Origin of the sequence: Marinobacter xestospongiae (assembly GCF_023156385.1) — a bacterium.
GTDB classification, from domain to species: Bacteria; Pseudomonadota; Gammaproteobacteria; order Pseudomonadales; family Oleiphilaceae; genus Marinobacter; species Marinobacter xestospongiae.
In genome coordinates, this window is the sequence record NZ_JAKZAK010000001.1 from 113347 (window position 1) to 168494 (window position 55148).

Annotated in this window: 53 protein-coding genes and 1 pseudogene (1 of these 54 running past the window's edge); 27 read left to right on the forward strand and 27 right to left on the reverse strand. The window is 62.1% G+C overall.

Annotation, left to right across the window (positions count from 1 at the left end; genetic code table 11):
- Positions 1–244 precede the first annotated feature (244 nt).
- Positions 245–781, forward strand: a complete 537-nt coding sequence (locus MLD24_RS00535) for an SRPBCC family protein (protein ID WP_227174134.1) — start codon at positions 245–247, stop codon at positions 779–781.
- Positions 782–789: 8 nt separating this feature from the next.
- Here MLD24_RS00535 and MLD24_RS00540 read toward each other — a convergent pair whose 3' ends face one another.
- A complete protein-coding gene (locus MLD24_RS00540) occupies positions 790–1971 on the reverse strand; it encodes an NnrS family protein (protein WP_248163176.1) in 1182 nt (393 codons plus the stop codon).
- A gap of 127 nt (positions 1972–2098) precedes the next feature.
- Here MLD24_RS00540 and MLD24_RS00545 point away from each other — a divergent pair, with 127 nt between their 5' ends.
- Positions 2099–2476 carry a SirB2 family protein gene (locus MLD24_RS00545; RefSeq protein WP_227174136.1) on the forward strand — a complete coding sequence of 126 codons (378 nt, stop codon included), beginning with the start codon at positions 2099–2101 and terminating at the stop codon, positions 2474–2476.
- 6 nt (positions 2477–2482) lie between these two features.
- Here the strand turns inward: MLD24_RS00545 and MLD24_RS00550 are convergent, their stop codons facing one another.
- From MLD24_RS00550 to MLD24_RS00570, 5 genes are all read right to left on the reverse strand, one after another.
- Entirely contained in the window at positions 2483–4195 is a 1713-nt protein-coding gene (locus MLD24_RS00550) for a bifunctional protein-serine/threonine kinase/phosphatase (protein ID WP_248163177.1), read from the reverse strand.
- Positions 4192–5661 (reverse strand): NarK family nitrate/nitrite MFS transporter, encoded by a 1470-nt coding sequence (locus MLD24_RS00555; protein ID WP_248163178.1) that lies wholly within the window; start codon positions 5659–5661, stop codon positions 4192–4194. Before MLD24_RS00555 ends, MLD24_RS00550 begins: the two co-directional genes overlap by 4 nt.
- Positions 5662–6021: 360 nt before the next feature.
- Positions 6022–6849: an ion transporter gene (locus MLD24_RS00560; RefSeq protein ID WP_227174141.1), complete on the reverse strand. Its 828-nt coding sequence runs from the start codon at positions 6847–6849 to the stop codon at positions 6022–6024.
- A gap of 82 nt (positions 6850–6931) precedes the next feature.
- Entirely contained in the window at positions 6932–7393 is a 462-nt protein-coding gene (locus tag MLD24_RS00565; RefSeq protein ID WP_248163179.1) for an EVE domain-containing protein, read from the reverse strand.
- 70 nt (positions 7394–7463) lie between these two features.
- Entirely contained in the window at positions 7464–7910 is a 447-nt protein-coding gene (locus MLD24_RS00570) for a hypothetical protein (protein ID WP_248163180.1), read from the reverse strand.
- A gap of 235 nt (positions 7911–8145) precedes the next feature.
- Between MLD24_RS00570 and MLD24_RS00575 the strand changes: the two are divergent.
- From MLD24_RS00575 to MLD24_RS00580, 3 genes and pseudogenes are all read left to right on the forward strand, one after another.
- A pseudogene (locus MLD24_RS00575) lies at positions 8146–9819 on the forward strand (ribonucleoside triphosphate reductase); the annotation flags it as partial.
- Positions 9820–9865: 46 nt separating this feature from the next.
- Positions 9866–10006: an anaerobic ribonucleoside-triphosphate reductase gene (gene nrdD, locus MLD24_RS21495; protein ID WP_267461610.1), complete on the forward strand. Its 141-nt coding sequence runs from the start codon at positions 9866–9868 to the stop codon at positions 10004–10006.
- The gene (locus tag MLD24_RS00580) at positions 10003–10746 is read left to right on the forward strand and encodes an anaerobic ribonucleoside-triphosphate reductase activating protein (RefSeq protein WP_248163181.1); all 744 of its coding nucleotides are present in this window, start codon (positions 10003–10005) and stop codon (positions 10744–10746) included. The genes nrdD and MLD24_RS00580 overlap by 4 nt, the downstream gene beginning before the upstream one ends.
- 38 nt (positions 10747–10784) lie before the next feature.
- Here the strand turns inward: MLD24_RS00580 and MLD24_RS00585 are convergent, their stop codons facing one another.
- A complete protein-coding gene (locus MLD24_RS00585; RefSeq protein WP_248163182.1) occupies positions 10785–11837 on the reverse strand; it encodes a lipase secretion chaperone in 1053 nt (350 codons plus the stop codon).
- 68 nt (positions 11838–11905) lie between these two features.
- Positions 11906–12868: an esterase/lipase family protein gene (locus MLD24_RS00590; RefSeq protein ID WP_248163183.1), complete on the reverse strand. Its 963-nt coding sequence runs from the start codon at positions 12866–12868 to the stop codon at positions 11906–11908.
- 284 nt (positions 12869–13152) lie between these two features.
- On the opposite strand from MLD24_RS00590, the gene MLD24_RS00595 reads away from it, so the two are divergent.
- Positions 13153–13971: a helix-turn-helix domain-containing protein gene (locus MLD24_RS00595; RefSeq protein ID WP_248163184.1), complete on the forward strand. Its 819-nt coding sequence runs from the start codon at positions 13153–13155 to the stop codon at positions 13969–13971.
- A 47-nt stretch (positions 13972–14018) separates the two neighbouring features.
- On the opposite strand, the gene MLD24_RS00600 is transcribed toward MLD24_RS00595, so the two are convergent.
- Positions 14019–15392, reverse strand: coding sequence for a nicotinate phosphoribosyltransferase (locus tag MLD24_RS00600; RefSeq protein ID WP_248163185.1), 1374 nt, complete (start codon positions 15390–15392; stop codon positions 14019–14021).
- Between the two features lie 156 nt (positions 15393–15548).
- Positions 15549–16607, reverse strand: coding sequence for a bifunctional nicotinamide-nucleotide adenylyltransferase/Nudix hydroxylase (locus MLD24_RS00605; protein WP_227174153.1), 1059 nt, complete (start codon positions 16605–16607; stop codon positions 15549–15551).
- Between the two features lie 118 nt (positions 16608–16725).
- Between MLD24_RS00605 and MLD24_RS00610 the strand changes: the two genes are divergently transcribed.
- A complete protein-coding gene (locus MLD24_RS00610; protein ID WP_248163186.1) occupies positions 16726–17469 on the forward strand; it encodes an NUDIX hydrolase in 744 nt (247 codons plus the stop codon).
- A gap of 4 nt (positions 17470–17473) precedes the next feature.
- Here the strand turns inward: MLD24_RS00610 and MLD24_RS00615 are convergent, their stop codons facing one another.
- The gene (locus MLD24_RS00615; RefSeq protein ID WP_248163187.1) at positions 17474–18385 is read right to left on the reverse strand and encodes a LysR family transcriptional regulator; all 912 of its coding nucleotides are present in this window, start codon (positions 18383–18385) and stop codon (positions 17474–17476) included.
- A 169-nt stretch (positions 18386–18554) separates the two neighbouring features.
- On the opposite strand from MLD24_RS00615, the gene MLD24_RS00620 reads away from it, so the two are divergent.
- Both MLD24_RS00620 and MLD24_RS00625 read left to right on the forward strand, forming a co-directional pair.
- Complete coding sequence (locus tag MLD24_RS00620; protein ID WP_248163188.1) at positions 18555–19196, forward strand: NAD(P)-dependent oxidoreductase; 642 nt, start codon at positions 18555–18557, stop codon at positions 19194–19196.
- Positions 19197–19280: 84 nt separating this feature from the next.
- On the forward strand, positions 19281–20045 hold the full coding sequence (locus tag MLD24_RS00625; RefSeq protein ID WP_248163189.1) for a type 1 glutamine amidotransferase domain-containing protein: 765 nt from the start codon (positions 19281–19283) through the stop codon (positions 20043–20045).
- Positions 20046–20086: 41 nt separating this feature from the next.
- Here MLD24_RS00625 and MLD24_RS00630 read toward each other — a convergent pair whose 3' ends face one another.
- The 3 genes from MLD24_RS00630 to MLD24_RS00640 all read right to left on the reverse strand — a co-directional run bounded on the left by MLD24_RS00630 (position 20087) and on the right by MLD24_RS00640 (position 22343).
- Positions 20087–20539, reverse strand: coding sequence for a hypothetical protein (locus MLD24_RS00630; protein WP_248163190.1), 453 nt, complete (start codon positions 20537–20539; stop codon positions 20087–20089).
- Positions 20532–21089, reverse strand: a complete 558-nt coding sequence (locus MLD24_RS00635; protein ID WP_248163191.1) for a hypothetical protein — start codon at positions 21087–21089, stop codon at positions 20532–20534. The genes MLD24_RS00630 and MLD24_RS00635 overlap by 8 nt, the downstream gene beginning before the upstream one ends.
- 81 nt (positions 21090–21170) lie before the next feature.
- Positions 21171–22343: an MFS transporter gene (locus tag MLD24_RS00640; RefSeq protein ID WP_248163192.1), complete on the reverse strand. Its 1173-nt coding sequence runs from the start codon at positions 22341–22343 to the stop codon at positions 21171–21173.
- 127 nt (positions 22344–22470) lie between these two features.
- On the opposite strand from MLD24_RS00640, the gene MLD24_RS00645 reads away from it, so the two are divergent.
- The 4 genes from MLD24_RS00645 (at position 22471) to MLD24_RS00660 (ending at position 25492) form a co-directional block, all read left to right on the forward strand.
- Complete coding sequence (locus MLD24_RS00645; RefSeq protein ID WP_248163193.1) at positions 22471–23439, forward strand: LysR family transcriptional regulator; 969 nt, start codon at positions 22471–22473, stop codon at positions 23437–23439.
- 179 nt (positions 23440–23618) lie between these two features.
- Complete coding sequence (locus tag MLD24_RS00650; protein WP_248163194.1) at positions 23619–24386, forward strand: sterol desaturase family protein; 768 nt, start codon at positions 23619–23621, stop codon at positions 24384–24386.
- Positions 24383–24973, forward strand: coding sequence for a Crp/Fnr family transcriptional regulator (locus MLD24_RS00655; RefSeq protein WP_248163195.1), 591 nt, complete (start codon positions 24383–24385; stop codon positions 24971–24973). Before MLD24_RS00650 ends, MLD24_RS00655 begins: the two co-directional genes overlap by 4 nt.
- A gap of 72 nt (positions 24974–25045) precedes the next feature.
- On the forward strand, positions 25046–25492 hold the full coding sequence (locus MLD24_RS00660; protein ID WP_227174172.1) for a methyltransferase family protein: 447 nt from the start codon (positions 25046–25048) through the stop codon (positions 25490–25492).
- A 6-nt stretch (positions 25493–25498) separates the two neighbouring features.
- Here MLD24_RS00660 and MLD24_RS00665 read toward each other — a convergent pair whose 3' ends face one another.
- Positions 25499–26398 carry a LysR family transcriptional regulator gene (locus MLD24_RS00665; protein WP_248163196.1) on the reverse strand — a complete coding sequence of 300 codons (900 nt, stop codon included), beginning with the start codon at positions 26396–26398 and terminating at the stop codon, positions 25499–25501.
- Positions 26399–26769: 371 nt separating this feature from the next.
- Here MLD24_RS00665 and MLD24_RS00670 point away from each other — a divergent pair, with 371 nt between their 5' ends.
- From MLD24_RS00670 to MLD24_RS00680, 3 genes are all read left to right on the forward strand, one after another.
- Positions 26770–27669, forward strand: a complete 900-nt coding sequence (locus MLD24_RS00670) for an NmrA family NAD(P)-binding protein (RefSeq protein ID WP_248163197.1) — start codon at positions 26770–26772, stop codon at positions 27667–27669.
- A 253-nt stretch (positions 27670–27922) separates the two neighbouring features.
- Positions 27923–29425: a tyrosinase family protein gene (locus MLD24_RS00675; protein WP_248163198.1), complete on the forward strand. Its 1503-nt coding sequence runs from the start codon at positions 27923–27925 to the stop codon at positions 29423–29425.
- Between the two features lie 51 nt (positions 29426–29476).
- Positions 29477–30289 (forward strand): copper chaperone, encoded by an 813-nt coding sequence (locus MLD24_RS00680; protein WP_248163199.1) that lies wholly within the window; start codon positions 29477–29479, stop codon positions 30287–30289.
- A gap of 99 nt (positions 30290–30388) precedes the next feature.
- Here MLD24_RS00680 and MLD24_RS00685 read toward each other — a convergent pair whose 3' ends face one another.
- The 8 genes from MLD24_RS00685 to MLD24_RS00720 form a co-directional block, all read right to left on the reverse strand.
- On the reverse strand, positions 30389–31282 hold the full coding sequence (locus MLD24_RS00685) for a hydroxymethylglutaryl-CoA lyase (protein WP_248163200.1): 894 nt from the start codon (positions 31280–31282) through the stop codon (positions 30389–30391).
- Entirely contained in the window at positions 31279–33294 is a 2016-nt protein-coding gene (locus MLD24_RS00690; RefSeq protein WP_248163201.1) for an acetyl/propionyl/methylcrotonyl-CoA carboxylase subunit alpha, read from the reverse strand. The genes MLD24_RS00685 and MLD24_RS00690 overlap by 4 nt, the downstream gene beginning before the upstream one ends.
- A 3-nt stretch (positions 33295–33297) precedes the next feature.
- Entirely contained in the window at positions 33298–34089 is a 792-nt protein-coding gene (locus tag MLD24_RS00695) for an enoyl-CoA hydratase/isomerase family protein (protein ID WP_227174186.1), read from the reverse strand.
- Between the two features lie 11 nt (positions 34090–34100).
- Positions 34101–35708: a carboxyl transferase domain-containing protein gene (locus tag MLD24_RS00700; protein ID WP_227174187.1), complete on the reverse strand. Its 1608-nt coding sequence runs from the start codon at positions 35706–35708 to the stop codon at positions 34101–34103.
- 17 nt (positions 35709–35725) lie between these two features.
- The gene (locus MLD24_RS00705) at positions 35726–36895 is read right to left on the reverse strand and encodes an isovaleryl-CoA dehydrogenase (RefSeq protein WP_248163202.1); all 1170 of its coding nucleotides are present in this window, start codon (positions 36893–36895) and stop codon (positions 35726–35728) included.
- 67 nt (positions 36896–36962) lie between these two features.
- Positions 36963–38642 carry an AMP-binding protein gene (locus tag MLD24_RS00710; RefSeq protein WP_248163203.1) on the reverse strand — a complete coding sequence of 560 codons (1680 nt, stop codon included), beginning with the start codon at positions 38640–38642 and terminating at the stop codon, positions 36963–36965.
- Between the two features lie 86 nt (positions 38643–38728).
- Entirely contained in the window at positions 38729–39142 is a 414-nt protein-coding gene (locus MLD24_RS00715) for a MerR family transcriptional regulator (protein WP_227174193.1), read from the reverse strand.
- A gap of 165 nt (positions 39143–39307) precedes the next feature.
- Positions 39308–41317 (reverse strand): bifunctional 2',3'-cyclic-nucleotide 2'-phosphodiesterase/3'-nucleotidase, encoded by a 2010-nt coding sequence (locus MLD24_RS00720; protein ID WP_248163204.1) that lies wholly within the window; start codon positions 41315–41317, stop codon positions 39308–39310.
- A 212-nt stretch (positions 41318–41529) separates the two neighbouring features.
- On the opposite strand from MLD24_RS00720, the gene MLD24_RS00725 reads away from it, so the two are divergent.
- Positions 41530–42447, forward strand: a complete 918-nt coding sequence (locus tag MLD24_RS00725; protein ID WP_227174197.1) for an AEC family transporter — start codon at positions 41530–41532, stop codon at positions 42445–42447.
- Positions 42448–42471: 24 nt separating this feature from the next.
- On the opposite strand, the gene MLD24_RS00730 is transcribed toward MLD24_RS00725, so the two are convergent.
- Both MLD24_RS00730 and cadR read right to left on the reverse strand, forming a co-directional pair.
- Entirely contained in the window at positions 42472–43104 is a 633-nt protein-coding gene (locus MLD24_RS00730; RefSeq protein ID WP_248163205.1) for a cation efflux transmembrane domain-containing protein, read from the reverse strand.
- A gap of 121 nt (positions 43105–43225) precedes the next feature.
- Complete coding sequence (gene cadR / locus MLD24_RS00735) at positions 43226–43669, reverse strand: Cd(II)/Pb(II)-responsive transcriptional regulator (RefSeq protein ID WP_227174201.1); 444 nt, start codon at positions 43667–43669, stop codon at positions 43226–43228.
- Positions 43670–43788: 119 nt separating this feature from the next.
- Here cadR and MLD24_RS00740 point away from each other — a divergent pair, with 119 nt between their 5' ends.
- The 8 genes from MLD24_RS00740 (at position 43789) to MLD24_RS00775 (ending at position 52992) form a co-directional block, all read left to right on the forward strand.
- The gene (locus MLD24_RS00740) at positions 43789–44517 is read left to right on the forward strand and encodes a UTRA domain-containing protein (RefSeq protein ID WP_248163206.1); all 729 of its coding nucleotides are present in this window, start codon (positions 43789–43791) and stop codon (positions 44515–44517) included.
- A 100-nt stretch (positions 44518–44617) separates the two neighbouring features.
- Positions 44618–45850 carry an NAD(P)/FAD-dependent oxidoreductase gene (locus MLD24_RS00745; RefSeq protein WP_248163207.1) on the forward strand — a complete coding sequence of 411 codons (1233 nt, stop codon included), beginning with the start codon at positions 44618–44620 and terminating at the stop codon, positions 45848–45850.
- 14 nt (positions 45851–45864) lie between these two features.
- Positions 45865–47016 carry a 2-aminoethylphosphonate--pyruvate transaminase gene (locus MLD24_RS00750; RefSeq protein ID WP_248163208.1) on the forward strand — a complete coding sequence of 384 codons (1152 nt, stop codon included), beginning with the start codon at positions 45865–45867 and terminating at the stop codon, positions 47014–47016.
- Between the two features lie 34 nt (positions 47017–47050).
- Complete coding sequence (gene phnX / locus MLD24_RS00755) at positions 47051–47878, forward strand: phosphonoacetaldehyde hydrolase (RefSeq protein ID WP_248163209.1); 828 nt, start codon at positions 47051–47053, stop codon at positions 47876–47878.
- Between the two features lie 190 nt (positions 47879–48068).
- Complete coding sequence (locus MLD24_RS00760; RefSeq protein ID WP_344815953.1) at positions 48069–49082, forward strand: putative 2-aminoethylphosphonate ABC transporter substrate-binding protein; 1014 nt, start codon at positions 48069–48071, stop codon at positions 49080–49082.
- Positions 49083–49209: 127 nt separating this feature from the next.
- Positions 49210–50280: a putative 2-aminoethylphosphonate ABC transporter ATP-binding protein gene (locus MLD24_RS00765; RefSeq protein WP_248163210.1), complete on the forward strand. Its 1071-nt coding sequence runs from the start codon at positions 49210–49212 to the stop codon at positions 50278–50280.
- Between the two features lie 44 nt (positions 50281–50324).
- The gene (locus MLD24_RS00770) at positions 50325–52064 is read left to right on the forward strand and encodes a putative 2-aminoethylphosphonate ABC transporter permease subunit (protein WP_227174214.1); all 1740 of its coding nucleotides are present in this window, start codon (positions 50325–50327) and stop codon (positions 52062–52064) included.
- A gap of 22 nt (positions 52065–52086) precedes the next feature.
- On the forward strand, positions 52087–52992 hold the full coding sequence (locus MLD24_RS00775) for an EamA family transporter (RefSeq protein ID WP_248163211.1): 906 nt from the start codon (positions 52087–52089) through the stop codon (positions 52990–52992).
- 84 nt (positions 52993–53076) lie between these two features.
- Here the strand turns inward: MLD24_RS00775 and MLD24_RS00780 are convergent, their stop codons facing one another.
- The gene (locus MLD24_RS00780) at positions 53077–53238 is read right to left on the reverse strand and encodes a hypothetical protein (RefSeq protein ID WP_227174218.1); all 162 of its coding nucleotides are present in this window, start codon (positions 53236–53238) and stop codon (positions 53077–53079) included.
- Complete coding sequence (locus MLD24_RS00785; protein ID WP_248163212.1) at positions 53235–53897, reverse strand: HAD family hydrolase; 663 nt, start codon at positions 53895–53897, stop codon at positions 53235–53237. Before MLD24_RS00785 ends, MLD24_RS00780 begins: the two co-directional genes overlap by 4 nt.
- A 164-nt stretch (positions 53898–54061) precedes the next feature.
- Here MLD24_RS00785 and MLD24_RS00790 point away from each other — a divergent pair, with 164 nt between their 5' ends.
- Positions 54062–54403 carry a hypothetical protein gene (locus tag MLD24_RS00790; RefSeq protein WP_248163213.1) on the forward strand — a complete coding sequence of 114 codons (342 nt, stop codon included), beginning with the start codon at positions 54062–54064 and terminating at the stop codon, positions 54401–54403.
- A 26-nt stretch (positions 54404–54429) separates the two neighbouring features.
- Positions 54430–55148 carry the 5' portion of a DUF4153 domain-containing protein gene (locus tag MLD24_RS00795; RefSeq protein WP_248163214.1) on the forward strand. Its footprint extends 1108 nt past the window's final position, so 719 of the gene's 1827 nt are visible here — the first part of the coding sequence; its start codon is at positions 54430–54432; its stop codon lies beyond the right edge, outside the window.

Here is a 55148-nt window from a genome sequence, read left to right on the forward strand (position 1 = left end):
GTGGTCTCCCGGGGAGGCAGGAATGTGTGATTTCGATGTATTCGACTCTAACCCGCGGCCCGCGCAACGCTGTTGACCGCTGGTGGCAGATTGTTGACCGCCGGTTGCTAATCAGAGGCTCTTCAAGGTTGTGGTGGTCACCGCTGCGGCTTTGACAGTGATCAAGGCGTAACCAGCGCTTTGCCCCGTAGGCTGCTTGCAACCCCTCCGGATGGACCGGTGGGCCGGGCAAGGAGACAGAACGGTGAAGGTGGTGAACGAGTGGGGCGCCCTGGTTTGGCGGGACGATGTCGTTGAAGTGGGCCTGCAACGACGGCTGGAGCATCCCCGTGGGCGGGTATGGGCGATGCTTACTGAGTCTGCTGAGCTGGCCCAGTGGCTGGCGCCAGGAAAGCTGGAAGGCGGCCAAGGGGGCCGGGCGCGGATCGATTTCGGGAACAGCGGTCGCCCGATCGATTCGATCATTCGGGTGTGGCAGCCTCCGGCACAGCTGGCCTATTCCTGGAGTGCCGGATCAGAGACCGAACGACCGCTACGCTGGCATCTCGCAGAGTGCGGCGATACCTGCACTGACCTCAGCCTGACGTTGCAGCTGCCGGATGATGACCTGCTGGCCATTGCCTGCGCCGGCTGGGACGCCCATCTGGAGATGCTCGCAGCGGCGCTGGAAGGTATTGCCATTCATTTCCCGCGGGACCGTTTTCAACAGGCCCGCTCCGCGTTCTCCGCCATGCGGGGGCTGGCTCTGGCGCCCCGCGCGACCGCTAATACCGGCGGCTGATTCGCGAGTCAGCCGGGTCGGCCATCGGCGCGCGGGCTGGCGAGGATGCCGCCGTAGCGCCACAGGAAGATTCCGAAGGCCAGGCACCACAGCAAGGTGGCGGTGCCAATGCCGGGGTGCCAGGGCAGCGTCCCCAGGGCGGTGAGTACCCGCAGCACCGCCGCCAGTTGCAGGGCCAGGAACGCGGTGACCAGGCCCCGGGGCAGGGTCAATGGCCGACCGGTGTGGCCCAGGGCCACGCGGGCCATCACACCGAGAATCAGGCAGGCGATGGCCCCGGTCCCGGCGGCATGGCTCCAGGCGTTACCAGGCCAGGCCAGCAACTGGTGGCCGGCAAACAGCACCAGCGCCACCGGAACCCACAGAATGGACAGGTGCAGCACCCACAGCAACGGTTCGCCCCGGGTGCGCCAGCCCTGCCAGCCTGCCAGGCGGATCAGTGTCAGCAGTGCGGCAGGAATGGCCAGCACGCCACTGACGGTGGCCAGGCCGGCCACGGTGGTAGCCAGCAGTGCCACCAGGTTGATCAGTACGGCGCGGTCCAGCCAGGGCCTCATTTTCACGGCGTCGCCATCATCATGCTGACGCAACCAGTTGCGGGTGAACGCGGGGGTGATGCGACCGCCGATGATGCCGATCAGCGCCAGCGCCATGATCAGTGCGCCATCGATGAACACCGGTTGCAGGGTGAGCACAAAGCCCGCCTGCATGGCCCACAGCAGGCCGAGCACCACAAGGATCATCAGTTGCCGCCACTGCCGCGTACGCCACACCCGCCAGCCGGCATCGACCATGACCAGTGGCAGGAACGCCAGGTTCACGCCCTGCACCAGGGTGTCTGGCAGGTCGCCGCCAAAGCTGAGCAGCCCCCGGCCGGCAAGCCAGACCAGCCACAATGCCAGCAGCCGGGCGCCATGGCTGCGTTCGGTCTGGGTCCAGACGCAGACCGCAGTCAGCAGGAAGCCGGCAATGGCCGCCGACAGGAAGCCAAACAGCATTTCATGTTGGTGCCAGTAGATGCCGGGCATGGCCAGGGGCGGTTGCCACTGGCCAGAGACGATCATCACCCACGCCGGTACGACCGCAATGGCCAGCAGCGTCAGCGACAGGAAAAAGACCCGGAACGGGTAGGCAAACAGTTGCCCCAGGCTGGGGGCGGTGTTGGCAATGGCGTGGGTATTGGTGGGCATGGCGGGCTCCCCGGCATCCGAATAACGAATTAAAATGTATTTTATATGAATGTTATTGGGCGGAACATACCCCAAACGTAGGCATTGTGCGTACAATTCCGCCAAACCCATAGATGATGAGAGAAATATGAGCCTTTACCTGGGGTTGAAACACCTCCACATGACCGCGGCCTATCTGACGTTGACCCTGTTCGTGCTCCGGCTGGTGCTCGATGCGGTCGGGCGTCCCGGCTGGCGTAACGGACCGCTGCGCTGGATTCCCCACGCCAACGATACGGTACTGCTGGCGGCGGCCATTGGCCTGCTGTTTGTGACTGGCTGGATGCCGTTCGTCCATCACTGGCTGACCGCCAAGGTCCTGCTGCTGTTGGGTTACATCGTGGCGGGTATCTTTGCCCTCAAGCCCCGGTTCAGCAAGCCGGTGCGGATGGTGGCGGCGCTGCTGGCGCTGGTGCAGGTGTCACTGATCTTCCACCTGGCGATGACCAAACCGCTGCAGTTCTGAACGGGGTCAGTCCAGCAGGATCAGGACCCACACCAGCAGTACGTTGATGGCCAGGGACAGCAGCGCCAGGAAACGCCAGCGATCCGGCGGCACCCGTTCCGCCAGGGGGCGGTGTGCGGACGCCGGCAGGTGGGGGTTGGGGTACTCCAGGTCGTGCAGGAACTCCGACAGCGCGGGGTAGCGATCCGCCGGTGCCCGTGCAACGGCTTTCTCCAGGCAGGCGTCAAGCCAGCCGGGTAGGTCTGGAAGGCGGTCCCGGGCGCTGCGGTATCGTTGGTGTCGGTGGCGCTCAGACTGGCCGCTGTCGCCATAGGGATGCTGACCGGTCAGCATCTCATAGGTGATTACCCCCAGGGCGAACCGGTCCGCCGCCGGCGTGCCGCGCTGTCCGGCGAGACACTCCGGCGCGGCGTAGCGGGCGGTGCCGGGGTACAGGGCCCGGTCCCAGGGTACGTCGATTTCCTCAATGCCCCGTATGTACACCGACCCAAGGTCAATGAGTTTCACCGTGCCTTCCCGGTCGATCACGATGTTCTCCGGCTTCAGGTCCTGGTGGACCATCTCCAGTCGATGCAGGGCGCGAAGCCCGCTGGCGATCTGGCGGACGATGGCGCGTACTTCGGCCGGCGCCGGTTTGGGGTGGTCATTCATCCACTCCCGCAGGGTGGGACCGTCGACGTACTCGGTCAGCGCATAGAGACACTGGCGCTCGGCGGGCACCGGCAGCGCCTTTACCACATGGGGGCTGTTGATGCGTCGGCTGACCCAGATCTCGGTCAGGAAGCGGTCGATGTAGCTGGCGTCGTCCTGGTAGTTGGGCGATGGCGTCTTCAGGATGACCGGGGCACCGTCATCCTGCGGTGGTCTCGCCAGATAGACCTGGGTGCGGTTACTGGCGTGTATCTCCCGCAGGATGCGGTAACCGTCAAGACTCTGGCCGGGCGTCAGTGGCGGCGGAAATGGCAGCGCCGAGAGCCGCTCATAGTGGGACTCAAGATCCTCCGCCGGCAGGTGGTCCACGACGATCACCTGGGCGCTGAGATTGTCGCGGCTGCCGTTGTCGTAGGCGGCGGTCACCAGCCATTCGGCGGCGGCTTCCGGGTCCTCGGCGCTGGCACACTCGGCGATTGCCCCGGGGCTGAGGCTGTCATGGGTGCCGTCGGTGGTCAGAATCAGCCGATCCCCGGGGGCCAGGGTGAGACGCCGGGTATCGATCTCGATATTCGCCTCCACGCCCATGGCCCGGGCCAGCGCGGGCTTGTCGGCACCCACCAGGATGTGGTGATCGCGGGTCAGACAGTCCAGCTCGCCGTCCCGGAGCAGGTACACCCGGCTGTCGCCAACGTGGAACAGGTGGGCGCGGTTGTTCTTGACCACCACCGCACTGAACGTGCACACCATACCGCGGGTGTCGCCGTGGCTGGCATAGCCACGGCCATGCAGCCAGCGGTTGAGGGCGCCCAGGACCCTGCCGGCAGCGGTTTCAACGCTCCACGAATCCGGGGTGCTGTAATAGTCGTTGAGGAACCCGGTGACACAGGTTTCCGCCGCCTCGCGACCGGCCTGGGAGGCACTGACACCGTCAGCAATCACGGCGCTGACCCCTTTCAGTGCCAGCGTCTCACCCTCCGGATAGCGGGCGCCCAGGCTGTCCTGATTTTCCTGCTTGCGGCCGGCCACGCTGTACTGGCCCAGCCGCAGACGCAAACCGTCGTTCATGACACCTCGATCATCCGAACGGTGCCGTCCGGCAGCACCTCGCTGGTCTGCGGGTCGGGCTCATCCATGAACAGCCCGACCAGCGCCAGGATCACCAGGGCAAATCCCCCCAGCACCACAAAGAACAGGGCCGGAGACACCAGGGACAGCACCAGCAGAAACACCACCCCGCCAACATTACCGTAGGCGCCGGCCATGCCGGCCACCTGTCCGGTCAGCCGCCGTTTGACCAGGGGCACTGACGCATAGACCGCACCACAGCCGGCCTGCACGAACACCGAACAGAACAGCACCAGGGCCACCGCCAGCACCAGCGGCCAGTCACTGGTGATCTGGCCCATCAGCAGGTAGCCCACGGCAATACCGGCCAGGGTGACCAGGGTGGTGAGCTTGCGGCCCCAGCGGTCGGCGACATAGCCGCCGCCGGGGCGACCCACCAGGTTCATCAGCGCGAAACTGCCCCCCAGCAAGCCAGCCAGAACCGGAGAAATATCAAAGGTGTCAAGGAAGTACAGCGGCAGCATGGACACCACCGCCAGTTCCGAGCCAAAACTGGCCATGTAGGTCAGGTTGAGCAGCGCCACCTGTTTGAAGGGGTAGCGGTCAAAGGCCGGCACCGGCTGGCGGAAAACGTGGCCGTTAACCTGCCAGATGCGCAGGAACTGGCCCGCCATCATGATCGTGACCAGGGCGTAGAGCAGGTAACTGGTGGTGGCATCCAGCATGGCCAGGTTGGCCGGGCCGAGTTTCCAGACAATCAGGGCGAGGGCGATGAAAAGCGGCAGGTTCATCAGCCCGTAGAGCACAAAATCCCCCCGGCTGGTGACCTCCATGGCGCCGCCTTTCTTTGGCTTGAAGTAGGTCGACCCTTTGGGGGTATCGCGGGCCAGCAGGTAGAACACGCCAGCGTAGAGGATGGCAATAACACCGGTGCAGGCGATGGCGTAGCGCCAGCCCGCGTCACCGCCGAACGCCAGGGCCAGGGCGGGCAGTGACAAGCCGGCAAAGGCGGCTCCGAAGTTGCCCCAGCCACCGTAGATACCTTCCGCCAGTCCCAGCTCCCGCGCCGGGTACCATTCGCTGATCAAACGAATGCCCACCACAAATCCGGCGCCAACAAAGCCCAGGAGGAAGCGGCTGATGGCCAGTTGCTGGAAGCTGGTGGCCATGGCAAAACCCAGGCAGATAACGCCGGACACCGCCAGCACCAGGGCATAGACCCGTCGTGGGCCGAGCGTGTCCACCAGCATGCCGATCAGGATGCGGGCCGGGATGGTGAGGGCGACATTGAGCAGCAGCAGGGTATTGACCTCGGCGTCGCTGAGGCTGAACTGCTCCCGCAGTGTGGCCATCAACGGAGCGTGGTTAAACCACACCAGAAAGCTGATAAAGAAGGCCATCCAGCTGAGGTGGAGGATGCGGGTTTTGCCCTGAAATGAGAGCAGTCGGAAGGACGGATCGGACATGAAGGGGACCTGTTCTGACGCGTTGGATGCAGTCCGCCGGGCCGACCTTCACCGGTGTGTTGCCATTGCGCGGGCAGTCTGGCTCTCCGTCAGGAAGCATCAAGTGCGGGCAGGGGCGATCACAGTGGGAGAAGATCAGCAGTGACGTCATTGCCAGCAGCCGTATCGGACAGAAGTAACACTCTGGCCCCGTCAAGCAAGGGGCGTACCAGTCGTCGACAGTGCTGGGACATGCCCGCTCAGGTCAGGTGGGTAGCGGGCATGGGCTACTGATAAGGTGTGGCGAGGGCTGGGGCGGGTGCACCATTCTCAGGCATCGCGGTTGGATACGGCTGAAAATGGTGCGTTGGTTGCGGGCGCTCAGGAGCGCTTCTGCTCACGCATCATTTCGGTCAGTTCATTGAGCTGGGCCTGCATGGCCACCAACCGGCGGGCCATCTCGTCCCGCTCGTCGTGGGCCTTCTGGGCCTGTTTGGCATTCTGTTCCTCGCTCATGACTTCGAGGATGGCCCCCACCATCATGTTGAGGAAGACAAATGCGGTCAGGAAGATGAACGTCAGGTAGTACATCCAGCTGAGTGGGTAGACGTCCATGGTGGCGTACATCACATCGGTCCAGTCCTCAAAGGTGGCCACCCGGAACAGGGTCAGCATGGACACCGCCACATCGCCCCACAGGGTATCGTCGATATCAGCGAAGAACATCGCCCCCATGGCGGCATAGATGTAGAAAATGATGAACATCAGCAGGGCGATGTAGCCCATGCGGGGAATGGCCTTGAGCAGAGAATTGATCAGGAACCGAAGCTCAGGCACCACCGACACCAGTCGCAGCACCCGGAAAACCCGCAGTAGCCGGCCCAGCAGCACCGCTTCGGAGTTGTCCAGTGGGATCAGGCTGCCGATCACCACCAGGGTGTCGAACAGGTTCCAGCCATCCAGCAGGAAACGCTTCTTGTCGGGGTACACCGCGAAGCGGAACAGGATCTCCACCAGGAAAAACACGGTGATGCCGTTATCCAGAATCGTCAGTATGTCCGCGACCAGCGGTGGAATCTCATAGGTTTTGGCGCCGATGGTCAGCGCCGACAGAATGATGATGGTGATAACAGTGCCCTGGAACAGCCGGCTGGATTCAATCCGTCGCAGCTGTTCGAGGGCGGAAAATCGGCTCAGATCCGACGACATGGGCGTCTGGTACTCCTGCGGGTCACTGGGGAAGGCTTACGGTCGGGGTGTTATTGACCGGGTGGCAATTCTAGTGCCAAAGCTATCCGTTGGGTAGCGCCAGAATCGCCTGCCATTCCGCCTCACTGACCGGCATCACCGACAACCGGCTACCATGCCGGACCAGCGGCAGTTCTGCCAGTGCTGGCAGTGATTTGAGCCGGTCCAGGCTGATCAGTCTGGGGAGCCGGGAGACAAACTGCATGTCCACTGCCTGCCAGCGCGGTTTGTCGCGGGTGCTTTTGGGATCGTGATAGTGGGACTCGGGGTCGAACTGCAGGGGGTCTGGGTAGGCGGCCCGGACGACCCGCACGATGCCGGCAATACCGATGTGCTTGCAGCTGGAGTGATACAGGAACACCTCGTCCCCCTCGGCCATCTGTGCAAGGAAGTTCCGGGCCTGGTAATTGCGCACGCCGTCCCATGGAATGAAGCCTTCGGGATCGCGGGCGAAATCGTCGATGCCGCACTCGGAAGGTTCGGATTTGATCAGCCACTTTGCCATCTGGAGTCTCCTGAAAACGGCACAGCGGCCATTCTACCAACACCGCCATGACGCCGGTATGGCGACCGGATTACCAGATCGCCAACAGGGCGCCCACCCCCAACACCGCCGCACCACCCACCTCGGCGACGATCAGCAACCCCATGAACAGCGGCGTGACCCAGCCAGGTAGGTGCAGGCGCCCCAGTTGATGGGGTTTGCGCAACTGGTTGCTGGTGTCATTGAGCAGCCCATGCACGATGTAGGTGACGATCGCGAAACTAAAGAACGCCAGTGCCGCCAATGCCGCGAGCGCATCCACCAGATCCGGGAACACACTGAGCCGGGCGAAGTACGCCAGCAGCAGGGCGGCGAAGGCATACATCAGCGAGCTGCGATGGGCGACGTTGACATAGACCGGAGCGCTGGCGTTGGCGCTGGTGGCCATGCAGCGATACTTCCAGATGCCGGTCAGCAGGCCGGTCATGAAGAACGCAAAGGCGGCGGTGATGCAGAGTTTCTCAGCCAGGGTCAGCATGGTGATTCCTTATTATTGGGAGCGGGTATGGTAACCCGGCGGAGGTGAGGAACCCTTCTCATCGGTGACGGAGTGTCACGGGCTGAGGAGCGAGTCGATGCGGTCGGTTTGAGAATTGTCAAAGTCTATGTTGTGTTCGATGGTATCTTAAGGCACAACATATAGTATTTTCGGAAGAGCATTGGCAGGAGGCATAGGCATGAATCACCCCCGGGGCGGCAGTCTGGACACCGGAGCAACCATTCGAGAGTACCTGGACCGCAGTGACTGGCGGGTCAACGCCAACGCCAACCAGGGCTATTCTCTCGGCGGGCTGATCCTCAACACCGCGGGCAAGGTGGTTGCCAACTACTGGCTGAACGAGGTCTATTCACCGGAGATTGGTGAGGCCCATCGCCAGGCGGATCTGCATATCCACGACCTTGATATGCTCAGTGGCTACTGCGCGGGCTGGTCGTTGCGCCAGCTATTGCATGAGGGACTGAATGGCGTGCCCGGCAAGGTGGAGGCAGCACCGCCGAAGCACCTGTCCAGTGCCATCGGCCAGATGGTGAACTTCCTGGGCACGCTGCAGAACGAATGGGCCGGCGCCCAGGCCTTCAGCTCCTTCGATACCTACCTGGCACCGTTCGTCCGCAAAGATCGGCTTTGTTATGCGGAAGTGCGCCAGGCCATGCAGGAGTTTGTCTACAACCTCAATGTGCCGTCCCGGTGGGGGACGCAGACGCCGTTCACCAACGTGACGTTTGACTGGGTCTGCCCGGAGGACCTGAAGGACCAGGTGCCGGTGATTGCCGGCGAGGAAATGCCTTTCCACTACGGCGAACTGCAGGCCGAGATGGACGTGATCAACCGGGCCTACATCGATGTGATGACGTCCGGCGACAGCAAGGGGCGGGTGTTCACCTTTCCCATCCCCACCTACAACATCACCCCAGAGTTTGATTGGAGCTCTGACAATGCCCACCGGCTGTTCGCTATGACGGCCCGCTATGGTTTGCCTTACTTCCAGAACTTCCTCAACTCGGACCTGGAGCCGAACATGGTGCGTTCCATGTGCTGTCGATTGCAGCTGGACTTGCGGGAGCTGCTGAAGCGGGGCAATGGGCTGTTCGGCTCGGCGGAGCAGACCGGTTCGCTGGGGGTGGTCACCATCAACTGCGCCCGCCTTGGCTATCTGTATGCCGGGCAGACAGAGGCACTGTTTGAACGCCTGGATCAGTTGCTTGAACTGGCGCGGGAGAGCCTTGAACGCAAGCGCGAAGTGATTGCCCGGCTGATGGATGAAGGCCTGTTTCCCTATAGCCGGCGGTATCTGGGGACGCTGCGCAATCACTTCTCCACCATTGGCGTGAATGGGCTCAATGAAATGATCCGCAATTTCACTGCCGATCAGGACGACATCACCAGTGCTCAGGGACAGGCTTTTGCCCTGGCGTTGCTGGATCATGTCCGCCATCGCATGCAGGCATTCCAGGAACACACCGGCAACCTCTACAACCTGGAGGCAACACCGGCGGAGGGCACCACCTACCGGTTTGCCCGCGAGGACCGCAAGCGGTTTGCCGACATACTCCAGGCGGGCACGGCGGATGCTCCCTACTACACCAACTCCAGCCAGCTGCCGGTGGGTTACACCGATGACCCTTTTGAGGCGCTGGAGCTGCAGGATGCGCTGCAGACCCGATACACCGGCGGCACCGTGCTGCATCTATACCTGCGTGAGCGTATCAGCGATGCCGACACCTGCGCCCGCTTTGTACGGCGGGTACTGGAGAACCACCGGCTGCCGTACATCACCGTGACGCCGACATTCTCCATCTGCCCTCTCCATGGCTATCTGGATGGCGAACACGAATTCTGCCCCCGCTGCGACGAGGCGTTGCTGGCGGAGCAGGCCCGGGCCTGACTGGCCTTCCCACCCAAACGATCCACCAAATCAAAGGAGTACCACCATGAACCAGAAACCTGAACCGTCCCGTCGTCAGCGCTGTGAAGTCTGGACCCGAGTTATGGGTTACCACCGCCCGGTCACCTCCTTCAACCACGGCAAGCGCTCGGAGCATCGTGAGCGGAAACCCTTCCGGGCGTCATGACGGCGCAGGATCTGGCCACGGCGGACGGCAAGCGCTGGTCCGCCGACGGCTTACGGCTCGGTGGGGTGGTGGCTTTTTCCACCGTCGACTACCCGGGCAAGCTGGCCGCCACGGTGTTTCTGCAGGGCTGTCCGTGGCGTTGTCACTACTGCCACAACCCACACCTGATCCCCCGTCGAGCTGACGTTGGGGCACCAGCTTGGGCGGATGTGCGCCGATTGCTGCAACGACGACAGCATCGGCTGGAGGCGGTGGTGTTCAGCGGTGGCGAGCCATTGTTGCAGCGCGGCCTGGCTGCCGCCATGGCAGAGGTACAGCAGCTTGGCTTCCGGGTGGGAATGCACACCGGCGCCCCGGACGCCGATCGACTGCAACGGCTTTTGCCCTGGCTGGACTGGGTCGGCCTCGACATCAAGGCGCTGCCGGCCCGCTACCCTGCCATTACCACCAGCCGCAGCAGCGGTCCTGCCAGTTGGCGGGCGCTGTCGCTGTTGCTGCAACACGGTCTCGCCTTTGAATGTCGCACCACCTGGCACCCCGAGCTGCATTGCGCCGCCTACATCATCAAGCTGGGGGTATGCCTGGCGCAGCAGGGTGTATCCAACTATGCGATCCAGATTGCTGGAACCGATCAGTGCCTGAATCCACTGTTGGCCCGTCGCCGGCCCGGTCCGGCGGACCAGGATCAGATCGTTCAGGCTTTGGCGCCTCTGTTTGAGTCTTTTCACCTTCGGAGCTAATCAGAGACTCCCTGGTCCAATAGGGCGTCCGGGCCTGTTCATAGCTCGGGTGACAGCGCCCGAACCCTCAGGGCTTCGGTGGCGGAAAAACGCTGTTCGATCAGCTGATCGATGGCGGCCTGTTGGGCTGCCGGCGGCAGTTCGGACTGGCGCAGACGGTTGCGGTCGGCGACAAAGGTGTCCAGGCGTTGCCGCCAGTACTGGCGCTCGCGATCAAGTTCGGCCAGCCGGGCGGCGGCGTTGTCGCCCAGGGTCTGGGCCCGGAGCTGATAGAGCTCGGCCGGGCTGGCACCCTGGTCCCGAAGTTGACGGGTGTGTTGGTACAGCTCGGCGTGGCTGGTGACCCGCTGGCGGAGTTGGCGAAGTTCTGTCGGCAGCGAGTGCTCCAGGGCGGCCAGCGCCTGAGCTCGCTGGTCCTCTTGTAGGCCAGGGTGTTGAGCGATCTCCATGTAGGTCAGCAGATGTTCGTCCTGGCGGCTCTCCAGCGCGAAGAACGCGCCCTGTTCGTCGTCGTTGAATTGGGTGCCCCTCAGCGTCTGCAGGTGTTGCTGGCGCTGGCGGAGGGCTTCCAGATCAAATGCCCCTGTGGCCAGCCGCGGCGGTGTTGCTCCGGCGAGGTCGTCCAGTGCCAGGCGATAGTCAATGTAGCGTGTCAGCAGGTTCCGGGCCTGGGCAAGGGCCTGGGGCTGGTCACCCAGTTCGTCGGACAGGGCCTGCTGGATGCGTGTCATGACCAGCTCGAGCGGCTCGTCGGTCAGACCGGCGAGGTAGAAATCAAACAGCCGTCGCATGTCGGGGGTTGGCCGCAGGTTGCCGTCGCTGTCCACCGCAAGCCGAAAGCGGGGCTGCGCATCAGCCAGGTGCGGGGGCAGTGGTGGCAGCGGCTTAGGCTGCGATGACTGTGGTGAAGAGGAGACCAGAATCTCGCCGGAAACCCCGGCGCCCTGGCTGATTGGGTGTGCTGGCCTCTCGGTAAGTGGGGAGGAGGATAATGGCACGTTGCCCGGTTGTGCGGTCTGTTGCAGCCACAGGCCCAGCATCAGACCCAAGCTGGTGACCGTAAGTGCGAGTAGCTGAGTTCGGGTCGGCATTGGACGGCTCCTCCCCCCCCGGCCGAAATTGCCGGGGGGCTTTGATTATGAGTGGCTCCTTGATGAACTCAGAGACCGGCCTGTTTCAGGCGTACCGCGTGATTGCGGAACAGGGTCTCGGGCCGGGTCTCGAACAGTGACACCATACCCAGGACGTGGTTGTTCACATCAATGTGATTCATGGTGTAGTTGTCCTTGATCACCTGGCCAAAATGGCTGGAGCAGCGGCCGGTGACGCCGTCGTTGGCCTCCTCGAAGGCCAGGCTGGTGGCGCCAAACAGCGCATCGGACAGGTCCAGGCCCGTGGTGAAGGTGGCGGTGCCACTCCAGGAGTAAAGACGGATCGGGTGGCCATTGATGGTGACTTCCGCCGGCCCTTCGCCGCAGGCGGATTCCGGCACCCCGGCGGGGAACTGGGCGTTGAAAGCAGCGGAGCCGTCGCTGTTGAACTCGGCCAGCATGGCGTTGACATCGGCACGGTCATGGCGGTTGTCGGACAGCAGGTTGACCAGATTGCCAACGGCGTTGGAGAAGGCCTCGAAGGTGATGCCCCGCAATGTACCTTCCGGTGCAATGCCTGTTGCCACATCCGCCAGCGGCGACCCTTTGTGGGGGGAGTGGGCGGTGGACACCGAGGCGACCAGGTCTGGTCGGACATTCATGACATAGCGGGAGGTGAGGCCTCCCTGGCTGTGGCCAATCAGGTTGAACTTCTCAATCTGTCCGTTGGACGCCGCGCGGATCTCCTCGAGTTGCTCGATCAGCCGTTCACCGCGCATGGCGGAACTGTCGAAGGCGTTGATCCTGGGGATGAATACCGTCGCGCCCTCGGACTCCAGTGCGGCGGGAATGCGGTACCAGTAATCCACCCCTGCGATGGTGTCGAAGGCGAAGATGCCTGGCACCAGCACGATCGGGTGACGGGTTTCGGCGTCGTTGCGATCAAACCAGTTACTGAAGAAACCGGCCTGGGCGGGCAGGGTGGCGGTCATGCCGGCTGCGGCAGCAGCGGCGATCATTACTTTTCTCATGGTCTTCCCTTGTTCAATTGTTGTTGTTTGGTGTGGCCACCGGCTGATCCTATGTTGCCGTGTCAGCTGGCGAGCGGATGGTGACTACCGGACGGGAAGGCCCGATACCATCAGTGAGCGATACCATAGGGCAGGGGCACAGCGGGCTTCTTGTAAGAACTGATAACGGTTACCCGCAGTGATCGGAAACGTGGCTCAGGTCACGAATGTGCATGAACGCTGGCGGCAGGGTGTCGGGTTTCGGCTAAGCTCGGCACACTGGTCCAACAACGAAAAAACCGACTATGACGATGGCCCACCCATCGCCCGACTGCGCCCTCTACCTCTGGCCACGGCGGACCGTGTACGTGGGGCGTCTGGCCCGGCCCATAGAGTTCAACCTGGCAGCCGCTTCACTGACCGTCGCGCTGGACGGGTTGCTGCAGTACCAGACTCCGGACATGCCCGGTCCTGGCTATTGCACCAGTCTGTTACTGAAGCCCGGGGAGCGGGTACGGGTCGATGCTGGCGACCGGCTTATTGGCACCTGCTACCTGGATGCGCTGGGACAGGATCATGCCCTGCTCGAACCCCGTATGCTTGAGTGCGACGCCGGTGTCTGTCAGCGGGTGCCTGGAGAGCAAGAGTTCCAGCGTTTGTTCCGACAAATGCTTGACCCGGGCATCGCTGCCAGCGAAGGGTTCCGCACTCTGGAGACGCTGATCAACCCGGGCGCCATCCCCTATCCAGTGGTGGATGACCGGGTTGCCCGGGTGGTGTCGCTGATTCACCAGTCCGTGGCACAGAACTGCCCGGTCACCGAACTCGCCGGGGCCGTCAATCTGTCTGCTCCACGACTGGTACAGCTCTTCCGCCAGCAGGTGGGGGTGCCGATCCGACGCTACCGCCAATGGCACCGGCTGTTCGTCACCGCGATACGGGTGGCCCGGGGCTGGTCACTGACCGAAGCCGCGCTGGAAGCGGGGTTCACCGATTCCGCGCATCTGTCTCATACCTTCCGAGCCATCATCGGCCTGCGCCCATCCGATATCTTCACGGCTTTGGCCAGAGCCAGGTTGGTGGTGGATGAGGGCATCGACAAAGACCTGGAGGCCTCGGTTTGACTCCAGCCATCTTTGGTCTTCAGAGGCGCCCTCTACTCGGAGCAGGCTCAGGAACGTGCACGCTGGCAGACGGTGTGCCAGTCCACCGCATTGACCAGATCACCGTTGCGGAACACTGTCCTGAGTTCGTTGCTGCGTCCTGCCAATGCCTCCGCTCGCACCGTGCTGAAACGGTCACCGTCGCGAATCAGCGCCAGGCGCCCCCGCTTGGAGCGTTTGCCCGGGTCGGTGATCGGGTCTTTGTAGATGTCCCGCCATTGTTCGCCGACCTGGATGGCCGAGGCCTTCATGGCGAACTTCTGGGTATCCCGGTTGAGTTTCTGCAGCAGTTCGGCGCCCATGCCGAAGGCGATGTTGTCTGCACTCAGGCCTCTGGCCGTCATGGCGGCAAGGATGGCGGCGATACTGTCGGTATTGATGCCATCGCCCTGGATCACCCGCACAAACGGCGGTAATACCCGATAGCCTTTGTGGTTGGTGGTAAAGCCGAATCGGGCCATCAGCCGTTCAATGACTTCGGGAACAATCGCCACCGGCTCGCCGGAATCCGGCCGCACCACAAGCGTGCCGCCATTTTGGATGACCTGCTCCCTCAGGGTGTCGCCCCAGAGATTGTCGATAGCGTTCCACAGGTCATAGGAGTCGCTGACCACGGCCACCGTACGACCATCTCCGCCAAACTGTTCCAGCATGTTGGCGTAGGCGGCGGCCTCGCCGTCCCGGCCCCAACTGGTCATGGTGCTGTGCTCTGCCGCCGGGATTGAGAAACCGGCCATGTCGGCCTGGTAATAGCGCCGCGCTGCGACAATCGCCGACAGGTTATCCGTTCCGGCAAAACTCAGCAGGTGGGCCATGCCGCCGAGTGCAGCGGTTTCTTCCGAGCTGGTACCGCGGGCTCCGAAATCGTGCAGTTTGAAGTCGAGACCGTCCAGGCTGTCACTGGTCTGAGTCATGACGCTTTCGATAATGTCTCGACAGGCTCTGGCACGGGTGGCCACGGTGGTGGGGTACCACACAGCGCGCAGCAGGGCGGTCTCAATATAGCTGCTGAGCCAGGCGCAGTTGGGGTCGGTGTTGACCACCTGAGCCAGTACATTGCCCGTCGGGACCACTGTTCCCTCCGGCGCCGCTTCAATCTCGATCGGTAAATAGCCCTGGTAGGCATCGCGGATGTACTCCCAGCCAGTCCGGTTGAACGGTACGCCGTGGGCACGGCAGAGGGTGTCGGCTTCATCTATGTCGGCGGTGGTGATCGGCCGGCTGAGGTACTCCTTCAGGAACGCCTGCAGGCCAAAGAATACGGTTTCAGGGTAGGCGCCACCCCGGGATTCGATGTAGCTGGAGATGAAGCGGGTATCCGCCGGGTATTGCAGGAAGTGTGAGGTCTTGTAGGAATCGGTGTTCAGAATCAGGTTACGCATGACGGAAATCCTCCGTTCAGTGGTGTTCGGCGCTGGTCTATCCGGCGCCGTTGGCAGCGCTCCGCTGCACGGGTTTGTTTGCTGCCCGATGAAGCTATATTGGCCTAGAGCCACTAATTAGGTCAAGCTTTATTTCCCTGAGTTGTCCGGTGGCCGTCAGGCGGCCCCGATCAGGTCCTGGATAATGAAGTAGTGGTCTTCAAACATGGTTTGGGGATCGAGTTCCGCCAGTGGCACCCAGCGCGCCGTGCGGGCGTCGTCGCCGCCTTTTACCCTGGGCAGCTCTGCCTGAGGCGCCAATTCAAAGTAGAAACCATGGGTGATGGTGCGGCCCCGAGCGGAACGGTATGGGTCGTCGTACACCCGTTGTTGGCGGATAGAGCCTTTCAGCACCGGTGCTGGCACCTTGAGACGGGTTTCTTCCCGTAACTCTCGCAGGCAGGCGTCCAGCAGGCGCTCACCGGGGTCGACAAAGCCGCCGGGCAGCGCCCAGAGCCCCTTGCCCGGATTGGCCCGGCGTTCCACCAGCAGGATATGACCGGACTGCACCACCGCGCCGTCCACGGTCACAAACGTAGGTTCGTATGGTGCTGATTCCCAGGCCGACTGGTACTTGCGAACAAACGCCAGTTCATCCCGCACCTGCTGGTAGCCCGGATTGGTGCTGGCAAAGTCTGCTAGCCAGGCGACCACTTCCGGAGGCAGTACACCGCTGTCACGCAGTTGCGGCAGCAGAGTTGCCGGTTCATCGCTGAAGAATCGCTCCCGTAAAGGGGTTGCGCTGATGTTCTCAAGGTTGTCCACCGACAGGCTGGACCACTGCGGAAACAGGTTCAGGTAGAAGCCGGTGGCGTCCTTCCTGTGGCCGATCAGTGCGGTTTTCATTGCCCGGTGGGGGGTGGTGTAGTGGGCGGTGGCCAGGCCGGCGACGGTGGCCTGGACGTTCCGCACCCAGACCTCATCGTTGTAGGGCGCGTCCATCAGCGGCAGGCACAGCAGGCGGCTGTTTTCCTCGCTGGTGAGACAGGCTCTCACCATCTGCTCCCGCTCCTGATGGGTCCAGGGATTGCGGGCATTGCGGGCCTGCCAGGCGGAGCCGATCAGCAGAATCAGTTTGTCAGCCTGCTCCAGACCGGAGCGGATAACGTGAAGGTGACCGCTGTGCAGGGGTTGAAAACGACCAATAAACACCGTGAAATCGAAAGCACGTTGCATGCAGCAAGCTCCTTGCTGGTGAATCTTGCGGCCGGTCTGTCCGGCCGTCTTGGTTTCCAGTTCTGGGCTGGAACTGTGTTATTGTTGGCATAAAGCCACTAAATTGCAAGGGGAGCCCATGGCCAACAGCGACAGCATGGATGAACAACACTACCTGGCGAACTACCAGGCTGGTGACTATTCAAGCCCATTGGTGACGGTGGATGTCGCCATCTTCACTCTGATTGAGGGCCAGCTTCATGTGTTGCTGGTGCAGCGGGGCAACCATCCGGCCCAAGGCCGCTGGGCGTTGCCCGGTGGCTTTATCAACACCGACAGTGACCTGGATCTCAGTGAGGCGGCCGGCCGCAAGCTGCATGAGAAAACCGGCATCAATGCCCCCTACCTGGAACAAGTCTGCACCAGTGGCGACGCCAGCAGAGACCCCCGTGGCTGGTCGGTCACTGTGCTGTATATGGCGCTGATGGCTCACGCTCCCACCGCGGAATTCGTCGAGACTGTCACCGGTGCCCGTTGGTGGCCGCTGTCATCGGCTCAGCAACAGCACCTTGCCTTCGACCACAACCATCTGCTGGAGGCTGCCCGCCAACGGCTCAGCAGCAAGACTGCCTATACAGTACTGCCCATCCACACCCTGGATGAACCGTTCACCCTGACCCAATTGCAGCAGGCCTTCGAGGAAGTGCTCGGCGCACCACTGGAGAAGAAGTCCTTCCGCCGCCGCATCCTCAGCGCCGACATCCTGGAGGAGTCCGGTGAAGCCCCGCCGCCCGGAGGCCGCGGCCGTCCCGCTGCGTTATTCCGCCCCAAAGCCGGTCTGGAAGATCACGCCTTTGTGCGGGTGGTGGGGGAGGGAAGGTAATCCTTCACTCATCCCAATACGGTTCATCCCCTCCCAGGTACTCCAGCGCAAACTCCAGGAACACCCGTACCTTCGCCGGTAGATACTGCCGCTCGGGAAAAACCGCATACAGAGTGTGGTCGGGGATGCGGTGGGTCGGGAACAGGTCAACCAACTGCCCCGATTTAACCAGGGGGCCGGCGACAAAGGTTGGCAGCCGGCCGACACCGATGCCTTCGAGGACGGCGGCAAGGATCGCTTCGCTGTTGTTGACGCGATAGCTGCCGGTTACTTCAACGGTTTCTGCAGCTCCATCGTGCTCAAACGTCCAGATATTGGCGTCCCGGGAGTAGCTGAACAAAATACAGTTGTGTTCGGTCAGGTCGGCAGGGGTGCGCGGCAGTGGGTGCTCCTGACCGTAATCCGGTGATGCAAAGACGGCCTGTCTCAATGGCGCCAGCTTGCGGGCCACAAGTGCCGAATCCGGCAGCCCACCGAAGCTGCTCCGAATGGCAATGTCGATGCCGTCGGCAACCAGGTCCACAGGGCGGTCGTCCATTATGAGCTCGATATCGAGCTTGGGGTAACGCTTCAGGAGCTTGGGGATCAGCGGGGCAATGTGGAGCCGTCCAAAGGACATAGGGCTGCTGATCTTCAGCTTGCCCTGAGGTTCCCCCTGCAGCTGTGCAACAGCGTCCTCCGCCTGACTCGCTGCCCGCAATGCCTGTTCCGCGTGTTCGAAATAGCGTTCCCCGGCTTCCGTCAGGCTGAGCTTGCGTGTGGTCCGGTAGAGGAGGCGAACGCCAAGCTCCTGCTCGAGCTGGTTGATGCGTTTGCTCACCGCCGACTTGGAAACACCGAGTGCGCGCGCCGCCGCTGAAAACCCACCGCCCTTCACCACCGCAACAAAGGCTGGAATGGCCCCGAATCCGTTCATCTATTCGCCCTATTGTGGAATTTTAATCAACAGTAATTTTCCATTCTAGTGGATTATCGATTTTTGGGAAACGGGATAAAGTTCTCTGCGTCAACCAACGGGCCCGTCGCGGGCCGCAAGGGCGGCGTAGAGCGCCACCTCGAAATCATATTCAAAAGGAGTTCCTCCAATGAAAATTACCGTACTGGGTGCCGCAGGAAACGTAGGTCGTCGGGTTGTCGCGGAGGCGCTTGCCCGAGGGCATGAGGTGTCAGCGGTTGTTCGTGATGCCCGGACTTTTGAGGCGTTGCCGGAGGCTGCCATTGCCAAGGCGGGCGATGCTACCGACCCGTTTGACGTTGCCAGGCTGACGGCGGGCCAGGATGTTGTCGTTAACGCGACCCGGCCGCCGGCGGGTGATCGCGAACGAGTGTTTGAGTTCACCCGGTCGCTGATGTCCGGGGTTGCCCGGAGCAAGGTTCGGCTGATTGTGGTCGGTGGTGCTGCAACCCTGACCGTGCCCGGGACGGGCGGTCGAACGGTGATGGAAGATGCGAGCTATTTGCCGGTCTCAGCTCGACACATTGGTCGGGCCAGTGCCGATCAGCAGGAGGCCTGCCAGGCAGAAAGCACGGTGGACTGGGTTTACCTCAGCCCGCCTGCAAATCTGGTTGCCGGCGAGCGGACCGGTCAATACCGCCTGGGCACGGACGAACTGGTCGTTGATTCCGATGGCAACTCCAGTATCTCCATTGAGGATTTGGCTGTCGCCCTGATCGACGAGGCGGAAGCCCCTCGACATCACCAGCAACGATTCACGGTCGCCTACTGATTGCCAGGCAGAGCGACGTCAGAGGCTCTTTTTTGATCTCTATCGACCTGTTTGTGAACTTGTACCTGATCACCGGAGTGAACCATGAAGCACCTAATCAGTATTGCCCTGCTGTTTGTTGCCCTGCTTACCACCAACCTTGCCCATGCCGGAGGCTCAGACAAAGACCCGGAAAAGATACTCATTGTTCTGACCAGCCATACCGAACTGGGGAATACCGGCAAGAAAACGGGGTTCTGGTTGCCGGAACTTACCCACCCCTACTACGAGTTTACTGAGGCCGGCTACACCGTGGATGTTGCCAGTATTGAAGGCGGCATGGCTCCGGTCGATGCCAAGGCGTTCAGAGAAGAAGATGAGTTCCATCAGGTATTCCTGAATGACGCGGAGTTAATGGCAAAAGTGATTCGCAGCATTCCGTTGGCGGAGGTTGATCCGGAGGACTATCGCGCTGTTATGTTTGCCGGAGGCTCTGGGCCGATGTGGGACTTTCCCGAAAACGACGACATCAGCCGTATCTCTGCTGCAATCTATGAGAACCAGGGTGTTGTGTCTGCGGTATGTCATGGCAATGCTGCGCTGGTCAATCTGCGACTGTCCAGTGGTGAGTTGCTGGTGGCGGGCAAGCGCGTTGCTGCATTCACCAATGAGGAAGAGGCTTCGTTGGGCACGACCGATGTGGTTCCCTTCCTGCTGCAGGACGAACTGGTCGAGCGTGGCGCCACTCATGTCTATGGCGCAGCCTGGGAAGAAAACGTGGTTATCGATGGCCGTCTGGTGACCGGCCAGAACCCGGCTTCCGCCCAGAAGGCTGCGCAGAATGTCATTCAGATGCTCCAAGGTAGCTAGCGATTCTTGTCGGATTTGGCTGTCGGTATCTCACTATAGTGTCACTTGGGCTTCGGGGGAGCAGAGGGCGCGGCAGCGTCGCTGACAGCCTGGCTGGCCCCCCGTTGCATTCGGTAGTGCCCATAAAACAGCCCCAGACTGATCAGTGCCGGCACGGTCACCCCGGCAAAATCCACCAGCAGGTATTCGGGCCCGCAGAGGCCCGTGGCAACTTCCAGGACATGAAAGATCGCGTGACCGACCAGCCAGGTGGTGGGGAGCGCCCATAGCAGCAGCCGATGTCGGGCGTTGAGGGCGCCGTAGGCAAACGCCACGCCCATCAGCAGGTACTGGATGCCGATGTCTCGCACAAAGTGCTGATTGAACGAGCCCCGCACCGGTACGCCGGGCACGGTCCAGTACCAGGTTTCGGGCGCCACCAGCATGAACACGCCATTGGCGAACAGGGCCAGCCCGAGGATAAGCGCTATTACGGTGATCAGTTGCTTAACCATGTTGCGCCTCCGCTGAGCGGGTTGGAGCCAATGTCTGGTCGTTGACCTGGACACGGCTACAGGTGTGTCCGTACCCCAGGGTGTATTTCAGTGCGGGGTAGACCCGGGATGAACTGATGCTGTAGGCGATGGCGATCAGGCCTTTGCTGCCCCACAGGGCGCGGATCTGCTCCCGCAACTCATCCGCTTCCGGGTTGTGGGCCAGTACCAGTTCGGTAAAGCGGGCCACCAGGGCGGTGCTTTCCGGCAGGTTGTCCAGGTCCATGTCCACCATGGCGCGCACCCGATCCGGGCTCACCTTGGCTTCCAGCGCCATGTTCACCACCAGTTGCGTGCAGGGGCCGCAATCGTCCCAGATGATCGCCCTCACCCTGGCGGCAAACAGCGGTTCCGCAGGGACTTTTGCCGAATGGGCCGCCATCATCTGAAAGCCCAGGTATTTCAGGAACGCGGGCAGGTCGGTCTGCAGGATTTCCTGCATGTAGCGAACGTCATAGTTGTATCGCCGGTGCATGGCCATCAGCATCTTGTTCAAGAAATATCGGATCATGTTGCTACCTTCTGTGATGTAGGGGGTTGATGTAGAGGGTGATGTAGGGAATGACGAATCAGGGGGTTGGTTTGTGACCGGCTATGGCGAAAGCGGTACGGCGCCCATCGGAGTGTCCTGGGCCTGAACGGGCCGTATCAGCAACACAAAGCTCATCAAGAAAATGCCTGCACAGCTATAGAGCATGACCGAAAAGCTGTCGCGCTCGAGCAGGCTGGCAGCGAGCAGGGGACCGGACGCCATTCCGACGTAAGCGGTGAGTCCGGCCATGGCCAAAAGTCGCCCGGTGCGGTCCATGTCTGCGGTAACCGCCAGCAGGAACGACTGCACCGCGGGCCAGGCGAAGAACAGCAGCGCCATCGCCGCCACATAGAGGACGGTGTGTTGGGCGTAGTCCAGCAGAACAGCAGCAACCATCGACATCGCCAGACCGGTGGTCACCCAGAACAGGCGCCCAAAGCGTTTGCCACTGATCACCGGCAGCATGGCGCCCAACAGCCCCAGCAAGCCGGTCGCGGCGATGTACTGGCTGACCGACTCGGCCGCCATGCCCGCATCACGGCCGATCAGTCCCACGTAGGCCCAGATCCCGCTGGCCGCTACCTGGTAGCCGAGGATGGCCAGCAGCAGTAGCGTCGTATTGGCTGGCAAGGGGGAGGATGGTTCGGTTGAACTGCTATCGAGCCGCAGGGTGGGCAGGAACGGCAGCAACATCAGGCTTAGAGCCGCCAGGGTCGCCATCACGTAGAACACGGCGTGGGCGCCAAGGGCGATTTCCAGCCCCGGCAGCAGGTAGATAACCACGGAGCCCAGGCTGAACTGCACGAACATCAACAGGCCGAATGCCCGGTCGGGGTCGTTCAATCGCGCCAGCACCGCAAGCCCGATGCCGACACAGAGCCCGCCCAGCACGCCGGCGCCAAAGCGCCAGCCGAGCAGCAACGGGTAGGGCTCGACCCAGGCGGTGGCCAGGTCAACCATGGCCAGTAGCGTCAGGAAGGTCAGCATGGCGTATTGCCATTGCACCCGGCGTATCAGGGCAATCGCAATGGCACTGCCCAGCAAGCCGCCGTAACCGTTGAGCGCAACGATCTGCCCGGCCTGGGCGTCACTGAAGCCGATGTTTCCCGCGAGCGCATTAACGACGCCGGGCAGGAAGTTGATGTAGGCAAGGCCTGCCATAGCAACAAATGCCAGAAGGCAGTAGGCCAGGGTGCCGGTGGTGGCTATGGGATTGGGATCATGATGTTTCAACGGTTTTCCCCAGACAGGTACGTGGTTGGCAAACGAATTCTAGGCACCTGAAAGCTCGGGAAAATCGGCCTGTCACCCCAAACAGTCGTGAATAATGTTCATGATTCTTTGTTGCTATACTGGTCTGATGGACAAGTTACGGTCACTGGAAATTTTTATCGCCACCTGTGATGGCGGCAGTTTCGCGGCAGCAGCCAGGCTGTGTGGCAGCGATCCCTCCACCGTCAGTAAAGCCATTGGCCGCCTGGAAGCCCAGTTGGGGCTGACACTGTTCCAGCGTTCAACCCGGCAACTGCGGATTACCGCCGCTGGCGAGCGTTACGCCAGCACCGTGCGCAAGATGATGCAGGACCTCTCAGGTTGTGAAGAAGAGCTCAAGCAGATCAACCGCTCGCCCAGCGGCACCCTGCGCATCAGTTCCGCTGTCTGCTACGGCCACCTCTATCTGCGCCCCTTGTTGCGGGCGTTCTGCCTTCAGTATCCGGACATCCGTCTGGAACTTGAAATCAATGACCTGCATGCAGACATCATCGACAACGACATCGATGTGGCACTGCGAACCGGCTATGTAAAAGACAGCCGTCTGGTGGCCCGACGACTTAGCCCGATGGACTTCCTGGTCTGCGCGTCGCCCCGGTATCTGGAGGAGTGCGGTATACCCCGTCGTCGCGAAGATTTTCACTCCCATTCCTGGATTGGTTTTCGCATCAAGGAGACTCAGCAGCTACAGCCAATCTTCCTGCCCGATGAGACCTGGGAGTACCAGCCCTATGAACTGGAACGCCGCTATCTCACCGATGATGGTGAAGCCATGGCGTACATGTGCGCCGACGGTCTTGGCTTTGCCCAGTTGCCGCACTTCCTCGCCAAGGACGGGCTGGACAGCGGTGCCCTGGTGTCGCTGTACCCCTACTACCGGCCCCCGGAGCCTGGCAGCGGTGTGTTTGCCATCTATCCCAAGCGTGACTACCTGCCGGCCAAAGTCCGGGTGTTCATCGATTTTCTGACCGATGCATTGGCAGCGCGGGGAGAGGATGCCAACCATACCTGGGCGGAGAGCTGGGAGCCGGTTGTAGGAATGCCAAAGCACGCCTGATAGGGCGTTGGTGCGGGTGGATACATGCAGGCGAATACGCCTGCCGACGGGGTTGTGAACGATAAAGTCGTTTCTATCGATACTTAAGGTAGTGCTCGGTACAACCTTTCCTCAAAAACTTCAAACAGATCGCCGAAAGCCGAGACTTCTCTTCTGGAGATATTCATAGGGGGACAGGGATGCTTGAGGTTATCGTCATTGTGTTTGTGGCGTGCTTTGTTTTGGAGCGAATCATACCGGGATGGCGGCTGCCGAAAATCCGTAGCTGGCCCTGGCGGGTCGTGCTGGTGAATGCCATCCAGCTGGGGGTGGTTCTGTTGGCGGGGGTTACCTGGGAAACGTGGTTATCCGGGGCTTCGGTGGTCTCACTCTCCCATTACCTGTCGCCATTGGCTGGCGGTGCTCTGGCCTACTTTATCGCTACATTTGTGTTCTACTGGTGGCATCGCTGGCGCCATGAGTCAGACGTGCTTTGGCGCTTCTTTCACCAAATTCACCACAGCCCCAGACGGCTTGAGGTCATCACGTCGTTCTACAAGCACCCCGGCGAAATGGTGGTGAACTCCATCATCGGTAGTCTGCTCGTCTACGCGTTTCTGGGCCTGTCCGTTGAAGCGGGCGCTATCTACACCTTCTTTACTGCCATTGGTGAGTTCTTCTACCACACCAACGTCAGAACGCCCCGCTGGATCGGCTACGTATTCCAGAGGCCAGAGATGCATCGGATTCACCACCAGTTCGGTCGTCACAAGAACAACTATGGCGATATCGTATGGTGGGATATGCTCTTCGGCACCTATGAGAATCCGGAAACCTGGGACGGCAAGTGCGGCTTCACTCCCGAACGGGAAGAGCGTCTGTTTGAGATGTTGTGTTATCGGGATGTTCATAAACAGCGTGCCGTCTTGGCGGAGAAGTCCGTCTTTGAGTCTGGGGAGTCGGGATGAACGATGGTGAATTTCGCCGATTAACGGCTCGTCTATCAAGCGTTGTGTCGTTCAGCCGGGTCGACCTGGAAGCTGCCTACTCACACTTCGCATTTCACACTTACGCCCCTGGTGAATATGTCTTCTCCAGCGGTGATGTTGTCCGGCACGTCTACTTCGTGATGGAGGGTATCGGGCGCTATTTCTACATCGATGCGGGTGGCAAGGAGCGGAACAAGTCGCTGGTTCGGGCTGGTGGTGCTTTTGCCAGTATCAGCAGTTGTGTCAGTGATATGCCGAGCCCATTTTTCACCCAGGCCATTACCCGTTGTACGACCGCATCAATCGAGTACCGCGCCCTGATAGAGCTGTCCCAAGGTAACCGTAACTGGGCAGAGTTCGTGCGCAAGCTCTATGAGAATCTGGTTCTGAAAAAGGAGAAGCGTGAGGCGGCTTTCCTGCTGTTGAATGCCAGGGAACGGTATGAGCAGTTTCTGGCAGAGTTTGCTGAGGATTGCGAGCAGGTTCCACTGCGGCAGGTGGCGATGTATCTCGGGGTGACGGACGTGACGTTGTCGCGGATACGACGGGAGATGGGCTTAACCTAGGTTAAGGTACCTGAGGCTGTACGGAGGTACTTTGGCGCTCCACTCAATGGCGAGTTGTTCTGGAGCGTTATCATGAGAAAGCTGTTGCCGCCGGTCCTTTTCCTGGTATTTGTGATTGCGATGGCCCTGTTGTGCTGGAGTATGGGGTTCTCTCATCCCATTGGCTTCCCCTATAACCTGGCCGGGCTGGTTGTCGCCGCCGCAGGGCTGGCTTTGTCGATAGCGGGCAAAAACCTGTTCAAACGGCGACACACCAACATACTGACCTTCAATGAACCGGATGTTCTGGTTACCGAGGGTGTGTTCGGGCACACGCGAAACCCCATGTATCTCGGCTTTGCCATCGCCCTGATTGGCTTTGCGATACTGCTGGGTGGCGCAGCTTCCTCTTTCCTGCTGGCTGGGCTGTTTGTGCTCATCACCGACCGGTGGTACATCGCGTTTGAAGAGAACGCCATGCGCCGACGGTTCGGAGCGGAATACGACGAGTATTGCCGGCGTGTGCGGCGGTGGGTCTAGGACGTCTCACAACGCCTGAGCAATGTCGACAATCAGCTGACGAAGCCATTGATGGGCCGGGTCGTAGTGCTGTCGCTCGTGCCAGATGAGGGATGGCGTCATGGGCTCAATGCGGATCGGCGCTTCAAGGATCTCAATGGCCGTCGACCGGGCCAATCGAATAGCTAGCTTGCGTGGCATTGTCAGGATCAGATCACTTTCCGCGACGATCGTCGGGGCAACCAGAAAGTGCGGTGTTCGCACCGCGATTCTCCGGGTGAGTCCGTGTTTAGACAGGGCCTCGTCAACACTACTCCTGCCTTGGCCGGTGATGATGACCGCCAGGTGCGACAGCGCTGCGAAGTTATGCAGGTTCAGCCCCTCGGCGAGCACCGGGTGACCCTGGCGTACGACGCATACAAAATCCTCATGATAGAGCGAGCGGCAGTGGAACCTTGCCGGCAGGTCTCGAAATGACCCGATGGCCAGATCGGCGCCTCCCTGGGCGATCAGTGCCACGTTATCTCCCGACGGAGGGGGTATCACCAGGTCTATCCCTGGCGCGAGTACTGCGAGCTTGGATGTCAGCGTCGGCATCAACAGCAGTGCCAGGTGATCGGCACTCGCGATGGTAAGGCGACCGGAGGCCGTTGCGGGATCGAACTCGGTGGGTGCAACGATGGCCCGGGCATCATCCAGCAGTTTTGTCACCAACTCCGACAGAGCCATCGCTCGCGGCGTCAGTTCCCATCCGGTTGCCGTTCGCACGAGCAGTTGATCGTTCAGCAACCGCCGCAGCCTTCCCAGGCCCCGGCTCGCAGCCGGTTGGCTGAGCCCGAGCCGTTGACCGGCGCGCGTCACGCTGCCCTCCTTGAGCAAGGCGTCAAACAGCTTCAGCAGGTTCAGGTCGACCTTAGCGATATCCATTTATGGTATGCCCGATATAATTTTCATGCATTTCTCATATGTCGGCGAAGTCTATAGGGTTTCGGACATCGAATCCATCAAGGTCGAAGGAGCCTCTGATTAACTCCGGATCACCTCTGGCCTTCAGAGCGGTTCACACTCAAGGCGCGGCTTTGCAGGAAGGCTGGCTGCCTTTCAAAAAGTCGCAACACCGAGTGTGGATCGCTCTGAAGGCCCCGAAGGGCGCGTTCTGAGGGCTGCATCTGCGGCGTTGCGGCCCTTGCCAAGGGCTGCGGCCATTACCTGCGGACCGCGCCTTGCAGCTGCAGCCCTCAGATCGCGCAGAGGCGATTCGGAGTTAATCAGAGGCTCCTTAACATCAGGAGAAGACGATGAGCCAAACCGAATTGTACGTTGTGACGGGTGCCACCGGCCGTACCGGCGCCGCTGCGGCCAGTGCCTTACTGAGCGCTGGCAGGCGGGTGCGGGTTGTTGTGCGGGATGAATCAAAAGGAGCGTACTGGAGCGCACGTGGTGCGGAAGTGGCTGTTGCCGAGTTTGCCGATCACGAGTCTCTGGTCCGGGCGCTGTCTGGCGCTGATGGGGCCTATATCGTCAGTCCGCCGCAGTATGCCTCGGATGAGCTGTTCTCGCAGGCCGAGATCATGGCCCGCGCCATCGCCAAGGCGGCGACAGACGCCAGTTTGCCGAAACTGGTGGCGCTGTCTTCCATTGGTGCGGAACAACCAGGCGGTACCGGCTGGATTGCCATGAATCGCGGGCTCGAGCACCACCTGGGCAGCACCGGCTTGCCTGTCGCCTTTCTGCGGGCGGCCTACTTCATGGAGAACTGGCAACCTCTGGTGAAGGTGGCTGTGGCACAGGGCCAACTGCCCAGCTTTCTTGCACCATTGGAGCGGGCCATCGCGATGATCGCGACCGATGACATCGGACGAATCGCCGCAGATGTGCTGACAGAAACCTGGAATGGCGAGCGGGTCATTAACCTGGAAGGCCCTGCCAGGTATGCGCCTTGTGACGTTGCCAACCACCTTTCCAAGTCACTGGGGAAGCCGATAGCGGCTGCGCCAATACCGCAAACGGATTGGGCACAATACGTATCGGGGCAGGGCTTCTCGGTACCGGCCGTCGATGGGTTTGTCGAGATGACTCAAGGACTTAACTCTGGACACATTGGCTTTAATGATCAACCAAACGCAGAGCATCGCCGGGGCGTTGTGAGGCTTGGCGAGGTTATTGACTCAATGCTTGATCATCCGGGGCGTACGTAACTCGTTGATGTTGATTAACCTTCAAGGAACCGCTGATGAACTCGGAATCGCCAGTGCGAGATCGGCGGGCGGTAAGGTGGCAGGTGGCGGTCCTTGGCACAGGCCGCCACTTGAAGCCGGCGGGTTATGGACTAGTTTGAAAGTTACACCCTACGTCAGCAGGTAGTGGCTCAGTAGGTCCGCGAATTAACCAGACGGAACACTGGTCGATGGTCGCGACGTCAATGTCATGTCGAGTTAAGGAGAACCTGTCATGTCGAGCAGACTACGTACCAACCTAGTTGGCCAATCCACTACCAACCCAGCCGACCCCATCTACTGGTATGAAAAAGCCGTCAGCCGGATGCGGGGGCGAGATATATCCGATCCCAAAAGCTGGGGGTGGTGGGCGGCCGTCCACCAGTATTATTTTGAGTCCCCTTTCTGGCACGCTACTTACGACGATGACAAACCCTGGGTTACCGGGCTGGAGAACGGTATCAGGCCCGGTGATCTGGAGTTTCTGGGCAAGTGCCCGCACGGATCGTTCTATTTTCTGGCCTGGCACAGGCAATACCTGCTGGCGTTCGAAAATGTGATTCGTTCTGTGCTCAGTGAGCTGCCTGGCGCACCGGACAACTGGGCCTTGCCCTACTGGGACTACACCACATCCGGTACCGAGAATATGGTCATCCCGGAGTCGTTTCTGGATCAGAGTACAGCGCTGTATTTTCCGGGCAGGCATCACAACAATCTGGATTTCTATGCAGGCACTGTCGAGAGTGTCAGCGATGAGCCTTTCTTTGAGTTCGGTGGAAGTCAATCTGGCAGTGGCGGCTCACTGGAGGGCACTCCGCACAATGTCATTCACAATGGTGTTGGCGGGGCGATGGGGGATACCAGAACGGCAGGCCTTGACCCGATCTTCTATCTCCATCACGCCAACATCGATCGACTCTGGGCAATCTGGACCGAGCTTGGCGGTGAGGTGCTGATTGATGACCGGGTTCCCTATCCGGGTATCGAATATGCTTTCAAGTGGTTCCATAGTGGCGGCCTCAAGGACGTCAGTCTGTTGTTGGAGGATTTTTCCAGCACCAGGGATATTGTGATCCGTGCGCCTGATTCGAGTGTGATTGAAACGATCAGCTATGAGTATGCACCGGCAAGCGGTTTGTCCCGGTTCATACAGGACGTTCAGGATAACCGGGCTCCGGAAGCCAGTGTCGCGGCTCTGACTTCTGGTAAGGATGTGAAACCGATGGCTGTCAGAAAATCCAGTGACATCAATACCCTGATCGTCGGCAATGTGAACAGGCCGATGACGATTTCTGATCAACCAAAGGCCGAAACCCTGCAGGTCCTCGAGGAAAAATCCTTCCGCAATACCCTGAGCCTGTGTCAGGCGAGCAATACTGCCACTCAGATCAGGGGGGCCAAGGTAAAGCTGGAGGGTGTGGTCACAGACGGAATTCCCATCAACTATCGGGTGACGTTGTATGAACACGATGCTGGCGGGCAGAAAACGGGGAATCAGTGGGAGTTGGGCGTGGTTTCCTTTTTCGGCTCTACGCTGTTGAACGGCAAAACCCAGCTGTTTGACGGTGCGCCAATGTCCACCACCGTTCGTGTACCCAAGCAACACATCGTTGATATCTGCCAGCACTTGCTGGCCAATGGCCACCTGACAGTGCAGTTGGAACCGGACGGTGAAACGACAGGTTGTGGCGTCGTGACCATCCAGAAGATTTCACTGGAATTCCATTCCGTGGCCTGACGCCGGCGGGCGCCGCCTGAGTAGGCTGCGCCCGCTGCCTGGGAGTCTGTTATGGCTTTTCTCGCCAAAGTCCCGTTGTTGTCCCGTTACCAGCCCGGCTGGATGGCCTCGGTTCTGAAGACCCTTGGAATCGATCTGGACTACATCGGTAAGTTCAGGGTCAGTGCTGGGCTGTTTGTCGCTCTGTTTGTTGCTGCTTGGGGATCGCTGGCGTATGCGGCGTTTGCCAGCAACATGCATGTCATGTCTGGCCACGCACCTGGGCACGCCAGTCATGGCGGCGTACTGAGCCTGATGTTGATGGTGCCGGCCATGATGCTGCCGATGATTGCCGGGCACCTGCTTCATATCGCCCGCTCATTGAATCCCCGGCATCGCCTCCCGGCCATGAGCTTCTTTTTTGTCTGTTACACCGGCGGTTGGGCCCTCCTGCTGATGGGCGCACTTTGGTTGGCCTCTGCACTGTCATCGGCTGTGGCGGCCCCTTTTGTACTGCTTGATTGGCTGGCCATTGCCCTGTTTATTGCCGCTGGATTCTGGGGAAAACACCCTGCCAACAAGGCGTTCAGGAATCGCTGTGGCCGCTATGGCGTTGTGCATGTCACCGGCTTCAAGGTGTATCGCAGTATGGCAAGCTATGCCGGAGAGGTTTGGCTCCGGTGTGTGCTTGAGTGTGGTCTGGTGATGGTGGCCATGGTGCTCATGGTTGGACACAGCTTACTGCTGATGGTGCTGATGACGGCGCTGCTGCTTACTGATCGCTATCTTGTGGTTAGCAAGAACAGGAGTGTGAGTGACGGCTGGATCGCCATTGGCGTCTGGCTGTTGGTGTCGCAGGTCACCGGGGCTCCCCACCCGTTTTAAGGAAACAGCTGTCGCCCGGGCTCGCGCAGTGAAAGAGGCTCCCAAGCTCTGGACTCACCGGGCAAAGTACCACCAGTCGGTACTTTGCCCGATTCTGGCCTACATCCTGAAGGTCTTGCCAACCCTCGACGGGTTATCCCTTTCCAGGAAATCGCAGATTTCATTTCCCACTGCCGCCAGGGCTTCAAGGTCGATGCCGGTGTCGAAACCTTCACCGTCCAGCAGGTACAGCACATCTTCGGTGGCGACGTTGCCAGTGGCACCATTGGCATAAGGACAACCGCCGAGGCCGGCGACGGCGCTGTCGAAGATGCGGATGCCCCGTTCCAGCGAGGCGTAGATGTTGGCCACGGCCTGGCCACGGGTGTCGTGGCAATGCAGGGCCAGCTTCTTCACCGGCAGGAGCGGTAGCACTGCATCCAGCAGCGCATGAATCTCTTTGGGGCGGGCGACGCCGATGGTGTCGCCCAGGGAAATTTCATCGGCCCCCAGGGCCAGCAGCTGTTCCACCACCGGTGCCACCTGGGATGGCTGGATGGCGCCCTCATAGGGGCATCCGACCACGCAGGAGACGTAGGCGCGCAGACGTTTGCCGGCAGCCTTGGCACCTTCCGCAACCGGCCGGAAGCGTTCGATGCTCTCCGCGATGGTGCAGTTGATGTTGCGCTGGGTGAAGCTTTCCGAGGCGGCGGTGAAGACCGCGCAGACATCGGCATCGGCCGCCAGGGCGCCCTCCAGGCCTTTCTGGTTCGGTGTCAGCACTTCCACCGACAGGCCGTCACGGCGTTTGATACCGGCAATGACCTGGTCGGTGTTGGCCATTTGCGGTACCCACTTGGGGGACACGAAACTGCCGGCCTCGATGCGATCAAGGCCGGTGCCGGCGAGGGCGTTGAACCAGCGGGCGCGGACGTCCGCCGGTACCGGGGTGGCCTCGTTCTGGAGGCCGTCCCGCAGTCCCATTTCCACCAGGGTGACGAACTCCCGGCTCATGACGCCTCCTCAGCTTCGAACTCCACCAGCACCTGACCGGAGCCGACGTTGTCGCCCTCGTTGCAGTGTACGGCGGCGATGGTGCCTTTGACCGGTGCGCGCAGGGTGTGTTCCATTTTCATCGCCTCAAGCGCAACCAGCGAGGTGCCGGCGTCCACGGTGTCGCCGGGCTGGCAGGTAACCGCAGTGATGCGGCCGTGCATCGGTGCCTTGAGCTGGCCGTCGCCCGCGGCATCACCGGCCTGTTCTTCGGGATGGTTGACCAGCGCTTCCCAGTGGACGGCGTTGGCAAAGACCCCCAGGCGCTCGCCGTGGGCAGCCCAGCCCAGCTTCACGGTACGGCCATTGAGGCGGACAATGACGCCGTCGCTATCCGGGTCATCCCGCCAGTTGAGTGCGATGGAGCGGTCTTCGCTGTCCAGTTGCACCTTGCCGTGGCCGGTGGATTCCAGCCAGTAGTGCAGAGTGTCGTCCTCGCTGCCGATGCGCAGTTCACAGCGCTGACTGCAGGGCCCGCCCAGGCGGTAGCTGTCGCCGGCGGTCCACGGAGAGGTCCAGCGGGAGGCGGCTTCGTCCAGCAGCGCGGAGTTGGTTGCGCGGTACCAGGCCAGCCAGCTCAGTGCCATCTGTTCGCGATGATCGAACGCCTGTTTGGCCAGTGAGTCGGCCTGCTGTTCAATGAAATGGGTGGTCAGCCGGCCCTCGGCAAACTCGGTGTGTTCCAGCACCCGACAGACATAGTCGATGTTCAGGGTCACACCCAGGGCTCGGTAGTGGGCGAGGGCGTCCACCAAGCGCTGGCGGGCCTCATCACGGGTGTGGCCATAGGCGATGACCTTGGCCAGCATGGGGTCGTACCAGGGGGTGATCTCCTGCCCCTGGCACACGCCCGAATCCACCCGCACCCCCGGCAGCTTGTCCGGCTCGCTCAGGCTGAACAGGGTTCCGGTGACCGGCAGAAAGTCGTTGTCCGGGTCTTCGGCGTACACCCGGGCTTCCATGGCATGGCCTCTGTAGTGCAGGGCGTCCTGGCTCCAGGGCAGGGTTTCGCCCTGGGCCACCTTGAGCTGCCATTCCACCAGATCGAGGCCGGTGATCAGCTCGGTGACCGGGTGTTCCACCTGCAGCCGGGTGTTCATTTCCATGAAGTAGAAGCCGGCGCCGGGCTCGTAGAGAAACTCGACGGTACCGGCACCGACGTATCCGATGGCCTCACCGCAGCGAACCGCGGCTTCGCCCATCTCCCGGCGGACGTCGTCCGGAATGTTGGGCGCGGGTGCTTCCTCAATGATTTTCTGGTGTCGACGCTGCACCGAGCAGTCGCGATCAAACAGGTAGCGGCCGTTGCCGTGCTTGTCGAACATCACCTGGACTTCGACGTGGCGCGGGTTCTCCAGGTAGCGCTCAATCAACAGATGAGGATCGCCAAAGCTTGAGGTGGCCTCACGCTGGGCGGCCGCCACGGCGTCGTCCACTTCCGCCAGCGAACGCACCACCCGCATGCCCTTGCCACCACCACCGGCACTGGCTTTGATCAGGAGCGGGAATCCGGTGTGCTCGGCCTCCTGGCGGAACCTGTCGGCGCTCTGGTCATCGCCGTGATAGCCCGGCACCAGGGGCACGCCGGCTTTCTCCATCAGCGCCTTGGCGGCACTCTTGGAACCCATGGCGGCGATTGAGGCCGCCGGCGGACCAACAAAGTGGATACCTTCGGCCTCGCAGCGTTCTGCCAATTCTGTGTTTTCGGACAGAAAACCGTACCCCGGGTGGATGGCGTTGGCGCCGGTCTTGCGGGCCGCGTCGAGGATGTGATCGACCTTGAGATAGCTCTCAGAGGCGGCTGCCGGACCAATGCAGACCGCCTCGTCGGCGAAGTCGACAAACGGCGCCCGGGCGTCGGCCTCGGAGTAAACCGCAACGCAGCGAATGCCCATGGTCTGTGCGGTCTTCATGACGCGCAGGGCGATCTCGCCCCGGTTGGCAACCAGCAGAGTGTGAATGTGTTGAGTCATGGTTTACTCCTGAATCCAGCTCGGTGCGCGCTTCTCCAGGAAGGCGCTCAGCCCTTCCTGACCTTCGTCGCTGGTGCGCAGGTGGGCAATCAGGTCCGCGGTGTAGCGGATCAGCTCTTCGTCCGGCTGGTTGTGGCCGGTACGGGCAATCAGTTCTTTGCAGGCGCCAAGGGCCTGAGGGCTGTTCTTCAGCAGCCGGTCCACCAGTCGGTTGACGGTATCGTCGAGAGACTCGGCGGTCACGGTCTCGTGGACCAGCCCCAGATCGACGGCCCGGGTGGCGGAGATTTCCTCGGCGGTGAGGAAATAGCGCCGGGCCTGGCGGGCACCCAGTACCCGGATGACGTAGGGGCCGATGGCCGCCGGTGCCAGTCCGAGGCGGACCTCGCTGAGGCAGAAACGGGCATCGTCGGAGGCAATGGCGATGTCACAGGCGCTCACCAGACCCACGGCGCCGCCAAAGGCCGCTCCCTGTACCCGCGCGATGGTCGGTTTGGGGGACAGGTCGATGGCCTTGAGCATGCCGGCCAGGGCGCGGGCGTCTTCCCGGTTCTCGTCCGCGCTCAGGGTGGCGGTGTGTTTCATCCAGTTGAGGTCGGCCCCGGCGGAGAAGTGCTTGCCATCGCCGGCCAGCACAATCACCCGGCAGGCGGGATCTTCTGACGCCAGCTTCACCGCGTCGGTGAGGGCGCGGATGATGTCGGCATCGAAGGCGTTGCGCTTGTCCGGCCGGTTGAGGGTAATTCGTGTCACACCCCGGGCATCGGTTTCGTAACGTACGGCGTTGTCACTCATGGTTGCCTCCATCACATTCTGAAGATGCCGAAGCGGGTGTCTTCGGGCGGTGCATTGAGCGCGGCAGACAGACTCAGGCCCAGCACCCGGCGGGTGTCAGCCGGATCGATGATGCCGTCGTCCCACAGCCGCGCACTGGCGTAGTAGGGGCTGGACTGGCGTTCGAACTGGTCGATCACCGGCTGCTTGAAGGCTTGCTCCTCGTCGTCGGACCAGCTCTCGCCGCGGCGTTCGATGCCGGTGCGTTTGACGTCCGCCAGCACACCGGCGGCCTGCTCGCCACCCATCACTGCGATACGGGCGTTGGGCCACATGAACATGAAACGGGGCTTGTAGGCGCGGCCACACATGCCGTAGTTGCCGGCCCCGAAACTGCCACCGATCACCACGGTGAGTTTGGGCACCCGGGCGCAGGCCACCGCGGTCACCATCTTGGCGCCGTGCTTGGCAATGCCTTCGTGCTCGGCGTCTTTGCCCACCATGAAGCCGGTGATGTTCTGCAGGAAGATCAGCGGAATGCCCCGCTGGCTGCACAGCTCAATAAAGTGGGCGCCTTTCTGGGCGGACTCCGAAAACAGGATGCCGTTGTTGGCGACGATGCCCACCGGCATGCCGTACAGGTGGCCGAAACCACAGATCAGCGATTTGCCGTAGTTGGCCTTGAACTCGTCAAACTCCGAACCGTCCACCAGCCGGGCGATCACTTCCTTGACGTCGTAGGGCGTACGCAGGTCACTGGGAATCAGGCCATACAGGTCCTCGGCCGGGTACAGCGGCTCTACTGGCTCTCGCAGGGCCATGTGGTCCGGGCGTTTGTAGTTGAGGTTGGCGATGCAGCGGCGGGCCCGCTCCAGCGCTTCCGCCTCGGTGTTGGCGTAGTGGTCGGCCACCCCGGAGATGCCGGTGTGGACGTCGGCGCCACCCAGGTCTTCGGCACTGACGGTCTCGCCGGTCGCCGCTTTGACCAGCGGCGGGCCGGCCAGGAAGATCGAGCTCTGGCCCTTGACCATGATGCTCTCATCCGCCATGGCCGGCACGTAGGCGCCGCCGGCGGTACACAGTCCCAGCACCACCGCAATCTGGGCAATGCCCTTGGACGACATGTTGGCCTGGCGATAGAAGATGTGGCCAAAGTGCTCGGCATCCGGGAAGACTTCGTCCTGCTGGGGCAGGTTGGCACCGCCGGAATCCACCAGGTAGATGCACGGCAGGTGGTTTTCCTCGGCGATGGTCTGGGCGCGGATGTGCTTCTTCACCGTCAGCGGGTAGTAGGTACCGCCCTTCACCGTGGAGTCGTTGGCCACGATCATGCACTCGACGCCGTGAACCCGGCCGATACCGGCGACCACACCGGCGGCGGGTACCTTGTCGTCGTAGACGTCCTCGGCGGCGAAGGCGCCGATCTCAAGGAACGGCGAGCCGGGGTCCAGCACCCGCTGGATGCGGTCCCGGGGCAGCAGTTTGCCGCGGTCGGTGTGGCGCTTCTGGGCCTTTTCACCACCGCCCTGGGCGATGGTGTCGTGGCGGTTGCGAAGTTCTTCCACCAGGGCCTGCATGTGTTCGCGGCGCTGGCGGAATTCCTCGGAATTCGGTTGAACCTGGGTATGGAGAATAGCCATGTGTAACGCCTCTACCCTTAACGGGATTCCTTGAACAGTTCGCGGCCGATCAGCATGCGGCGGATTTCCTGGGTGCCGGCGCCGATTTCATAGAGCTTGGCGTCCCGCAGCAGGCGGCCGGTGGCGTAGTCGTTGATGTAGCCGTTGCCGCCGAGGATCTGGATCGCTTCCAGGGCCATCTTGGTGGCGCGCTCGGAGGTGTAGAGAATGGCGCCGGCGGCGTCCTTGCGGGTGGTCTCGCCACGGTCGCAGGCCTGGGCCACGGCGTAGAGGTAAGAGCGGGAGGCCGCCAGCTCGGTGTACATGTCCGCCAGTTTGCCCTGGATCAGCTGGAATTCGCCGATGGGCTGATCGAACTGTTTGCGCTCGTGAACGTAGGGCACCACGATGTCCATGCAGGCCTGCATGATGCCGACCGGACCACCGGAGAGCACCACCCGCTCGTAATCGAGGCCGGACATCAGCACCTTAACGCCCTGGTTCTCGCCCCCCAGAATGTTCTCTTCAGGAATCTCCACGTCTTCGAAGATCAGCTCGCAGGTGTTGGAGCCGCGCATGCCCAGCTTGTCCAGCTTGGGCCCACGGGAGAAGCCCTTCCAATCCCGCTCGACGATGAACGCGGTGATGCCGTGCGGGCCCTTGGACACATCGGTCTTGGCGTAGATCACGTAGGTGTTGGCATCGGGGCCGTTGGTGATCCACATCTTGCTGCCGTTGAGGATGTAGCGGTCGCCTTTCTTGTCGGCCCGCAGCTTCATGCTCACCACGTCGGAACCGGCATTGGGCTCACTCATGGCGAGGGCGCCAATGTGCTCACCGCTTACCAGCTTGGGCAGGTACTTTGCTTTCTGTTCCGGTGTGCCGTTGCGGTGAATCTGGTTGACGCACAGGTTGGAGTGGGCGCCGTAGCTCAGGCCAATGCTGGCGGACGCGCGGCTGATTTCCTCCACCGCGATCACGTGAGCCAGGTAGCCCATCTCGCTGCCGCCATACTCCTCGCTCACAGTCATCCCCAGCAGCCCCATCTCACCGAGGCGTGGCCACAGGTCGTTGGGGAACTGGTTGTCCTTGTCGGTCTTCTCGGCGATGGGGGCGATGTGGTCTGTGGCAAAGGCGTTGACCTGATCCCGCAGCATGTCGGGCGTTTCGCCGAGGTTGAAGTTGAGGGAGGTGTATTGGCTTTTCATCTGTGTGCTCCGTGGGCCCGCCCGAAAGGGGCGGGCATCTTGTTGTTGGCTTGAATGGATGCCGGGCCTACAGGCTCAGCTCTTCGATGCTGATTTCCCGCATCTTGAATTTCTGGATCTTGCCGGTCACCGTCATCGGGAATTCGTCCACCAGGCGGAAGTAGCGCGGTACTTTGTAGTGGGCGATGTTGGCCTTGCAGAACGCCCGCAGGTCGTCCTCGCTGACGTCCTGACCCTCCACCAGCTTGATCCAGGCCATCACTTCCTCGCCGAAGCGGTCATCGGGGACGCCGATGACCTGGGCGTCAGAGACGGCCGGGTGGGTGTAGAGAAACTCTTCGATTTCCCGTGGGTAGATGTTCTCGCCGCCGCGGATGATCATGTCCTTCATCCGGCCGACGATGGCGACGTAGCCCTCGTCGTCCATGGTGGCCAGGTCACCGGTGTGCATCCAGCGGGTGGCGTCGATGGCTTTGGCGGTGGCTTCCTGGTTGTTCCAGTAGCCCAGCATCACGCTGTAGCCACGGGTGCAGAGTTCGCCCTTTTCACCCCGGGGCACGATGGCGCCGGTGGCCGGATCGACAATCTTCACCTCTAGGTGGGGGTGGATGGTGCCGACGGTGGTGACTCGCTTTTCCAGTGGCGCGGTGGGCTCGGTCTGCAGGCTCACCGGGCTGGTTTCGGTCATGCCGTAGCAGATGGTGACGTCCCGCATGTTCATCTTCTCGATGACCTGCTTCATCACTTCCACCGGGCAGTTGGAGCCGGCCATGATGCCGGTGCGCAGGGTGGACAGATCAAAGCTGGCGAACTCCGGGTGTTCCAGTTCGGCAATGAACATGGTGGGCACGCCGTAGAGCGCGGTGGCTTTTTCCCGCACTACTGCCTTCAGGGTGGCTTCCGGCTCGAAGCCCTCCGAGGGGTAGATCATCGCCGCGCCGTGGGTGATGCAGCCGAGGTTGCCCATCACCATGCCGAAGCAGTGGTACAGCGGCACCGGAATCACCAGCCGGTCCTGCTCGCTGAAGTTCATCCGCCGGGCCACGAACAGCCCGTTGTTGAGGATGTTGTGGTGGGACAGGGTGGCGCCCTTGGGCGCACCGGTGGTGCCGGAGGTGTACTGGATGTTGATGGCGTCGTCGAACTGCAGATCCTGCTGACGGCTCTGGTAATCCGCTTCACTGGTGCTTTCGGCCAGGGCCAGCAGGTCCTGCCAGTGCAGCATGCCCGGGGCTTTGTGATCGGCGTCCAGGCAGATCACGTTCTTCAGGTCCGGCAGCTTGTCGCTGCTGAGGTCACCCTGGCGCTCATCGGCCAGCGCCGGTGCCAGCTCGGTGGTCATGGCGACATAGTCGGAGGTCTTGAACTGGCCCTGCAGGATCAGCGTGGAGGTGCCGGAGTGACGCAGGGCGTACTCGACCTCGTGGAGGCGGTAGCTGGGGTTGATGTTCACCAGGATGGCGCCGATCTTGGCGGTGGCAAACTGGGTAATGCACCACTCGGCGCAGTTGGGGGACCAGATGCCGACCCGGTCACCCTTGCCGACGCCAAGCCCCATCAGCGCGCGGGCGCACTCGTCCACCGCCGCCTGGAGTTCGCGGTAGCTGTAGTGCAGGTCCTGGTGATGGACGATGAGGGCGTCGCTGTCGGGCACCCGCTCCACCGTCTGGTCGAACGCTTCGCCAATGGTCATCCCCAGCAGGGGCGTTTCACTGATTCCACTGATGTAACTGTTGTGTGTTGCCATAACCCACCTTGCTTTTGTGTTTGTATCGGTAAGTTGGAGCGTCGTTGGTTGGGGCTGTTATTGTTTTTGGCGTCTGACCTGGCCGGTCAGTTGCCTCCCTCCGGCTCGGGCTCCAGGTCCTTTAGCGCTTCCAGGCAGCGGTCCTCTGCTGCGTCCAGTTCGTTCTTCATCACTTCGATATCCGCCAGCTGTTGCAGCAGGGCGTCGCGGCTCTGCTGGATCTTGCGGCGCAGGGCGTGCAACTGCGGGACGTTATCGGAGGACGGGTCGTACATCTCGATCAGTTCACGGGACTCCGCCAGGCTGAAGCCCAGGCGCTTGCCCCGCAGAATCAGCTTGAGCTTGACCCGGTCCTGGTCACTGTAGATCCGGGTCTGGCCATTGCGCTCCGGCTCCAGCATGCCCGCTTCCTCATAGAACCGGATGGTGCGGGTGGTGATGTCGAACTCGCGGGCGAGTTCGCTGATGGAGAAGGTGCGCGGTTGACTGCGTTGATTCATTGGTCGTGCCCAAGTTGACGTTAACGTAAAGGTAACGCTGGGCGATTGGGGCGTCAATGCCTGGTGGTGGAATATTGGACAAAAGTGGGATAGGGCGTTCTAGGCGGGTAATGCGGAGAGGGGAACGGGAGGCCAGAGGCGGCCTCCCGGTGCTGCGGTCAGCCTTCAGGGCTGTTGCAGGTTAAGCTCGTAAACGGCCTCGTTGGCGTCGTTCACTTCCAGGAACACGGCTTCCGGCGCCTTGCTGGCGACAAAGCCTTGGGCGCGCTGGGTGTTGGGCACCCGGAACACGATTTCCAGGTCGGTGGCGCTGGTGATCGGGGCGAACGACCAGTTGCCATCGGCGGTTGGGGTGACCGGGCTGTTGGCGCGGATGTAATTGGCCAGCACGTCCCGGTTGGTGTCCGGCGAGTTGATCACGATGTGATCGGCGCCGGTGCCGGGGAATACGCCGCTGTTGGCGCGGTAGTTGTTGGTGGCAATCAGGAACTGCTGGTCGGCGGTGACCGGGTTGCCCTGGTAGCTCAGGCCGAGCACACGCTGGGCGCCGTCGTTGATGATCTGGCAATCACGGTCATAACGGGGCGGCTGGGTGACGTCGATCTGGTAGCTGACACCATCAATAACGTCGAAGTTGTAGGTGGGGAAACCGCTGAAGTTGACCAGTTCCTGACGCTCACTGGAACCCGTGTTGATCTGGAAGAACTGGGACGCGGAGCACTCCAGCCACTGCTGCAGTTCGGCGCCATTGACCTTCACCGCCATCAGGGTATTGGGGTAGAGGTAGAGATCAGCGGCGTTCTTCACTTTCAGCTCACCCTGGGGTACCACGGTGAAGCTGCCTTCGTCAGCGCAGACGCCGTCGCGGTCGCAGGCCTTGAAGGGCGCGGCGGCGGACAGCACCGGCAGGCCGTCCAGGTTGACGTCGCCCTGAATGGCGGCCTCAACGTAGGCTTTCTGGGCATCGCTGACGATCTGGATCGACGGGTCATCCTTCACCACCGCCAGGAAGCTGTAGATATCGTCGGTGGATTCGCCGATGGCCTGGTTCATGAAATCGATGGTGGCCTGGTGGTCGACAACCACCTGGGCCATCAGGTTGGCATCCGGCTCCACCTGCGGGGTGTTATCGGCGAAGATCGGTCGCGCTTCGACGTCACTGGTGCGGACGCTCCACTGGTCGTCGTCGGTGTTGTAGGCCAGGGTCAGGTCAATGATGCCCAGGTGACTGCCCCAGTAGCCGGGCATGACCGCGGGCACCCCCTTGATGGTGCCACGCTCCAGATCCACGCCGTCGGTGTCACTGAAGCTGCTGGAGGGGAACACCAGGTGGCTGTGGCCGAACAGGATGGCGTCGATACCCTCGACATCCGCCAGGTACCAGCTGCTGTTCTCGGCCTTGTTGGCAGGGTCGTAGGCCAGGGTGCTGATGCCGGAGTGGGGAATGGCGATGACCAGATCCGCGCCGTTGGCACGCATCTCGGGCACGTAGCGTTCCGCCATGGCGCGGATGTCCTTGGCGATCACCCGGCCTTCCAGGTTGGCTTTGTCCCACTGCATGATCTGGGGCGGGACAAAGCCGATGAAGCCGACGGTCAGCTCATGGCTGTTGCCATCCCGGTCGGTAACGGACTTGGTCACCAGATGGTAGGGGTCGAAATAGGGCTGATCGTTGTCCGGGTTGCTGTCACCATCGTCGGCGAAGATGTTGGCGCTGATGTACGGGAAGGTGGCGTCGTTGACGCTCTCTGCCAGGAACTCCAGACCGTAGTTGAACTCATGGTTGCCGTAGTTGGCAACATCGTAGCCCATCTGGTTCATTACCTTGTACACCGGGTGGATCTCGCCGGCGGTGATGCCGACGTTGGCGCGCCAGTCGCCCATCGGGCTGCCCTGGATCAGGTCGCCATTGTCGACCAGTACGCTGTTGCCGGCGTGGGCCAGCTCAGCCCGGGCCTGGTTGACCAGGGTGGCGGTGCGAACCAGGCCCACCTTGGGATCGGTTTTGTCGCCGTAGTAGCTGTAGTCCATCACATTGGCGTGGATGTCGGTGGTTTCCATGACCCGCAGGTCGACCGTTGCGACCTTGGCATCGTCGTCATCGCTGCCGCAGCCAGCCAGGGTCAGGGAGGTGATTGCCGACGCCAACAGCAATGCACGGGTGGGGGTGTACATAGGGTCCGCTCCTTAATGGGTCCGTAAAGCGACTCACTGTCGCGGTTGTCGATGACCGGGTCATGAAACTCCGGTGACGGTGGGGTGACAGTGTCCGGAAAAGTGTTTCATAAAGAGTGGGTTGGGTAGGTATAAACCCGTATCCGGGGAGGGCTTGCTTCTGCCCCTCCCGGGGCGCTGATAGACTGTCAGGCTTTGCCCGGAGACCTCTCATGGCCGCAGCACTGGCGCTTCTGTACAAAATGATGCCCCTCTACATCACCGTAGCTCTGGGCTGGGTGGCCGGCCGTTACCTGGAGGCCAGTGGACGTCACATCGCCGGCATCATGCTGTACATCGTCACGCCCTCGGTGGTGTTTTCCGGGGTGATGAGCGCGCCGCTGTCGGCGGAGGTGATCCTGCTGCCGTTCCTGACCTTTGGCCTCAGTACCCTGGTGGCGCTGATACACCTGGCCATTGCACGGCGCTGGGTTGGTGATGAAAGCGCCAACATCATTCCCCTGGCAACAGGTACCGGTAACACCGGCTATTTTGGTATCCCGGTGGCCCTGCTGCTGTTTGGCCAGGAAGGCTTGGGGCTATACATCGTGGCGATGCTGGGCACCACACTGTTCGAAACGTCGGTAGGGTTCTATCTGGCAGCGCGGGGGCGCCAGGGAGTGAAGGATTGCCTGTTGCGGGTGGCCAGACTGCCGTCGGTCTATGCCTTCGCCCTGGCGGTGGTGCTGAACCTTTCCGGTGTCACCATTCCGCAGGTGTTCGAGCCGCTGTTCGACAACCTGCGCGGGGCCTACAGCATCTTCGGCATGATGATCATCGGGATGGGCATCGTCAGCTTCCGGGGGCTGGCGGGTAACTGGCGCTTCACCGGGCTGGCCTTCTTCGGCAAATTCCTGGTGTGGCCGGCAGTGGCGTTGTCGCTGTGGTGGCTCGATGCCAACGTCTTCGGGCTCTACAGCGAGGCGGTGCACCGGGCGATGTTCCTGGTCTCGATCACACCGATTGCGGCCAATACCGTGGTTATCGCCACTCTGCTGGATACCGCCCCTCGCCAGGCGGCGGGGACGGCGTTGCTCAGCACGCTGTTTGCGTTGCTGTTTATTCCGGTGATGGTGGCGATTGTGCTGTAGCCAACCGTCTGCCGCCAACCTGGCTCAGGAAGTGCAGGCTTTGGCTTCGGCGATGTCGCTGCGGGCGTGGCCAACCACCGCGAGACCGGAATGGATGGCCAGTCCGCCCATGATGGCGGCGACGATCAGATCCGGCCAGGCGGTGCCGGTACCAAAAACCCCAACCGCAGCCAGCATGACCGCCAGGTTGCCGAGGGCATCGTTGCGGCTGCAGAGCCAGACCGAACGCATGTTGGCATCGCCGGTGCGATGGGCGTACAGCAACAGAGCTACCGCGATGTTGGCCACCATCGCCAGCGCGCCCACCATACCCATGGTCATGGCTTCAGGGGTGGCGCCGCTGCTGAGATTCCAGAACGCCTTGCCAAGAACGGCAACGCCAAACACCACCATGGTGACGCCTTTCACCAGCGCGGCACGCCCGCGCCACAGCAGCCCCATCGACAACACATACAGCGACAGCATGTAGTTGGCCGAGTCGGCGAAGAAATCCACCGCATCGGCCAGCAGGGCCACCGAGCCCGAAGTCAGACTGGCGGCAAACTCCAGCAGGAACATGCCCAGGTTGACCCACAGCGCGATCCACAGCGCGCGGCGGAACCTCGGGTCCACAGCCTGGCTGGCGTGGGTGTCGGACGAACAGCAATGACCGGCCATAACGAACTCCCTCATCAAATGTCATTGGCCCGCTGAGGGGAACTCCCCGGGGGCTCATATCTGCAATGGAGTCATTAAAAAGCCTGTAGCTGCTACAGGGTCAAGGGCCGGTTTCGCCAAATCAGTGAGAGCCGGGAATATGGTTATCCCGGTCCAGCCCCGGATCGTTGCTGCTGGACTGCTTGAGCCGGTCGATGATGCCGCACTCACTGACCTGGCCCTCGTTGGCACAGGCGGCCCGCAAGCGCTGCATTTCCTGCTGCAGGGCCTGGAGTTCGGTGATGCGCTGCTGGATGTGTTCGAGGTGATGTTCCAGTAAGCGGTCGACCTGCTGGCAGCCCGCTTCCGGCTGGTTCATCAGTTCGATCAGCCGGCGGATTTCATCCTGAGCCATGTCCAGGTTGCGGCAGCGACGAATGAAGCTGAGCCGGCGCACATGGTCGTCGGTGTAGCGCCGGTAGCCGCTATCTTCCCGCTGCGGTTCGGCCAGCAGACCGATCTTTTCGTAGTAGCGGATGGTTTCGACCGGCACACCGGTCTGTTTCGATACCTGGCCAATTTTCATGAGATTTCCTTTCAGGCTCCTTGGGGCGGGTGCGCTACGAAAAGCTTAGCGGCTTTGTCATACTGGCGTCACCCGGGCGGAGTAGGGTGCACGGTTTTGTCGGTCAGAGGAGTCATACAATGGAAGCACGAGCAAATGGAGAGGGCTCCACGCCGCTGTACCTGAGAGTCCGGGACCAGCTCGCCAACCAGATCGAGGCCGGCCTGCTGGCGGCCAATACTCGCCTGCCGTCGGAGCGGGTGCTGGCGGAAAGCCATGGTACCACCCGGGTCACAACCCGTCTGGCCCTGGCCCAGTTGGAGGCGGAGGGGCGCATCTACCGCTCCAACCGCCGTGGCTGGTTCGTGTCACCGCCGCGGCTGGTGTACAACCCCACCCAGGATTACAGCTTCTCCGACAACGTGACCTCCCAGGGCCGCACGCCGGCCACCGAAACCCTGGAAGTCACCACCACCGAAGTGGCCCCCTGGCTTGCCAATAAAACCGGCCTGGCCGTGGGCGACGCCATCGTCAGGTTGCGTCGGCGGCGGCAGGTGGATGGCCGCCCGGTACTGGTGGAGAACATCTACCTCAACCCCAAGCGCCTGCCCGGCATCGAGCAGTACGATTTCAACCGTTCGCTGTGGAAGCTGCTGCGGGAGAAGTTCAGCGTCGAGCTGCAGGGCAAGCGCATTGAAATGTTTCCCACCGCGCTGGTGGACCCGCAGGCGGAGGCCCTGGGGGTCAATGCCGGTACCGCCGGGTTGTATGTGACCCGGCGCAGCCACGACGCCGACGGAGTCTTCGTGGAGTTCGATGAGGAGTTCTGGCTGCACGACACCCTCAGCATCCAGGTGGAAGTGCAGTAACCTCCTCGCCGCGCTGAAAAGCCGGATTGTCATCGAGCGTTCATAAAACCGTCACAGTTCCTCGCCAAACTGGTCTATACCAGATGAGCGAGGAAATCCCATGTTCGCAAACCCTCATCCGGATGTGGCCATCATCGGTGGCGGCATCCTTGGATGCGCCATAGCCCGCTACCTCAGCCGTCAGCCGGGCGTCTCGGTGACGGTCATCGAGCGTCACGGTCTGGGCGAGCAGACCACCAGCCAGGCGGCGGCGCTGCTGACCCGTATCCGTCCCTACCGGGAACTTACCGCGATGGCGATGGAAACCTTCCACGCCATTGACGAGCTGGGTGAACAGACTGGTGAGCCGCTGCCCCTGCGTCGCGTGGGCAGTCTGCAGGTGGCGGCGGAGTCCGCGGGGCAGCAGCAGATTGCGCGAACAGCAGCGCGTGCCGCCGACGTTGGCGTGGTGGCTGAACGGCTTGACGCCGACTCTGCCCAGCGGCGGGCGCCCTGGCTGTCCCTGAGTGGCGACACCGCGGCGCTGTGGCTGCCGGATGACGGCTACATCGATCCCTACACCCTGTGCCAGGCCTATGCCGCCGACGCCCGCCGCCATGGCGTCAGTTTCCGCCTGCGCCAGACTGTGGCTGAACTGCTCCAGACCGGCAATCGGGTGACTGGAGTACGTCTGGCCAGTGGCGAGACCGTGACTGCCGGTCTGGTGATCGATGCCGCCGGACCCTGGAGCACCGCGCTGGCCCGCCAGGTGGGGGTTCACCTGGGCATGGCGCCGGTGCGTTCCCATTACTGGATTTCCGCCGCCCATCCCGCCATCCCCGCCGATGGCCCGATGACCATCCTGCCGGACAGTGGCGCCTACGCCCGCCCCGAAGTGGGCGGACTGCTGTTCGGACTGCGCGATCCCCAGGCGGTGACCGCCCATCCCGGCCAACTGCCGGCCAGCCTGCAGGATTTCTGTTTCGACCAGGACCCGAACGGCGACAACGCCCTTGAAGCGGGGTACCACGCCCTGCGCCAACAGTTGCCGCTGGTGGACGAGCTGCCCTTGGCCCATTACGTCAGTAACGTTTCCAGCTACACCCCGGATGGATTCTACCTGCTGGGCGCCATGCCGACCGTCGAAGGCTTCATGGCCGCCACCGGTTGTTCCGGCGCCGGTATTGGCATGTCTGGCGGCATTGGCCGGCTGGTGGCGGAGCTGGCTACCGGCCAGACGCCGTTCGTGGACCCCGACCGGTTCCGGCTGGACCGGTTTGGCAGCATTGATTCCTACCACCCTGACTTCATCCACCGCTGCGCTGAGGCGCGAGCCCGCAAGCGCACCGGCTAGACACGGAGACCACCATGACTGATCAAGATCCCTACCTGCTGACACCGGGTCCTCTCACCACCAGCGCCACCGTAAAGCAGGCCATGCTGCGGGACTGGGGCTCCTGGGACGGCAACTTCAACGCCATGACCGCCGACATCTGCCAGCGTTTGCTGGCGGTAGCCGGCGGCGAGGACAGCCACGTCTGTGTGCCGATGCAGGGCAGCGGCACCTTCGCGGTGGAGGCCACCCTGGGCACGGTGATTCCGCCCGGGAGTCGTACCCTGGTGCTGATGAATGGCGCTTACGGCCAGCGCATCGGCAAAATCCTGAGCACCCTGGGGCGGTCGTTCCTGGCCATCGACAAGGGCGATTACCACCCGCCCCGTGGCGAGGAGGTGGCGGCCGCGCTCACTGAAAACCCGGACGTTGAGCAGGTGGTGGTGGTTCACTGCGAGACCAGCTCCGGCATCCTCAACCCCATCGACGAGATCGCCGAGGTCTGCCGCCAGGCCGGCAAGCGTCTGATCATCGACAGCATGAGCGCGTTCGGCGCCTTGCCGGTGAACGTCGCCGAGCTGCCCTGTGCCGCTCTGGTGTCCTCAGCCAACAAGTGTTTTGAGGGGGTGCCCGGCTTCGGCTTTGCCATCATTGAGCGGAACCTGCTGGCCGCTTCCGCCGGCCAGTGTCACAGCCTGTCACTGGACCTTTATGAGCAGTGGCAGTACATGCAGAAAACCGGTCAGTGGCGCTATACCCCGCCAACCCATGTGGTGGCGGCGTTCCAGCAGGCGATGAAGGAACATCAGGCCGAAGGCGGTGTCGCCGGTCGACTGGCCCGCTACACCCGCAACCGCGACCGACTGGTGGCCGGCATGCGGGAGTTGGGCTTCCAGACCCTGCTGGTGGACCAATGGCTGTCACCGATCATCACCACCTTCCTGTCACCGGACAGCGCGGCGTTTGAGTTTGGCCGTTTCTACGACGCCATCAAGGCCCGGGGGTTTGTGATCTACCCGGGCAAGCTCACGGTGGCGGACAGTTTCCGCATTGGCTGCATCGGTCAGCTCCACGACGAACAGATCGATGCGGTGATCGCCGCCATCGCCGAAGTCTGCCAGGAGCTGGGACTGACCCTGCCCGTACCGGCCCCCGCCGAGGCCCCCGACAACCTGCAATCCGCCTGACCTTTTACCGCCTGACCCTTTACAGGAGAGACCCATGTACACCTACACCCGTTGTTATACCGGACCGCTGCAGGCGGTCATCATGGACCTGGCCGGTACCTGCGTGGACTTCGGTTCGCTGGCACCGATCCAGGCCTTCCTGAACCTGTTTGAGGCCGAGGGAATCGAGCTCACCGAAGCCGAGGCCCGGGAGCCCATGGGCACCGAGAAACGCGAGCACATCCGCCAGTTGCTGGCGATGCCGCGCATTCGCAAACAGTGGCAGGCACGGTTTGACAAGACTCCCGATGCTGCCGACATCGATCGCCTCTACCAGGCCTTCCTGCCGTTGCAGACCGCCGCCATTGCCGAGCGCGCCACTCTGATTCCCGGCGCGCTGGCGCTGCAGGAGCGGTTACGGGAAGACGGCATCCGCCTGGGGGTCAACACCGGCTACAGCCGCGAAATGGTGGAGGTCATGCTGCCGGAGCTGAAGGCCCAGGGATTTGAGCCGCAGAGCGTGGTGGTGGCCACCGAGGTGCCTCAGGGCCGTCCGGCACCACACATGAGCCTGAAGAATGCCATCGAGCTGGGGGTGACCGCGGTGCAGGCCTGCGTCAAGGTCGATGACACCGCCACCGGCATCGAAGAGGGCCTGAATGCGGGCATGTGGACCGTGGCCGTGGTGGCGTCCGGCAACGCCGTGGGGCTGAGTGAAGAGCGGCTGGCGGAGCTGGCGGACGACGAACGGGGTGCTCTGCTGGCCCGCGGACGTCGCGCCATGGCCCAGTCAGCGGCTCACTATGTGATTGATTCCATTGCGGACCTTCCGGATGTGCTGGCGGACATCGATCATCGTCTGGCCGCCGGCGAGTGCCCCTGAGGAGCGGGCTGGCGCGCTTTCCGGCGACTCCGGAAGGCGCGCTGCCCTGTCATTGAAAACGTCATATTGCTGTCACGTCTTTGCAATGAAATACCCCTAAGGTGGATGACGATCCTAACTGGTATAGACCAATAGCAATTGGCAGCCACAGCCTGACTCATCCACTGAATGCCTGATCAAGGAGACTGACGTGAAACACCTGAAGAAAGCCCTCGCCGTTGCCACCTGCGCCCTGGCCATGAACGCCAGCGCCGAGACCGAACTGACCGTATACACCGCGGTTGAGGCCGAAGACCTGCGCAAGTATGCCGAGCGCTTCAATGAGGACCATCCGGACATCAAGATCAACTGGGTCCGGGACTCCACCGGTGTGGTCACCGCCCGTCTGCTGGCCGAGAAAGAAAACCCCCGCGCCGACGTGGTCTGGGGCCTGGCGGGCACCAGCCTGCTGCTGCTGAAGAACGAAGGCATGCTGCAGCCGTACGCGCCGGAAGGCCTGAACCAGCTGTCTCCGAAGTTCCGTGACCGTGACGAGACCCCGTCCTGGGTCGGCATGGACGCCTGGATGGCGGCCATCTGCGTCAACACGATTGAAGCCGAGAACAACGATCTGCCGATGCCTACCAGCTGGCAGGACCTGACCAACCCGGTGTACCAGGGACACGTGGTGATGCCGAACCCGAACTCCTCCGGCACCGGTTTCCTCGACGTGTCTGCCTGGCTGCAAATGATGGGCGAGGACGAAGGCTGGAGCTTCATGGATGGCCTGCACCAGAACATCAGCCGTTACACCCACTCCGGCTCCAAGCCCTGCAAGATGGCCGCCTCCGGCGAAACCGCCATCGGGGTTTCGTTCGCCTTCCGTGGTGCCCGCCTGAAAGAGCAGGGCGCACCGCTGGAACTGGTGTTCCCGGAAGAGGGCCTGGGCTGGGAAGTCGAAGCCACCGCCATCGTCAAGGGCACCGACAAGCGCGACGCGGCCCAGACCCTGGTGGACTGGTCGGTTAGCCGCAAGGCCATGGAAATGTACAACGAGGGTTACGCCATCGTCGGGATGCCCGGTGTGGCACAGCCGATTGAGTATTTCCCGGCCAACGCCGACGACCTGATCATCGACAACGACTTTGCCTGGGCTGCCGGCAACCGCGAAGCCATCCTGGCCGAGTGGGCGCGTCGCTACGACGGCAAGTCCGAAGCCAAGTAATGGGGCGCCGTCAGCCTGACTGACGGGCCAAGAACCGGTCGCTGGCCGGGCTCCCTTTCCGGTACGTCGGGGAGTCCGGTTGGCGACCTGCCTGTATGGAAAAACTGGAAGCCGCGAGGTGTTCACCATGAACCAGACAACCCAAGGAAGCCGCCTGGAAATCCAGGGCGTGAACAAGTTCTTCGGCGATTTTTGCGCCCTTGAGAACATCGACCTCACCATCGAACCCGGTGAGCTGGTGTGTTTCCTGGGGCCGTCCGGCTGTGGCAAGACCACGCTGCTTCGCATCATTGCCGGCCTGGAACAGCAGAGCGCCGGGCAACTGAGCCAGGGCGACGTCGACATCTCCCTGAAGCCGCCCCGGGACCGGGACTTTGGCATAGTGTTTCAGTCCTACGCGCTGTTTCCCAACATGACCGTCAGCGACAACATCGCCTACGGCCTGCGCAGCATCGGCATGGCCAAGGCCCGGATTCGCAGCCGGGTCGATGAGCTGCTGACCGTGATCGGGCTGGAAGATCATGCCCGCAAATACCCGGCGCAACTGTCCGGTGGCCAGCAACAGCGGGTGGCCCTGGCGCGCGCGCTGGCACCGTCGCCAGGCCTGTTGCTGCTCGACGAGCCGCTGTCTGCCCTGGACGCCCAGGTCCGGCACCACCTGCGCAGCGAGATCCGCAATCTGCAGAAGCAGCTGGGCGTTACCACCATCATGGTTACCCACGACCAGGAAGAAGCCCTGGCAATGGCCGATCGCGTGGTGGTGATGAACAACGGTGTGATCGAGCAGGTCGGCACCCCGCTGGAAATCTACCAGCAGCCGGCGTCGGCGTTCGTGGCCTCGTTCATTGGCGCCATGAACTTCATCGACAGTGCCGCGGTGAATGGCCAACGGGTGCGGGTTGGCAGCCGTGAGCTGGAACTGGTGCGGCCGATGCCCGAAAGCCAGGACTGTGTACGGCTGGCGATCCGTCCGGAAGACGTGCACCTGCTGCCGGCCGGCGATGGCGACTGGGAAGGCCAGGTGGAGTCGATGGACTACCTCGGCGCCTTCATCCGCACCCACATCCGCCTGGCGGACCTTGAGCGGTTGCTGGTGGTGGATGTTGATCCGCGCTCGGCGCGACAGCTGAACCTGGCCAATGGCGCCAGCGTGTGCCTGCAGCTGCCATCCGACGCCCTGCATTGTTTTGCCGCCTGAACCGGCGGCTCTGATCCCTTTGGCAACACCCGGTAAGCACCACCATGATTGATTCCCCGACCTTGCCCCAAGGGGCCTCCAACGTAACCTCTTCGCCGTCACCGCTGGCGGGCCTGCGGCAGCGGCTGTCCGGCCGCTGGCTGTTTGCGACCCTGCTGCTGGCCGGCGGCGCCGTGCTGTCGCTGCTGGTTCTGGCACCGCTGTATTCACTGCTGTCCAAGAGTGTGGAAAACAAGGACGGCGACTTCGTCGGCCTGGCCAACTTCGCCCATTACCTCAGCTCCGGCGGCATCGAGTCGGCGTTCGTCAACTCCCTGTGGGTGGCCGCTCTGAGCACCGTGATTGTGGTGTTCCTGGCCTTTATGGCGGCCTGGGCACTGACCCGTACCCGGCTGCCACTGACTGGCTGGGTCCGTGGCGTGCTGGTGCTGCCGATTCTGGCGCCCTCACTGCTGCCGGCCATCAGCCTGGTGTACCTGTTCGGTAACCAGGGTGTACTGAAAAGCTGGCTGTTCGGCGCGGAGATCTACGGCCCCATCGGTATCATCATGGGCTCCTGTTTCTGGACCTTTCCCCATGCCCTGATGATCCTGCTGACGGCCATGGACAACGCCGATGGCCGCCACTACGAGGCGGCAACCGCCCTCAAGGCCAGCCCCTGGCGGACCTTCTGGACCGTGACCGTGCCGGGTGCCCGCTACGGTCTGGTGAGCGCGGCCTTTGTGGTGTTCACCCTGGTGATCACCGATTTCGGGGTACCCAAGGTCATCGGTGGTCAGTTCGACGTGCTCGCCACCGACATCTACAAGCAGGTGATTGGCCAGCAACGCTTCGAGATGGGCGCGGTGGTCAGCGTGCTGTTGCTGTTGCCGGCGATGCTGGCGTTCGTTGCCGACCGCTATGTCCAGCGCAAGCAGTCGGCCAGCTTTACCGCCCGTTCGGTGCCCTACAAGCCCAGCCACAACCGCCGGCGCGATGCCTTCGGCGCGCTGATGCTGGCGCCGACGGTGGTGTTTATCCTCACCATCATCGGCATGGCGGTGTACGCCTCGTTTGTCACCTTCTGGCCCTACAACCTGGAACTGAGTCTCAACAACTACCAGTTTGGCCGTATGGATGGCGGCGGTTGGGGGGCGTACCTCAACAGTCTGCAGATGGCTCTTGGCACCATGGTGCTGGGGACCGCGCTGGTGTTCTTCAATGCCTGGCTGGTGGAGCGTACGCCACAGCCGAAGCTGCTCACCGGGGTGTTCCAGATGCTGTCGCTGCTGCCACTGGCCGTGCCGGGGCTGGTACTGGGGTTGTCCTACATCTTCTTTTTCAACCACCCGGACAACCCGCTCAACGTGATTTACGGCTCACTGCTGATACTGGTGCTGTGCACCGTCAGTCACTTCTACGCAGTGTCCCACCTCACCGCGATCACCGCCCTGAAGCAGCTCGATCAGGAGTTCGAGGCGGTGGGGGAGTCGCTCAAGGCATCCCGCTGGCGGGTGCTGTTTACCGTGACGTTGCCACTGTGCCTGCCTGCCATCCTCGACGTGGCGCTGTACCTGTTCGTCAACGCCATGACCACGGTCTCGGCGGTGGTGTTCCTGTACGGCCACGATACCCAGCTGGCCTCGGTGGCGGTGCTGGCCATGGATGAGGCGGGCGATATTGCCCCTGCCGCCGCCATGGCGATTCTGATTACCCTGACCTGTGCCGGCGCAAAGCTGATCCAGAGTGGTCTGCGGCTATGGGTGGACCGGTCCACCAGGGCCTGGCGTCAGGGGGCGGAATGACGCCGCGCCCGGGTGGTCGGCGATGACACCGGCCGCCATCGTCATTGTTCTGGTGTCGGCCCTGGCCCATGCGGGCTGGAACCTGTTCGGCAAGAAGGTCAGCCCCAGCGGTGCCTTTTTCTGGTACGCCAACGCCTGGGGCGTGCTGGTGGCCCTGCCATTGCTGTGGTGCTATCAGCCGGTGATCGCACGGCTGGATGCGGGCCTGTGGTGGCTGGTGTTGCTGACAGGCTTGTTCCAGGCCACCTACCTCAGTGCCCTGGCCGCGGCCTATCGTTTTGGCGAGCTGTCGGTGGTGTACCCGCTGGCGCGGTCGTCTCCCTTGCTGATCCTGCTGGTGGGAGCCCTGTTCCTGGGCACCGCCGAGCGTATCACCGCCGCTGCGGTGGTGGGCATCGTGCTGATCGTGGCAGGCTGCATGGTGCTGCCAATGCAGCGGTTCCGGGATTTCAGTTTTGCCAACTACCGTAACCTGGCGACACTGTTTGCGCTGCTGGCAGCGGCCAGCACGGCCGGCTACTCCATCGTCGACGACACCGCCACCGCCCGCATGCGCAGCTTGCTCGGAGGGCTGGTGCTGGATGCCGAAGTGGCGGTGGTGTTCGTGATCCTGCAGGCGGCCTCGGCCCTGTTTTGGCTCAGTCTGGGGCTGTTACTGCAACAGCGGGAGCGGCAGCAGTTCCGGCAGTTGGCCCTGCGCTGGCGCAGCACCCTGGCTGCCGGCGTGCTGATGCTGGGCACCTACGCCCTGGTGGTGTGGGCCATGGCCTACGCCGACGATGTCAGCTACGTGGTGGCATTCCGCCAGATCAGCATTCCCATCGGTGTGGCGCTGGGCTGGTACTTCCTCAATGAGCCCCTGCACCCTCCCAAAATCATCGGCGTGTTGGTAATCCTGGCCGGGCTGATGCTGGTCGTGCTGGGCTGAAGGCGCAGGGTGGTCCGCACTGAGCAGAGACTGCCGGAGTAAGCCGGTGCTGCGGTGACCTGACGATCGGTTCGGCAACGCCGGTCAGCGCGCCTGGGGCCGGAGCCACACTACCCGGCCCGGCAGTCGGCCGGGCAGCGGGGTGGTACGGCCGGAGGGCAGAGGGGATGTGGGCTGGGAAGTCAGGCGCCGGTAGGCGCCGTAGTGCAACTGGGCATGAGCCAGATTGAGGAATCTCAGAGTCATAAGGGTGCCGGTTCGTCCATGTAAATCGGCCAGTCGTGTGCCTGGGCGTGTGCCCTGAGCACCGGGTCCGGATTGACCGCCACCGGGTGATCCACGTGGTTGAGCAGTGGCAGGTCGTTGTGGGAATCAGAGTAGAACCATACCGGCTGGGGTGCAATATCCCGACGTGCCAGCCACTGGTCCAGGGCGGTGACCTTGCCATCGCGAAAGGGCCGGCGGGGGCCAATGGTGCCGGCCAGGTTGTCCTGTTGCCACTGCACCTGCACACCGATGCCTTCACCAATGCCGAGGTGACGGGCGATGGGCTGCACCAGGTGCTCACCGGTGGCGGAGATGATCAGCACTTCATGGCCCTGGGCCTTGTGCCACTCGACCTTCGAGCGGCCGACCGGCAGCACCCGGGGGGCGATCTCCTGCTCGACGAACTGCGATACCAGGTCCTCCAGCTGCGCCCGGCTCCAACCCCGGAGCGGCGCCAGACTGAACTCCATGTAGTCCTGAAGATCCATCTCTCCGGCATGGTAGGCGGCCATAAAGGCCTCGTCCCGGGCCTCGGCATCCGCGGTGGTATCAATGCCCTGATGCCGCAGAAAATAGGTGAACAGCTGCGAACTGTCGCCACGGATCAGGGTTTCGTCGAGATCAAAAACGGCAAGCATGTAACACTCCTTTTGGTATACACCAGATTGTGCGACAACTGTGTTACCGGGATGTGACAGGGGTGGGTTGATCCGATGGCGACTCAACGCAAGAATGGCGCACGGTTTGCTGTCCGTAAGGTCAGTGGAGCCACTCACCAACCGGTCATGGAAACGACGCCCTGATGCCTTCACCCAGTCTCGACGATCTCCGCCAACGCCTGCTCTCAGACACCATGTCGCGCTGGCGGGTCTGGCTGTCCTGCGGCGCTCTTTTCCTGCTGAGTACCGGGACGGTGCTGGGGTTCTGGTACGCCTTTGCGACCTTGCCGGGGATGGCGTGTTACGAGGGATTTGTGTATCTGGCGGGGTTCTGGCTGCTGGCCCAGTGGCTGATAATCGGGTATCTGGCCGGCTACCGACCGGTGCCGGCCTTTGCCCGGTGGGGGCTGACGTTCACCTTGCTGGTGGCCAACGCCTGGTTCGGGCTGCTGGTGTTCTCACTGCGTCCCTGTGCGGCGGGCTGACGACAATCAATCAGGAGACGACAGGGATGACGGATACCACGAATACCTCAACGGGGGAGGTGGGACGGCTGGGATGGATTCTGTTGGCGCTGGCCCAGGGCATCATGTTGTATGCGCTGTACCTGAGCACCACCGAGGCGGTCTGGCCGGCCACCGACTTGCGCTGGCTGTATGGGCTGTACGCGGTGGCCCTCGGGCTGCCGGGCTTCTTCTACCTGGGACTGGAGCGCTGGCGGGATCGCCGCAACCTCTGGCCATTGCTGGGGCTGACCCCGGTACTGTTCTGGGTCGGTGCGCACATCGGCTGGCAGGACAGTGGCGAGCTGGGGGCGGCAGCGTCCCTGGCTTTGGTGGTGTTTATCCTGGCCCTGTTCTACCGCTGCTGGTGTCTGGGGCCGGACGACACTGGCCGGGTGTTTCGATTTGAGCGAATGCAGGCGCTGTCCTGGCAGCAGTGCCTGGTGCTGGCTCTGCTGGGACTGTTTTTGCTGGTGTTCTGGCTGCTGCTCATGCTGTGTGCGGCGTTGTTCAATGCGGTGGGAGTATCGTGGGTTGAGTCATTGTTCGAGGAGGCCTGGTTCTTCCACCTGGTCTCCGCTCTGATTGGCGGCTGGGGGCTGGCGCTGATTCGCGAACGGGTGACGTTGTTGGCGGCCATTCGCAGTGTCTGTGATGGGCTGATTCGCGCCCTGTTGCCGCTGGCGGCGCTGATTCACGTGCTTTTCCTGGCCGCCTTGCCCTTTGT

Excerpts from the sequence above, each read along its gene's own strand:
- MLD24_RS00705 (WP_248163202.1), bottom strand. The coding sequence starts at position 36,895 with ATGAAAAGCCAATACACCTCCCTCAACTTCAACCTCGGCGAAACGCCC.
- MLD24_RS00790 (WP_248163213.1), top strand. The coding sequence starts at position 54,062 with ATGCCTTCACCCAGTCTCGACGATCTCCGCCAACGCCTGCTCTCAGAC.
- MLD24_RS00595 (WP_248163184.1), top strand. The coding sequence starts at position 13,153 with ATGACGATGGCCCACCCATCGCCCGACTGCGCCCTCTACCTCTGGCCA.
- phnX (WP_248163209.1), top strand. The coding sequence starts at position 47,051 with ATGTACACCTACACCCGTTGTTATACCGGACCGCTGCAGGCGGTCATC.
- MLD24_RS00630 (WP_248163190.1), bottom strand. The coding sequence starts at position 20,539 with ATGGTTAAGCAACTGATCACCGTAATAGCGCTTATCCTCGGGCTGGCC.
- MLD24_RS00725 (WP_227174197.1), top strand. The coding sequence starts at position 41,530 with ATGGCCGCAGCACTGGCGCTTCTGTACAAAATGATGCCCCTCTACATC.
- MLD24_RS00750 (WP_248163208.1), top strand. The coding sequence starts at position 45,865 with ATGACTGATCAAGATCCCTACCTGCTGACACCGGGTCCTCTCACCACC.
- MLD24_RS00620 (WP_248163188.1), top strand. The coding sequence starts at position 18,555 with ATGAAAATTACCGTACTGGGTGCCGCAGGAAACGTAGGTCGTCGGGTT.
- MLD24_RS00560 (WP_227174141.1), bottom strand. The coding sequence starts at position 6,849 with ATGTCGTCGGATCTGAGCCGATTTTCCGCCCTCGAACAGCTGCGACGG.
- MLD24_RS00780 (WP_227174218.1), bottom strand. The coding sequence starts at position 53,238 with ATGACTCTGAGATTCCTCAATCTGGCTCATGCCCAGTTGCACTACGGC.
- MLD24_RS00665 (WP_248163196.1), bottom strand. The coding sequence starts at position 26,398 with ATGGATATCGCTAAGGTCGACCTGAACCTGCTGAAGCTGTTTGACGCC.
- MLD24_RS00745 (WP_248163207.1), top strand. The coding sequence starts at position 44,618 with ATGTTCGCAAACCCTCATCCGGATGTGGCCATCATCGGTGGCGGCATC.
- cadR (WP_227174201.1), bottom strand. The coding sequence starts at position 43,669 with ATGAAAATTGGCCAGGTATCGAAACAGACCGGTGTGCCGGTCGAAACC.
- MLD24_RS00680 (WP_248163199.1), top strand. The coding sequence starts at position 29,477 with ATGGCTTTTCTCGCCAAAGTCCCGTTGTTGTCCCGTTACCAGCCCGGC.
- nrdD (WP_267461610.1), top strand. The coding sequence starts at position 9,866 with ATGAACCAGAAACCTGAACCGTCCCGTCGTCAGCGCTGTGAAGTCTGG.
- MLD24_RS00645 (WP_248163193.1), top strand. The coding sequence starts at position 22,471 with ATGGACAAGTTACGGTCACTGGAAATTTTTATCGCCACCTGTGATGGC.
- MLD24_RS00555 (WP_248163178.1), bottom strand. The coding sequence starts at position 5,661 with ATGTCCGATCCGTCCTTCCGACTGCTCTCATTTCAGGGCAAAACCCGC.
- MLD24_RS00590 (WP_248163183.1), bottom strand. The coding sequence starts at position 12,868 with ATGAGAAAAGTAATGATCGCCGCTGCTGCCGCAGCCGGCATGACCGCC.
- MLD24_RS00580 (WP_248163181.1), top strand. The coding sequence starts at position 10,003 with ATGACGGCGCAGGATCTGGCCACGGCGGACGGCAAGCGCTGGTCCGCC.
- MLD24_RS00610 (WP_248163186.1), top strand. The coding sequence starts at position 16,726 with ATGGCCAACAGCGACAGCATGGATGAACAACACTACCTGGCGAACTAC.
- MLD24_RS00740 (WP_248163206.1), top strand. The coding sequence starts at position 43,789 with ATGGAAGCACGAGCAAATGGAGAGGGCTCCACGCCGCTGTACCTGAGA.
- MLD24_RS00675 (WP_248163198.1), top strand. The coding sequence starts at position 27,923 with ATGTCGAGCAGACTACGTACCAACCTAGTTGGCCAATCCACTACCAAC.
- MLD24_RS00710 (WP_248163203.1), bottom strand. The coding sequence starts at position 38,642 with ATGGCAACACACAACAGTTACATCAGTGGAATCAGTGAAACGCCCCTG.
- MLD24_RS00720 (WP_248163204.1), bottom strand. The coding sequence starts at position 41,317 with ATGTACACCCCCACCCGTGCATTGCTGTTGGCGTCGGCAATCACCTCC.
- MLD24_RS00570 (WP_248163180.1), bottom strand. The coding sequence starts at position 7,910 with ATGCTGACCCTGGCTGAGAAACTCTGCATCACCGCCGCCTTTGCGTTC.
- MLD24_RS00600 (WP_248163185.1), bottom strand. The coding sequence starts at position 15,392 with ATGCGTAACCTGATTCTGAACACCGATTCCTACAAGACCTCACACTTC.
- MLD24_RS00565 (WP_248163179.1), bottom strand. The coding sequence starts at position 7,393 with ATGGCAAAGTGGCTGATCAAATCCGAACCTTCCGAGTGCGGCATCGAC.
- MLD24_RS00605 (WP_227174153.1), bottom strand. The coding sequence starts at position 16,607 with ATGCAACGTGCTTTCGATTTCACGGTGTTTATTGGTCGTTTTCAACCC.
- MLD24_RS00775 (WP_248163211.1), top strand. The coding sequence starts at position 52,087 with ATGACACCGGCCGCCATCGTCATTGTTCTGGTGTCGGCCCTGGCCCAT.
- MLD24_RS00770 (WP_227174214.1), top strand. The coding sequence starts at position 50,325 with ATGATTGATTCCCCGACCTTGCCCCAAGGGGCCTCCAACGTAACCTCT.
- MLD24_RS00715 (WP_227174193.1), bottom strand. The coding sequence starts at position 39,142 with ATGAATCAACGCAGTCAACCGCGCACCTTCTCCATCAGCGAACTCGCC.
- MLD24_RS00690 (WP_248163201.1), bottom strand. The coding sequence starts at position 33,294 with ATGACTCAACACATTCACACTCTGCTGGTTGCCAACCGGGGCGAGATC.
- MLD24_RS00540 (WP_248163176.1), bottom strand. The coding sequence starts at position 1,971 with ATGCCCACCAATACCCACGCCATTGCCAACACCGCCCCCAGCCTGGGG.
- MLD24_RS00615 (WP_248163187.1), bottom strand. The coding sequence starts at position 18,385 with ATGAACGGATTCGGGGCCATTCCAGCCTTTGTTGCGGTGGTGAAGGGC.
- MLD24_RS00625 (WP_248163189.1), top strand. The coding sequence starts at position 19,281 with ATGAAGCACCTAATCAGTATTGCCCTGCTGTTTGTTGCCCTGCTTACC.
- MLD24_RS00695 (WP_227174186.1), bottom strand. The coding sequence starts at position 34,089 with ATGAGTGACAACGCCGTACGTTACGAAACCGATGCCCGGGGTGTGACA.
- MLD24_RS00650 (WP_248163194.1), top strand. The coding sequence starts at position 23,619 with ATGCTTGAGGTTATCGTCATTGTGTTTGTGGCGTGCTTTGTTTTGGAG.
- MLD24_RS00655 (WP_248163195.1), top strand. The coding sequence starts at position 24,383 with ATGAACGATGGTGAATTTCGCCGATTAACGGCTCGTCTATCAAGCGTT.
- MLD24_RS00765 (WP_248163210.1), top strand. The coding sequence starts at position 49,210 with ATGAACCAGACAACCCAAGGAAGCCGCCTGGAAATCCAGGGCGTGAAC.
- MLD24_RS00700 (WP_227174187.1), bottom strand. The coding sequence starts at position 35,708 with ATGGCTATTCTCCATACCCAGGTTCAACCGAATTCCGAGGAATTCCGC.
- MLD24_RS00670 (WP_248163197.1), top strand. The coding sequence starts at position 26,770 with ATGAGCCAAACCGAATTGTACGTTGTGACGGGTGCCACCGGCCGTACC.
- MLD24_RS00585 (WP_248163182.1), bottom strand. The coding sequence starts at position 11,837 with ATGCCGACCCGAACTCAGCTACTCGCACTTACGGTCACCAGCTTGGGT.
- MLD24_RS00785 (WP_248163212.1), bottom strand. The coding sequence starts at position 53,897 with ATGCTTGCCGTTTTTGATCTCGACGAAACCCTGATCCGTGGCGACAGT.
- MLD24_RS00550 (WP_248163177.1), bottom strand. The coding sequence starts at position 4,195 with ATGAACGACGGTTTGCGTCTGCGGCTGGGCCAGTACAGCGTGGCCGGC.
- MLD24_RS00545 (WP_227174136.1), top strand. The coding sequence starts at position 2,099 with ATGAGCCTTTACCTGGGGTTGAAACACCTCCACATGACCGCGGCCTAT.
- MLD24_RS00730 (WP_248163205.1), bottom strand. The coding sequence starts at position 43,104 with ATGGCCGGTCATTGCTGTTCGTCCGACACCCACGCCAGCCAGGCTGTG.
- MLD24_RS00635 (WP_248163191.1), bottom strand. The coding sequence starts at position 21,089 with ATGATCCGATATTTCTTGAACAAGATGCTGATGGCCATGCACCGGCGA.
- MLD24_RS00685 (WP_248163200.1), bottom strand. The coding sequence starts at position 31,282 with ATGAGCCGGGAGTTCGTCACCCTGGTGGAAATGGGACTGCGGGACGGC.
- MLD24_RS00660 (WP_227174172.1), top strand. The coding sequence starts at position 25,046 with ATGAGAAAGCTGTTGCCGCCGGTCCTTTTCCTGGTATTTGTGATTGCG.